The sequence below is a fragment of the Armatimonadota bacterium genome, assembly GCA_022563855.1.
GTDB lineage: Bacteria > Armatimonadota > Fimbriimonadia > Fimbriimonadales > Fimbriimonadaceae > JADFMN01.
On record JADFMN010000006.1, the window covers coordinates 115,343 to 173,013 of the forward strand.

A 57,671-nucleotide genomic window follows, 5' to 3' on the forward strand; every position below is an offset into this window, starting at 1 on the left:
CTCGGCGTTCCACTGCAGCGTCAGCGCCTCGACCGAGGTCAGCTGCCAGGTCAGTGCAAGCGACGACGACAGCACCATGCTCCTTGGTCGAGAAAGCGCCGTCCCGCGACCCTGCGCCGTCCATCCCAGGGAGCCGTGCAGGGTGAGCCTCGTCGATAGCGGTACGGAGCCGTCGAGAAACAGTCCTGCGTCCACGCCGCCGCTGCCGAGCAGCTGCGATGCGTTGCCGGTCGGCAGCTCAACGGCAAATCGGATCAGCGTCCCTCGCCCTGGCGTCCAGCCGACTCCGACTGCGATGTCTCCGATCCCGAACGCTGAGCCGAACGGGCCGTCCGAGCCGAATTGGATGATTGAGCGCCCTCTGGGAGTCCCGTCTCTCAAGGCGTTTCGATCTCCTAAGATCGAGTTGTGCCACCAGTCGATGACGGAATCCAGAAACCCTCCTCCGCGGTCTGGCAGCGGCAGCACGACGAACACCTCGGTTCCGTTCCCAACGCCCCACGTGCCGAGCAGCTCCCACCGGCTCGTCTCGGCATCTTCATCTATTGGGCCCACTCGCCGAAACTCGTTGGCCACCACCAGCGAATAGACCACTGACTGCTCGCCAAGCTTTAATCTGCGCTCGCTCGCCGGTGGCAGGCGGAGGTAGATGAGGCTGGCTGATCGATGGTTGCGTGTGGGGATCGGATCGAACAGTTGAGCGGCCGCTATGGCTGGCCAGAGAAGCAGTAGCGGCAACAGTCGTCGCATCCGATTGAGTCTACCGGTGCGGGTTCTAGGCAGCGGCCGTGCAGAAGTGCGTCGATGGTCTAGAATCATGTGCAATTGATATGTTAAGTGTGAAATATATGATTTCGAGGAGAATGTGAAAGTGAGCCAAGTAAAACCTGACGACTGCTTCTACGGATCGACCACTGTCGGCGAGCGGGGCCAAATAGTGATTCCGGCCGAGGCGCGCGAAGACCTGGGAATCCGACCAGGCGACAAGCTGCTTGTGATGCGCCACCCGGTCTACAAGGGCCTGATGATCGCAAAGATTGACGCCCTGAAGGGGTTTCTGGACGAGTTCTCCAGAGGGCTGGAACTACTCGACTCCGAAGTCGAAACCAGGGAGGAGAGCGGCTAGTGTTCGTCTTGTATGGGATCGCTGTGGCGATGAGCCAAGCTCAGGTGCCGCAGCTATCGCTGGAGCAGGCGCTGGAGATCGCGGCGAGCAACGCGTTTTCCGTTCGTCTCGCGACGGCCGATAGCGATCGAGCGCGCGAGCAAGCGAGCGAAATCGCCGGGCGGCTGAGTCCGTCGCTGAGGTTGACCGGGTCGTATATCAAGATCGGCGGCGCGATCACCGGCACGAACTCTGGAAATGCAGGTGGCGGCCTCCTTCAGGTGCCGGCAGTAGCATCCTCTCCGACGGATTTCAAGCAGTTGGAGTTGACCGTTACGCAAGTGATCGATATCCTCGGCGTGCAACGGAAGGGGCTTGCGGCGGCGCGGATGGCGCACAGAGCAAGCGAACAAATCGTTCAGGTTGAGAGGAACTCACTGAAGGAAACGGTCCGCCAGCAGTTCTTTGGGGTGTTGCAAGCCCAGGCGCTGGTCGCCGTTCAGCGTGACGAGTTGGAGAGCGCAAGGGCAAGGACGGCGAACGCCAAGATCCGATTCGAGTTCGGCGCCGTCAGCAAGTTCGACGTTCTCAGGTTGGAGACGGAGGAGAAGCGGAGCGAACAGGCGCTGTTGGACGCTGAGGCGAACTTTGTAATCGGCAAGCAAAACCTCAACAACGTGATCGGGCGCGCGGTTCAGACTGAGTTTTCGCCGGGAGAGGTCGCTGGCGTGCCGACGGTTCGCGTTTCGCCGGATAGAGCGGTCGAATTGGCGTTCCAACGACGCCCGGTACTGGCCTCTCTGGAGTTTGCCCGAAGTTCGTCGCGGCTGACCCGGCAGATGGAGGAGGGAGCTCTGAAGCCTTCTCTGATGATCAGCGCCCAGTTCCGCAGGATTATCGATCCCTTGCCCGGGCAGCCGGCTAACGGTGCATTTGCGCTCGTGTCGCTGAGCTTTCCGCTTCACGACTCTGGCGCGACCAGATCGCGCGTACGCGCGGCGCAGGATGCCGAGGATCGCATTTCGATTCAGGTTGAGCAGGCGAAGCTTGCGATCTCCCTGGACGTGCGGAGGGCGATAACGCTAATGGAGACTGCCGGCAAGGCGCACGACGTTGCGTTGAGCGGATACGAACTGGCAAGAGAGGCGCTGCGATTGGCGCAACTTCTGTACGACGAAGGCGCAGGAATACTGCTGGATGTGACGACGGCGCAGTCGGAGCAGACGCGGGCACAAGCATCCGTCGTGACGACGCGGTACGAATTCTGGAGGGCGTACGCGGCTATTCAAAAGGCGGTTGGCATTGATGACTTGCGGGAGTTGGCGATGGAGGTGACGAATTGAAACTAGGACGATTCTTTGTAGTGATGCTGGTTGTAGGAACGGCCCTCGCTGGCTGCGTCGATCGCAAGGCACAGGAGCAAGCGCGTGATACCGAAAGCCTGATCAAAGACCCAACGGTGTTGGTCAGCGTTATGACCGTCGCCAGCGCGGCGGTCGAGGATACGCTTGAGGTGACGGGCAGCATCCAGACCTCGGAAGACGTGCAAGTAAGCGCAAGCGTTTCCGGCCTGTTGGCGGCCGTTTACGTCCGCGACGGAGAAAACGTTTCCGCTGGCCAGATCATTGCGCAGCTCGCTGACAACGACTACCGCACGCAGGTAATGCAGGCACGGGCGCAGGTAGCGGTCTCGGAGTCTGCGCTGAGCCAGGCTGAATCTGACGCGGCTATCGGTCCGATGAAGAGCGCGGCGACCGTGGAGGCCAGCGAGTCGAAGCTTGCGCAGGCGCAGGCCAAGCTTGACAAGCTCGTTGCAGGTTCTCGCCCCGAGGAGAAGCGGCAGGCGCAGGCGATGGTCGATAAAGCGAAGTCAGACCTCGACACGGCTCTTTTGGCACGAGACAGGGCACGCAGGCTGAAGGCAGAGGGTGCGATCTCACAGTCCGACTTGGAGCAGGCCGAAAACGCCTATGCCTCTGCGTCGAGCGCGTACGAATCAGTGGAGCAGGGGCTTGAACTCGTGCTGAACTCGTCCAGGCAAGAGGACATCGTCGCTGCGGAGCAAGAGGTGCGCGCCGCGACAAACCAGGTTGCGATCGACGAAGCGACTCAGCAGCTCGACGTTCTCTTCGCGCAGCGGGTGCAGTCGGCGAAGAGCAGTCTTGAGCTAGTGCAGCATACGCAGCGACGAGCGGAGATCGCGCTGGCCAGCACAAAGATCTATGCGCCGTTCGCCGGTCGGATATCCGGGAATCCGCTACAGGCAGGCGCCTACGTCTCACCAGGCGTGACGATCGCGCGGATCATCGGCGTGAGCGGTGCGTACTTCGAGGCAGAGGTGCCCGAGTCGGACATCGCAAAGATCGAGATCGGCTCTGTGGCGCGCGTTGTGATCGGAGCGCTTTCTGAATCGGAGATCAACGGCACGGTTTCGGCGGTCAACCCCGTAGCGACCGAAACGGGGAGGCTGTATCTCGTGCGGGTCGCGCTCGGGCAGCTGCCAGCGCAGATAAAAGCTGGCATGTTCGGCAGGGCGATGGTCGTGATGCAAACGCGAGACGGTGTGCACGTCGTGCCTTCGGACGCGATCATCCGCCGCGGAGACGACGCGTTCGTGTTCCTGATGGACGGCGACTCTGCAGTTCGTGTATCTGTCCAGCTCGGGCCATCCGCTCAAGGCTCAACGGAGGTCCTCGGTCTTTCGGACGGCGACGTGCTCATCGTCAAGGGGCAAGATCAACTCGGTGACGGAACGAAGGTCCGGCTGCAGTCCGCAGCAGATTCTGCGGAGTAGTCGATGGGGATCACGAAGCTCGCGATAGAGAGGCCGGTCTTCATTCTGATGGTGATGGTGCTGATCGTGATGATCGGCATCATGGGCTACCGCAGCATGCGGCTAGAGGAGAACCCGGACGTCTCGTTCGGAATGATCACAGTTTCGACGAGCTATCCGGGCGCTGGCGCCGAAGAGGTCAACAACCTGTTATCGCGAGAGATCGAGGAGTCCATCTCAGGAGTAGCCGATCTAGTCGAGGTCACCAGCACATCGCAGGAAGGCGTGTCAGTCGTCGTACTGCAATTCGAGGTCGGTACTGACATGGATGTTGCTTTGAACGACGTCCGGTCCAAAGTCGATACGATCTTGGGCGAACTGCCGGACGCTGCGCTAAAGCCAGTCATCGAAAAGATTGATACGACCAGCGAACCGATTCTGTACTTCACGATCAAGAGCGACACGCACAACAATCGCGACCTGCGAGATCTAGCCGAGAACGTATTGAAGGACCGGTTTGCGCGAATCCCCGGCATCGCGAGCGTAGGAGTTGACGGCGGAGACGTCCGCGAGATACAAATTCAGATCAAAAAGGACGCGCTGATTCGGTACGGGATCGGCATTCTCGACGTGCAACAAGCCGTCGTTGCCGCATCGCTCAACGTACCCTCGGGTCGGATCACGTCGGGCGCGCAAGAGTTCACCGTCCGGGTAATCGGTGAATTTCAGACTCCGGACGACATCGGAGAGATGTATCTCACAATCTCTGAAAGCGGACCGGACGGCGCCACGCGCAAAATTCAGCTGAAGGACGTCGCCACTGTGGTCGATGCAAACGCAGAGCGTAGAACGTATGCCAGGCTCGACGGCTCGGATTCTGTCACGATCGTCGTCCAGAAAGCTAAGCAGGGCAACGCTGTCGAGATTGCTAACGCAATTCGACGCACTCCCGTCGCCGGTTTCCCGAACATGCTCGCGCAAATGGAGGACGAGCACGACGTTGAGTTCGTAGTCACGCGCGATTTGGGAGTGAATATCAAGGACTCGTTGTTCGACCTGCAGTTCGCGCTGTTCTTCGGAATCGTGCTCGTGACGGGCGTCGTTTACTTGTTCCTCCATAACGTCCGCGGAATGCTGATCGTGGCTATAGCGATCCCGCTTTGCATCTTTGGCACGCTGATCGTGCTGTGGGCGACCGGTTTCACGATCAACAACATGACGATGCTGGCGCTGTCGCTTGCGGTCGGCGTGCTGGTCGATGACGCAATCGTCGTCATTGAGAACATCTACCGGCATCTGGCCATGGGCGAGGAACCGGTCGAAGCTGCGATCAACGGGCGCATGGAAATCGGTCTGGCGGCGATCGCGATCACTCTCGCCGACGTCGTCGTATTCGTCCCGATTGCGTTCATGGGCGGGATCGTCGGACAGTTCTTCAAGCCGCTGGCGATCGCGTTTGCTGTGACGGTGCTGTTCTCACTGTTCGTCTCGTTCACGGTCACGCCGATGCTGGCGTCGCGCTGGTACCGCAAGGACGAGGACTGGGAGCATCCGAAGGGTCCGTTCGCCGAGTGGTTCGAAAGAGGCTTCGGCAATTTCAAAGACGGTTACGGCAGGGCGCTCAAGTGGTCGCTCAATCATCGTTGGTATCTTTTTGGCGGAGGATTTGCGGCGCTCATCTCTGTATTCCTCTTGATTTCGACCTCGGGGATGAAGAGTCCCGGCGACGTGTTCGGGAGCATGTTCCTAATGGTGCTCTTCGCGATCTCGATCGTGCTTGCGATCGCAGTCTTTACCATCACGTTCTTAAGAAACGTCTGGTCGCTCAAGAGACGGCGGACAGTTTTCGTAGGAAGCATGGTCGCGCTTGCACTTGCCTGCGTGGTCATCCTGCCGATGCTGCCTGACGAAGTCAAGAGTAAGATTCCCTTTCATATCGCAGACATGCAGCTGCCAGCGCTTGCGATCATTGGACTGGTTTTGGGCTGGCTCGTCGCGTTAGTCGCTACTTTCCTCTATGCACTCATAGCCAACTTTAGACCGAGACATGCTAGATATACGACTCTAGTCTCAGGCTTGGGGTTTGTTAGCGCTTTCGCGTTGGTAGCTGTTGGCGGCCAACAGTTTGGAGCTTGGAAGGATGAGTCCGTATTCAAGTTTGCGTTCATGCCACCGACTGATGGGGGCCAGGTCGAGATCGGAATAGAACTGCCTCCTGGATCAACGCTCGCCGAGACAGAGGCAGTGGTCGCTTACGTCGAGCAGATAGCCATGCAGCATCCAGAGGCAGAGTACGTTACGTCTGGAGTCGGGCGGCAATCCGGCGGCGGTTTCTCGGTCGGCAGCACCGGTACGAACTACGGGCGTATCAGCGTCAACCTGTACGGCAAGAAGTCGATCATCGATTCGCTGATGTTTTGGAAAGAAAGTGACGAGCGGTTGCGTACAGTCAGCGACACTTCTGTCGGGGGGGAACTGTTGCAGCAAATTGGACGTTATCCGGGTGCCAAGATCACGGTTGCGGCAAGTAGCGGACAGGCGTTCGGTCGGCCTATTCAGATGTCGTTTCGGAGCAACGACGGCGAAGCGCTGATCGGTACCGCGACCGATATTCGAGATCGACTTGCGCGAGGCGAGATCGATGGCGTCGTTTCACCTGACATGTCGTCCAAGCCTGGCAAGCCTGAGTTTCAGGTCTTGCCACGACGTGCGCGCATGGGCGACGCGGACATCACAGTCGCTGAGCTGGGCGCCGCCATGCGCGTGCTCTACGAGGGCGACGATCAGGCCAAGCTCCGCGTGCTGGGCCGCGAGTACGACATCCGCGTGATGTTGGACGTCGAAGACCGGAACGACGTGAACGTGCTCCAGCAAGTTCCCATTCGATTCAGCGACGGTCGCCCAATATATCTGTCGGAAGTTGCGACGATCCGGCGCGCTCAAGGCGTCGACAAGATCGATCGGCGCGACCGAGTTCGGGAGGTTCAGGTAAGCGCAGACCTGCTGCCGGGGTTCGCAGCTGGAACCGTGCAGCGAGACATCGACATTTGGATGGAAGAGCAGGGTCTGATCCGCGACGGCGTCGAGTACAAGCCACTGGGGCAGGCGGACATTCAGGCCCGGGAGATGGGGTATCTGTTCGGCGCGCTCGGGCTGGGAATCGTGCTCGTCTATATGCTGCTGGCGTCGCTCTACGACAACCTCATGTACCCGTTCATCATCCAGCTCGCTCAGCCGCAGGCGCTGGTCGGCGCGATTCTGGCGCTGATCATCACCGGCAAGACGCTGAACATCGTTGGAATGATTGGAATTATCGCACTTGTTGGACTGGTCGGCAAGAACGCGATACTTCTGGTTGATTACACGAACACCCTTCGTGCGCGTGGGCTTGAGCGGTTTGATGCTCTGGTCGAAGCGGGTCGCACGAGGCTTCGACCGATCATGATGACCACGCTCGCGCTGATCTTCGGCATGCTGCCGGTCGCGCTGGCGATCGGACGCGGATCGGAGTTCCGCGAGACGATCGGCATCACGATCATCGGCGGAGTGGCTCTCTCGACGGTCCTCACCCTGCTGATCATCCCTTGCTCGTACTCGATCTTCGACGATTTATCCGAGAAAATCCGTGGAAGGATGCGTCGCGATGAGCCCGGAGGTCCGCCGGATCGTGGAACCCACGCGCCGGATCTGGAATCAGAAGCGCAGGCGGCTTCCGGCGTCGAAGGATAGCGGCGCTTACTCGTCGAACTCTAAAATGAGCTGTGGACGGAGCTTCTCTTCCGCAGATCGCGAAAAGAACTTGTACAGTGCGCCGTCGGCGCCTTCCGGCGCGATCGACGACGTCAGTGCCAGCGCGATGACCTTCGACTTCCCAGAAGCGGCCTTCGCAAGCGCAGCGCCAAAGTCGACTTCGCCTTTAAGCAGGTTGATCTCTATCGCGAACGGCTCGCCGTCGTCTGACGGTCTTGCTGACTGTTGCCCGACGATCGCTTTCTTGCCGGATTCCGGCGTATAGGACGCCGCCGAAGCGAACGACCACCGCTTTTCATCGAAACCTGACTCAGCCATCCGAACCTCTAAGGGGCTGTCTCGCGATTCGCCGCGAGTAAAGCCGGCGTCCGCGTCGTGCATCAGCCGCAGCACGGCGCTCTTCAACTTCTTGCCGTCGATCGATATCTCGCTCAAGTCGAATTGAAGCAGGCTGAAGGAGAACCCGCCCATCTCGATATCGCCGACCGAATCGACGCCGTCGCCCCACGCTCGCAGGTAGAGGTCGTCGGTCTGATCGACGGCGTGCGGATACACCCAAATATCGTCAGTCGGTTCGAGGGTCTGCGGCGCCATCAGGGCCAAAACGAGCAGGCAACTGGTCACGCTGTCCATTGTACGTCGAACCTGGCGACGCTTGCTCTGCCACAATCAGGCTTGATGCACGCGCTGGACACACTCGAGTTCGACGTGATCCTCGAACAGCTGGCGAATCACTGCGATACGCCGGTTGGTCGCGAGCGTGCGGGCGGGTTGCTTCCGTCGTTCGACGATGACGAGGTCTGGCGTCTGATCGGCCTGACGGAAGAGGCGCTGGAGCTGCTTGATGTGCAGCCGATTTCGTTCTCTGGGATCGGCGATGTGGCGCAGGCGGCTCAGCACGCTGCAAAGGGCGGCGGAATCGACGGAGCCTCGCTGTGGCGCATCGGCGAGTCCCTCAAGGTCATGCGCGCGGTCAGAGGCACGCTACATTCGAGGCGCGATGAAGCGGAGAAGTTGTGGGCCATAGGAGAGCATCTCCCCAGCCTTCCGGAGCTGGAGTCCAGGCTACTGACTAGCCTCGACGGGGATGGAAGCGTCAGGGACGAGGCCAGCGCCGAACTCCAGTCAGCGCGAGGGCGGATCGGAAGCCTGCAATCTCGGATCCAAGACGGAATGCAGAAGTTTGTGTCCGGCAAGTTCAGAACTCTGCTCAGCGACCCGCTGTTCACGCAGCGCTCGGGCCGGTACGTGCTGCCGGTGAAAGCAGAGAACAAAGGCAAGATCAAGGGCATCGTGCACGACGTGAGCGCCAGCGGGCAGACCGTGTACGTCGAGCCGGAACAGATCGTCGCGCTCGGCAACGAACTGCGCGAAGCGGAAGCCGCAGAGAGGGCAGAGGTCGCGCGGGTTCTGTCGGAGCTCTCTGAGATGGTAGGCGACTGCGCGGAAGACGTCATCCTCGGCTTGGAACTCTCGGCGGAGCTTGACTTGATCTTCGCCAAGGCGCGCTACGGCGCGGGTTCGGGAGGTGTGATTCCGAAGCGCGAGAAGGGCACGTACCTCCGGCTAGAGCTTGCGCGCCACCCGTTGCTCGACCGGAAGACGGTCGTGCCGCTGACGATAGATTTTGGTCGCGAGCACGACGCGGTGCTGATCACCGGGCCGAACACCGGCGGCAAGACCGTCGCAATCAAGGCCATAGGGCTGAGCGTAGCCATGGCTCAGAGCGGGCTGATGCCGACGGCAGAGGCGGTGCGGCTAGGAACTTTCACACAGATTTGGGCCGACATCGGCGACGAGCAGTCTATGCAGCAGTCGCTGTCGACGTTCAGCGCGCACATCAAGAACATTGCAGCGGCAATAAAGCACTTGGTACCGGGCGCGCTGGTGCTGCTCGACGAACTCGGCGCTGGTACCGATCCCGCAGAAGGAGCTGCTCTGGGCCGCGCGATCCTGCTGAAGCTCCAGCAGGGCGGCGCTTGCGTCATCGCCAGCACGCACTACGGCGAACTAAAGCTATTTGCCGAAAACACGGATCGCTTCATGAATGCGTCCATGGAGTTCGATCAGAAGTCGCTGAGGCCGACCTACAGACTGATGGCAGGAGTGCCCGGATCGAGCCACGCGATGACGATCGCAGAGCGATACGGCGTGCCAAGCGACGTAATCGCGGAGGCGATGTCGGGAGTCAGCGAAGAGGAGCTGGACGTGGCCAAAATGATCGAGAGGCTGGAGGTCGCAGAGAGGCGGGCGCGAGGTGCGCAGAGCGAGTCCGACCGTCTGTCGGCAGAGCTTCGAGAGCTCAAACGCCATGTGGAGGCGCGGGAGAGCAAAGCTCAGCAAGCGATAACCAACGCACGAGCAGAGGCGGCCGAAGAGATGCAAGACGCGCTTGCTGAAATGCGCGAGGAGACGAGCGCCGTGCTCGATACGTTGAAAGCCAGCGGTTCACAGCGCGAGCTCGACGAGGCGAGAGAGAAGTTGAAGCGCATTCAAGCTGAGGGCGCTTCAGCGGTCGAAGAGTTCCAACCCGAGCCTGAGACTCGCGAGCCGCTCGAAGTTTCGCCAGGGATGTCGGTTCGCGCTGTGAATCTGAACCAGACGGGAGTCGTTGTTGGCAAACCTCGGGGCGGCTCGGTGCAAGTCCAGATCGGATCGATGAAGATAACGATTAAGCTGAATGATCTGGAGGAGGTCGTCGAGCGCCCCAAGGCGCGCCGCTCGTCCACCGGGATGCGCGCGGAAAAGAGCTTGTCGGTCAGCAGGGAGATTCATTTGAGGCGAAAACGGGCCGAGGACGCCAGGGAAGATCTGGAGAGGTTCATCGACGACGCCGTACTCGCCGGATTGTCCAGTGTGCGCATCGTACATGGAAAAGGCGGTGGCGCACTGCGTAAACTGACGGATGAGTTGCTGCGCCGCCACTCAGCCATCAAATCGCACAGGCTCGCAGATGTCTCTGATGGAGGCGACGGAGTGACCGTAGCACAGCTGAAGTGAACCTATGAAAGCTCTGATTGCAGCCGCAAGAATAGCGAACCCAAGACTGGCGACGACAATACCCCTCCCCCCTGGGGGAGGGCCAGGGAGGGGGTGCTGATGAGACGAGGAACGCTCCTCGCCAACCCTCCGCCAGGGAGAGGCGACGGAGTGACCGTAGCACAGCTGAAGTGAACCTATGAAAGCATTGATTACAGCCGCACGAAAGGCCCGGGCGAACGCTTACGCCCCGTATAGCGTCTATTCCGTAGGCGCTGCGGTACAGTCCTCCTCTGGGGCGGTGTACGCAGGGTGCAACGTCGAAAACGGCGTATACGGCCTGACGATCTGCGCAGAGCGCAGTGCGCTGTGCCAGATGGTCGCAGCTGGGGAGCAGACGGTGGTCGCGGTCTGTATCGTCACGGAGGACGGCGCGACTCCGTGTGGAGCGTGTCGGCAGTTCATCGCTGAGTTTGCGGATAGGGAGCTTGGGGTCAAGGTAGTTTGTTGCGACGAGAGCGGCAACTTGAAAACGTATACGTTGGCCGAACTGCTTCCAAACGCATTTGAGTTCTCAGGTCCCAGGGACGTCGACGAAAAGTAAAGCGTATGAGAGTACTTAAACCTGGCTTCATTGGCACGATCGTCGCGATCGTGATCACCGTGCTGATATTCGGATGCGGCGGTGGTGGTGAAGGCGCTGGCGGCGGAGGGGGCGGCGGCGGCGGCTGGGGCTATACGCCAGAAGCCGGTCAGTACATTGAGTTCGTTGGTATCAGCCGCTCTGGCAATCTCGATCCGCTAAACCTTCAAGTCGGCGATACGGTGCAGCTCCTGCTGGTGAATTACGATCTGCAGGGAAACCGCACCGTGATGACCGTGAGCGGTTGGTTCATGAATACTGCGAACGGTCCGATCACGCTCAACGCGACCACGGGCGTGTTCACAGTCAATTCCAATCCCAACCGGTTTGTGCAGTTCTCAATCAACGCTTTTGTCAGCGGCCAGTGGATACGGGTCGACCAGGACTCTTTCTATCCGACGGCAACATCGACGGTATCGGGCGTCGTGGATGAAGAGAACATATTCTTTCCAGGTTTTGGCACTGGTGACGGAGTCATTTACGCCCAGATAGAGTTTTATGATTCGATAGGGAATCGGGTAGGAGCCGCCCGCGTATTCGGCAACGGCGCGTTCGTTGCCCAAATACCGACGAGCGTAGTGAAAATGGGCATCAAGGGCTCCACCATCCCGTTGCCGAAGTACTTCCGTTCATTCCGGTATCTCGGGGAACTGTATTCAGCGACCGGCAATAGCTGCTCTGCGCCCGTTGGCCCCATGGGTGCAGGCGCAAACCTGCTGCCTGATCCGGTGCTCGTGATCCAGCAAGCTAGCGGGCCGCCCCCTCCGCCAGGCGGCTGCGGCTAGCCTGAGAACCGTTTATTCTGGCGTTCTGAGCCGTTGCGGTTGTAAAATCAATCCAGCGTGGAACTTCAGGAGGACAAGAGTCCGAATCTGGCCAGCGTCGGCCTGATGAGCGACGACTCTATACAGGAGGTAATTCTCCTTGCCAAGCGCCTTCGCGAGACCGCCGGAGGTGAGCTTGACGATTCCGCAGTTTTGGCTATTGCGGAAGCCACCGGTGCGCCGGCGGACTACGTCCGGCTCGCCATCCACGCGCTGCCGGTCGAGAAGAACATGACGCCTTGGGAGCGCGTTCGCACGTCGTTCCTCGCCTTCAACAACAATGTGCGCCGGTTCATGATGTCTGGAGTACTGGCGTCGCTGTCGGGACTGGCGTCTGGGCTTGGCCGTGCGTTCGACGACGCCTCAAGCCTACTGGGCACGTTGACATTGCTTTTCACCGTAGGCGCAATCTATAACTGCGCGATAGCGAAGGACGCCAAGGCGGGCGCTCTTTCCGGAGCGATCTACGGATCCGTCGCGTTCCTCATGACGACGCTGTTCATCTTCTTGGCTAACCTTGCGCCGGGTGTCGCGGCCACGGGCCCGGAGCCCTTTCTGATTCTCCTTGCTGCCGCCGGTGGCGCCGCAGCCGGTGCCGCAGTTCAAGGCATATATGGGAGTCAGCGGAGGAGACTGGGAATCAAGGATCAGGCTGACCAGAGACAGGAGCTGCTGCAACAACTGCTCGAGCTACAAGACGAGTTGCGTTCGGACGAGAGATTCGTGACGTTCTTGAGCGTCGATATCGTCGGTTCGACCCGGATCAAGGCCGTCTCGGACGAACTTGCCGTTGAATTTACGTTCACGGAGTATCACAAGTTTGTCGAGTCGGTGGTTTGCAACAATAATGGGCGTATCCACTCGACCGCTGGCGATGGGGTCACCGCAGTGTTCGAGTCGCCGACGAACGCGTACAGCGCCGGTCGCCAACTGCTGGCCGGGCTGTTCGAGTTCAACGCATTTCGCAATAGAATCGGTTCGCCGGTCGAATTGCGCGGAGGTCTTCACACGGGCAGCGTCCTGACGCCAGGAGAAGATATCACGAGCGTCAATTTCGCGCACGTGATCGACATTGCTGCTCACATGCAGAAGGTCAGCCCCGTCGGCTGCCTGACGGTCAGCGAGGCCACCGCCACGTACCTACCTGGAGGTCTTGATGCCATCGGCAGCGAGCGCGTCGAGACCATGGACGTGGCAGGCGCCGTCTGGAGGCCCAGGAACACCGTTACCGTCGGAACTCAGGCGACTTCATAGCCCTGGCGCTTCGAGCCTGAGGTCGGGGGAAACGCCTAGCCGATCCGAGTCGCCTCCGTCGTCGAGCCAGTTGCTGCCGACCGAGTACACGAAGGAGTCGGTACCGGCTGCCATGTACCTTAGACGGTCGCCAGTGTAAGGGTCGACCACTTCCGGCCCAACCAGCCCGTCGAGCGCGCCTGGCTCTATGCCCTCGTCGTTCAGGCGGGCTTGCACGTATGCGTTGGCAGCGAGCAACCGCGTTCGAGCAAGGGCGCGGTCGCGCACGGCGATGTAAGGCTCGACAGTCTCGAGGAACTGCCGAGATAACTGTGCCCACGGGCGATCGTCGGACGCCGGGCGGAACGGCTGGCGCTGACTGGCAGCAAGCGTAATCTCTTGCTGGTGATGCTCGATGCGATCCCGGGTCTCGGCCATCATGCCTTCGATGAAGTCCTCCCGCTCCTCTCCACGCAGTCGCTGGAAAGTATTGACCGACCTTGATTGGCTTCCTAGATGATCCCGGATCGCTGAGAAGTCGCCTTGCCGGTGGGCGTCCTGAAGCGCTTGGATTGCGGAGAGCATCGACTCCATTTCATGATCCAGCGAGCTGATCTCAGAAGGTCTTGCTTTGAGCGCGGCGTCAACTCCATCTTGCAATGAGTATAGGTTGTCTGAAGGAATCCTATATAAATCGGAGGCGATTGCGATACGGCCTCGATCCGCGATGCTCCAGCCGAGCGTCGAATCTACGAGGTCTCCGCCAGTCAGCTGCAGGCCAAAATGGACCGTAGCGATCGTCCAGGCCACGGCCTCGTCCCAATCCTCTTCGGCGACTGCCTGCTCGATTTTCCACGTCAGCATGCGCCCCGCAAGACGCCAGCCGCGATGATTGGCTCGCTCCTCGAACGGGGGCTGATGTCGAAACAGGAACTCGCACGGAACCTCGACAGCTTGTAGAAGCAGGTCCAAGCTGGCTGAGTTTTCGGCGAGCAGTTCGCGCCGCTTTGCCCGTGCGAACGATGTGCGAAAGAGGTCGTCTGTGGAGGTCTCCTGGATTTGCTGTGCCGCCGTGGCGTAGTAGTCGAATGCGTTGTCGGAGGGCAGATGGGCTACGTACTCTGCCGCAGGCGGGAGCACGACGGAGTACGGGGCTAGGGCGGGGTCGTCCCTACAGCCCAGGCTCGACGCTGCCACAGCGCCTAGCGCCAACCAACAGTAGATGCGCCGCATATCCAAGGCGATTGTACTGCAGCCCAAGTATTATCCTCGTATCTCGATGAGGAAAGCCGCATGAAAGGCGTTGTTCTCGCCGCTGGCAAAGGCACCCGTCTGTTTCCAGTGACGCGGGCTGTCGCAAAGCCGCTGCTGCCGATCGCGAACCGCATGACGATCCAGTACGCGTTCGATCAGTTTGGCCGGTGCGGCATCAGCGACGTGTGCGTCGTTGTTGGCGAGTCTGAGGAGCAGATGCGCGATGCGCTCGGGGACGGATCGCGTTTCGGCGTCGATCTGACTTACGTCCGGCAGACGACTCCAAAGGGGTTGGCTCACGCCGTCGGCTTCGCACGGGAGTTTGTGGGCGATGACGACTTCATGCTGTACCTCGGTGACGCGGTGTACGGTGAGTCGCTAGCTCCATTTGCAGCTCAGTTCCAAGAGCAGGGGGCGGCGAATCTAAACCTGGTCAAAGCGGTCGATGACCCGAAACGGTTCGGCGTGGCCACGGTCGAGGACGGACGCATCGTGAAGCTGGTCGAAAAGCCCGCAGAGCCGGAGAGCAACCTGGCCATGGCTGGAATGTACATCTTCGGGCCTCAGATATGGCCGTGCATCGATCGACTCGAGCCGAGCGCGCGCGGCGAGTACGAGATCACCGATGCGATCCAACTGCTCGTCGAGAGCGGCGCTCTCGTGATCCCTGGAGTGTACGACGGCGAGTGGTTCGATACCGGAACGCTCGATTCGTTTCTTGAGACAAGCAGGTTCTTGACCGATGGAGGTGTGCTGGTCGGTGACGGGGCGACTGTTTCGGCGCAAATGGCCGCCGGCGTTGTGATCGGAAGCGGCGCCACGGTCGTTGCGAACCGCATCGAGAACTCCGTGATCCTGCCGGATGCCGACGTGCACGTGACAGGCGATATCCGCGGATGTCTGCTAGGCGGCAGGATCAACGCCGATCAATTGGAAAACACGATTCGGTACGGAGAGATGCTCGAATAAAATAAATGGCCTGGGCGGATGCCCAGGCCATTTATTTTAGATTCTTTGCTGCGACTAGTTGTCGTCGCCGCCTTCGTCAGATCCGTTCGTAGTTTCGTCGCTCTCATCTTCGCTATCGCCACATCCGGCAACGAACACGCCGACTACAGCCAAGGCAAGCAGAATCGCAATCAGTTTCTTCATTTATACAAAGACCTCCTCAGATACTTTGCACCCGGTCAAGGGTGATGCTCCGAACGCGACGCCTGACCGATATAGTCAACGCGCTTCGCAGTCCGTTCATTATAGACCGACGTGGCGTCTTTAGCAAGAGTTGCGGGAAAGAGGCCCTGGATTGGTGGAAAACTCCCTAAAATCACGCTCTATTTTTGCTATTCTTGGCCTCAAAGCGGTACCGTCAGCCTCTTTCTCGGGATAGACCAATGGCTGAAACTACGGAGAACTACGACCTTTTGGCGATCGACGACCTCGACAGAGGCGCGGCGGAGCGGATTCTAGAGCTGGCGACCAGGCTCAAGATTCAACGGATTGAGGCGCCCAGCGTCATCGTTCCAGTTGAGGGCCGCACCGTCGCCCTTGTCTTTGAAAAGCCGTCGCTGAGAACTCGCGTCGCCTTCGAGATCGCAGTTCGAGAGCTCGGTGGCGAAGCGGTATTCCTCAGCAAGAGCGAAATCGGAATGGGGTCTCGCGAATCGATCCGCGACGTCGCTTGCAACCTCAGTCGTTGGTGCCGTGCAATAGTCGCTCGTCTTTACTGGCACAAGGATCTTCTTCAGATGGCGGCGGATGCGTCAGTGCCCGTCATCAACGCCCTTACCGAGATGGAGCACCCCTGCCAGGCGTTCGCCGATTTGATGACGGTTCGCGAGGTGTTCGGCGAGGAGCGCGTGAAGATAACTTACGTCGGCGACGGCAACAACGTCGCGCGAAGTCTGGCAAAGCTCGCGGTCATGCTCGACTACCCGTTCACGATCTGTGGTCCCGAGAACTTCCGTCTAGAGGACATGAAAGGAGTTGAGCAGACGACGGACCTCGTCGAGGGCCTCGCCGGGGCGCACGTCGTGTATACGGACGTGTGGATCAGCATGGGTGACGAGCACGAGCAAGAGCACCGGCTCAAGATCTTCGAGCAGTACCAAGTGAATGCAGCAGCGATGGCGATGGCTGACGGCGACGCGATCTTCTTGCACTGCCTGCCAGCGCGCCGCGGGTACGAGGTGACCGACGACGTCATGGACTCGGAGCAGAGCAGGGTGTACGACCAAGCTGAGAATCGGCTCCATGTTCAGAAAGCGATATTGAGCAAGATTCTCGTTTGAACCAACCCCGCAAATTCACCAGTATTCTCAGCAGAAGTCGGGCGTGCTTGAGATCGGGTTCGAACCCCTGGCATACTGAGGCCAGAGTCAGGCTAGCAGAATTGCCTGTCCTGGAGGATTTGAGAATGAAGAAATCACTGTATCTTATCGTGACCATCGGTGTGTTGGTTGCCTCGTCGGTCACCGCCTTTGGGCAGGTGTTCGTATTTGACAATTTCAACTACAACGGCGCGCTGACCGACAACGGCTGGACCGCCCACAGCGGCGCCGGCAACAAAGTAATCATGGCCAACGGCTCCTTTGCCACGCTCGAGCAGAGCGGTGGCTCGGGAGAGGACGTCAATATGTCGTTCGCCCCGCAGGGCGCTACGGCCAGGACCTTCGCCGGATTCGACGTGAACGTCGCGACCGCAGACCTTTCCATCCTCGACGGCAACGGAAACTACTTCGCCCACTTCAAGGACAGCGGGTTTGCCTTCCGAGGCCGCACTGGCGTCGTTCAGCCTCCGGCTGGTCGGGGCTGGGGCCTGGCCATCAACGCAAACAGCAGCGCTCTGGGCTCCGGAGCTACCTGGGTAAGCGATCTGATGTTCGACACGTGGTACCGCGTGGTGATCTCGTGGGATGCCGGTACGGGCGAGGCCGAACTGTGGCTGAATCCAACCGTCGAGTCCGATCCCAGCATCACGCATACTGCCGCCTCTACGGGCGATCTAATCGAGGCGTTCGCGCTGCGGCAGAGCAACGACTACACCGGCTTTCAGGGGATCGACGGCGTTGTTGCCGGCGGATCGTTCCGCGACGTGGTAAATCCAGTTCCTGAGCCGGCGACGCTGCTCGTCCTAGGTGTTGGAGCAGTGCTCGCACTGCGAAAGCGACGAAAGCGGAGTTAGATCGAGGCGTAGCCTGATGACAGCGGCGGGCCCTTCTGGGGCCCGCCGCTGTTCGTTCTTTGCGCGACGAGGATCAATTCTCCCTCGGCGCTCGTTCTAGAACATTAAGGCATCGGCTAGAATGAAAACGAGGGTTGCATGATGAATCGTTGGGCGGGAACACGAATTCTGGCCTCCGTTCTGTTTGTGTGCTTTGCAGTGCCCGTGGCCTCGCAAGGTACGCGCACTTCAGATCGTTCGCCGTTGACGCGCGACGAGATATCGCTCACGTACGAGTTCGTTTGGACCGGTCAGCAGGCGTACGGCTCGTTTGTTCCAGTCCGCTTTGAGATTGCGAATCCGCTGCGCGACGACGAGGGCATGCTGACGGTCACGCTCGGCAGCTATCAGGTCCACTACCCCGTCCAGCTTCCCTCGAACTCGGTGCGGAGCTTCATCGCGTACATACCGGCCGAGGATTATCTCGATCCGGTCGTCGAACTGCGGTGTCGGCAAGAGACAATTAAATTTGACCTCTCGCTCCCGATGTCCGGTTATGAGACAGTGTACGATGTGGCTTTGATCAGTGACAGCCCGTCGCTGCTCACCTTCTTGCGGACGGTCGTAATCGAGGTCGAGGAAACAGACGACTACGTGTCGGAGCCGACGACTTTCCACGACTACGCCGTACTTCCACAGATGGCGCCGGATCGCGCCGTCGGCTACGACGGCATGGACTTGGTGGTTCTCGGCGAGGGATCGGAGAGGATGACCGATGCAGCGGTGGCGGCCGTCCAGCGGTACGTGCTTGCTGGAGGAAGCGTTCTGTTTCTTGGTGGTGCGGTGGCGCCCGTTCTAAGAGACTCAAGATGGGACGCATTCATCCCTGGCGAGAATCCGAGAATCGTCAATTTGTCGGGCAGCTCCGTTGTTTCGGAGGCGACTGGGGTGCCAATGGATCAGACGTTCACTGCGACGCAGCTCGACCCGATACCGGGGACGACCGGCCTGGAGGAGAACGGCGTCCCGATCTTCTGGTACCGCAGGTGCGGGCTCGGCCTCGCGATTTACTGGGCCTTCGACCCGTTCCAGCAGCCGTTCCAATCCTACGCTGGCAAGGCGGGGCTTTTTGAAGCTACCTTTAGTACCCTAGGCGAGGGGGTGTCGGAGTACATCGCAGCGATCGGAGCATCGCTCGATTCAGGCGGGTACGACTCGTACATGTACCCCGGATACCCTGGATACTACGAGCAGACTGACAGCGTGTTCCAGGTAGAGATGCCTGGAACGGGAAAGGTTTTCCTGATCCTTGCCGCCTACTTCGTGTGCGTCGTGCCCCTGAATTTCCTCATCCTGAGGAAGTTGAATCGCGGTGAGTACGCTTGGATTACGTCGCCGATCATCGGGCTTGCCTTCGCCGGCGTCTTTTTCCTGATCGCCAGCGATCTGTACAGCGCTGGACTTGCCCGTTCGACGACCGGTCTGCTGGTCGCGCATCAAGGTTCGAAGGTCGCTTACGGCTTCGGCAATCAGGAGCTGTTCTTCCCATCGGGCGGTCGTTACGATCTAAGCTTCTCGGGGATTGAGGCGATTGCAAACTCTTCCGGTGACATGTGGGACTACATGGGAGAAAGGAGCGATACCGGATTTGGAGGAGACCTGTACGACGTAGGCGAGATCATAGCGACGCGTGCAGCGGTATCCAACCTGGCGTTCCGCGAGATTCACTTCCGGCAAGCGCTCGACTGGCCGTACCGAATTCCGCTGACGATCGAACTAACCTCTGACGGACCGAACGTGAAGGCGGTCGGGTCGATTCTCAACGACACTCCGTACACCATGCTCGACGTCCAGCTGCATTTGGGATTCCGCCAAGTGTATTTAGGAACGATCGAAGCTGGAGACCACAGGTCGATCGATACTCTCGCAATCGGTACCGTGTTTGCGGACCGTGCCCCAAACGCCCCTCCAGTCGGCGACGGGCAGGTTGTTTTATCGGCAAAGATTCTGGATGCAAAACTTGGCGCATTAATTGGCAGGGAGGAGCGGCTGGGTTCCGTGCAGTTCTTCTATACGTTCAGCGGCGTATCCGCCGAGGTGGTCGATCCGGAATGAAGCACTTGTTCGCGGGCAACCCGATGATGGCGGAAGTCCTTCGCGAGAAGAACAAGGCGCTGGCGCCTGAAAGCTGGCGGGGAGGTCAGCTAGCGGCAAGGATTCTGCTTGGAGTCTTCTACCTCCTCGGTCTGGCTCTCGTGCTCAATAACATCCAGTACATCGAACCGGTCATCTTGCTGTACGTGCTGATGGGGGTGCAGACGCTCTTGATCCCCGCGGTGCTGCACGCCACGATAGCGGGCGAGCGCGAGAAGCGGAGCCTGGACATGCTGCTCGTTGCTCCTGTAACCGCGAGCCAGATCGTCATCGGTAAGTTCAGCCGCGCTTTGGTGCCCGTCGTCGCTTTATCGTTGGCCATCGGGTTGCCAACCTTGGCGGTGGAGCTCGCCAGGAGCGCCGATGGAGCGGAGCGTTACGATCTCAATCGTCCTGGCATGCTCGGTTTCATGATCGCGTCCCTGTTCTGTCTGCTTTTCGCCATGGCGATAGGTGGACTGACGATGTGGATTTCGTCCAAGACGCGCACCGCTTCAGCGGCGATGATGTCGACCATCGGAGCGCTGTTTCTTCTGTTAATCGTAGTGCCGGCTATTGCAGCAACTATGAGCTACGGTGCTGGCGACTTCGCTGATTTCGTCATAGAGATGAATCCGTTCATAAGTCTCTATTCGGCGTACATGGGCCCCTCGGAGCAGGGGGCCTTCTCGGTCTCCTCTGGCGAGTACACGCTTCTTGCCATGATCCTGTACGCCGTGTGCACAGTGGTGACGCTATGGCTGGCGACGAACAACGTGCACAAACTCGCGCGCACCGGAGGGTCTCAATGAAATGCTAGAAGTCCAAGGCCTCATGAAGAGGTACGGAAACCTCGTCGCCGTCGGCGGCATCGAGTTCACCTTGCAGCCAGGAGACATCTTAGGCTTCATCGGCTCGAACGGCGCCGGGAAGACGACCACGATCAAGATGCTGGCGACTCTGCTCGAGCCCACGTATGGCACGGCCTCCCTCAACGGCATCGACATCGTCCAGGATCCGATGTCGATCAAGCGCATGATCGGCTACATGCCAGATTTCTTCGGGCTGTACGACGACGTGAAGGTGTGGGAGTACTTGGACTTCTTCGCGTCGATCTACGAGGTACCGGTTCGCGAGCGTCCCGGCGTGATCGACAACGTCTTGGAGCTGACGGACTTGACCGTCAAGAAGGGATCGTTTGTGGCCACTTTGTCGCGCGGTATGCAGCAGCGGCTTTGCCTTGCAAAGTGTTTGGTCCACGATCCGCAGCTGTTGCTTCTTGACGAGCCGGCGAGCGGGCTCGATCCGCGCGCCAGGGCGGAGCTGAAGGAGCTGATCGCGGAGCTGGGCCGCATGGGCAAGATCGTGATCGTGTCGTCTCACATCCTCCCCGAACTCGCGGACTTCTGCAACATGGTCGGCATCATCGAGCGCGGCGACTTGCTGGCTTTTGGTCCAGTCGACGAAGTCGTTCGAACAATTCAGTCGGCGAAGACGATTGAGATTCACGTAATCGAGGGCGCTGCGGATGCGAGCATGTTCCTGCACGGCAAGCCGCACGTCGTGGATACCCACATGATGGGCTCGACGACGCTCAAGATCGAGTTTGAAGGAGACGAGGCGGACCAGGCAGCGCTTCTCAAGTCGTTGATCGACAATGGGTATCAGGTCAGCCAGTTCCGCGAGCATGCGGCGGATCTTGAGGACGTGTTCCTCAAAGTCACGACCGGGGCAGTGAACTGATGGCCGTTGCCGGCTGGATTCGCGAGCAGCGGAGGATCTACTTCGGCAACGCGACCTCGGTCCGCGACTATCGGGCGCAGCTGAGAGGGGTTCGCGCCAGCCTCTTCTGGGCGGCGTACCTGGGGCTGCTCATCCTGTTCGTGACCGTGGCGTACTGGAACATCGTCAGCCAGGGACGGCAGTCGGTCGCCCAAATCCAGAGCGAACTAAAGTCGTTCTACAACCTCATTCTGGTTTTGCTCGAGGTGATGGTCGCGCTGGTCGCCCCCGTGATCGTCGGCATGTCGATCCACGCCGAGCGACGCCGACAGTCGCTCGATCTAATCCTGACAGCGCCGGTGTCGCCAAAGTACTTTCTGATCGGCAAGTTCGTCAGCGGATACCGGTACATTGTGATGCTGCTGTTCCTGTCGCTGCCGATCACGGCGGCTGCGGTCGTGCTGGGCGGCGCGACGTGGAGCGAGGTCTTGATCTCGTACGTGCTGATCGCGACGCACGCTCTTCTGCTGATGGCGATCTCCCTGCCGATCGCGCTGCTGTCGCCGAAGGTCGTTTCGGCGGTGATTTATAGCTATATGGGTTGCTGGGCGGTATTCCTCGTCGGCTCCACGTTCAGCGCAGGAATGATGTTCACAAGCGGCTTCGGTGGCTTGATCGGCAGCCAAGAGGGACCGTTTTGGCCGCTGATGTTTCCCAATTTCTTCGGATTTGGCATCGAGACGCATACGACCATGTTTGGCGCACAGGTGCCGAACTGGATTCTCGCCGTCGCCATGACGCTGTTCATCGTCAAGTTCTTCGTGCTTGCGGGCGGATCCGTGATGACGCGGGCGGGTTCGAAGGAGACGGTGTCCCTCAGGATTCACGGTCTCGTCATCGCCGCGCTGCTTTCGTTCATCCTGACTCGCGACTCGATCGCGAGCGGCGGTTTTTCGTCGGGGCCCGCTGCCGTAGCTTACGAGTTCGCGATCATGGTGTCTGTGCTGACGCTGCCGCTAGTTGTCATCCTGCCTCATATCTCGACGTGGAGCTTTTTCGACGAGCGCAAGACGCGGCCCAACGGAGTTTTCTCTTTGCGCGCTGCGCTGACCAGTGCGCCCGAGGGAGGGCTGCCATACCTGATGATGTTGGTTGCGGCGGTCATCATGGGGCCGTTTGTTTCGACCCTAGTCGGGGGCGATCGACTGACCACCATCGTCTGGCCGTACTTGATTTGGCTAGCCGGAGGTTGGGCGTTTTTCTGGTCGCTCGGCTGGCTGCTTTCGTCGTTCGTCACAACTGGTATCGCCACGGCGAGGAAGTCTCAACTGGCGTTCACGGTCATCATAGCCGTCCTGCCGTGGCCAGTCATCGCGATGCTGTCAGCCGCCATGGGAACGTCGTCGGACGGATGGATCATCTATCCGCTCACGGCGCTGGCGCATGAGCCTGATGAACTGCTAATCGTCATGTTCATGGCGTCGGAATTTTGGCTTCTTGCCGCAGTATTCGGTGTTTGGGGTGAGTGGAGGCGTAAAAACGTCGTATCCTCATATGTAAGGCGCAAGAATGAAGCAGAACCCGCTAGACCTTGGATCGTTCGGTAGACGCGTGAGGCTGGTTCGCGCCTGGCGCGGATTGGCTGTCGGCTTGCTGGTCGGCGGTGCGCTTGGATTCGTCTGGGCGGTGCTCGATCTGACCAGCGTCTGGTTTACCGAGTTGTCGCAGCTCGCGATTCTGTTCGGCGCCTGTGGCGTGGTCGGGGGTCTAGTCGGACTTCTGGTTCCCGTGCGAGCGGACGCCGTCGCGCGGAGCATTGATCGCAGAGCACGGCTCCAAGACCGCCTGGGAACTTCCATCGAGCGGGAAGATCTCAGTGACGACTTCGACGAGGAGCAGCGGCAGGACGCCGCGCAACACCTGAGCGGCGTGCGCGCGCGAGCCGTGTTCCCCGTGCGTTTTGGACGGTGGCAGTACAGCGCGCTTGCAATCGTCGCTCTGGCATCGACCGTGTTTCTGCTCGGCAACAACTGGTATATGCTGGACGAAGACGCGAGGAAGGCGAAGGTAGAGCTTGAGAAGATCGCAGCGCAGATCGAGCGAGTGGCCAAGCCTTTGGCGGAGGACAAGTCCGGTTCGGTCAGCCCCGAAGAGCGCGCGCTGGCCAACGAGATGAGGCAGTTTGCAAGGAAGCTGGAGAAAGGACGGCTGAACAAGGAAGAGGCGATGCAGCGCGGCAACGAACTGCTGAAGCAAGCGCAAAAGCTGACCAGGAATCGGACGGATCAGGCGCAGAGCCAGATGCAGACCGCACGCGAGCAGATGACGAGAATGGAGCTCGAAAGTCGCGGAATTAAGTCGGCGAACCTAGAGCGTCTGAACATGTCGCCGGAACAGCAAAGGCTGCTGCAACAGCTAAAGACGCAGCTCAACATGCAGAACTCTCCCGGCAGCAACAGTTTCGACCAGGGGAAGATGCAGCAGCTTGGGCTGGATGACATCGATCCATCTCTGCTCAACCTCACGGAAGACCAGTCCGACGCTCTGAAACGGTTGATCGACCAGCAGCTGAACGACATCCAGCGACAACTAGGAAATTCCCAGAACCTAACGCCCGAGCAACTGGCGATACTTCTGCAGCAACAGCAGGAGCTACAGGAGATGCAAGAGGCGCTAGAGCTGAGCGATGAGGCGCGGAAGATCCTCGAAGAGTTCATGAACAGCCCTGAGTACAAGGACATCATGAAAGCTGTGCGAGAGATGCGCAACGCTGCGCAGCAGGTCGCCGACGGGGAGCCGCTGACCGAGCAGCAGATTGCCGATCTTGAGCAGATGCTCGATGAATTGGAAGAGCGCCTTGAGGGTTCCGAGTATCAAGAGATGGTCATGGATCAGCTGCGCGCAGCCCTTGAACAGCTCAAGGCCGGCAACGCCTTCTGCAAGGCGTGCAACGGCCTCGGTTCCGGCCTGGGTCTGAGCCTAAACATGAACGTCTTGAGGGGCTTCGGCTCGGGCGGAAGATCCAAGGACAATTTCTACGCGGGGTACGGAGGGATCAACTTGTCCGAGGAGGAACAGAAGGGCGAAGGACAAACGAACGCCCTCGGGGTGCGCGGCCAAAGACGCGCCGAGGGAGAAGAGTATTTCGTCGAGGTAAGAGCGCCGTCGCCGATGGGAGACCGGACCACCGTTCCTTATCAAGAGGTGCTGCCACGGTACAACGAAGCGGCTGAGAAGGCGATCGAGCGCGAGGAAATTCCAAAGGAGCACGAGAAGCGCGTGAAGGAGTATTTCGAGAGCCTCAGCGGGGGTAGGAAGTGAGCGGCGAAGAGTCCGCAACGTTCTTCCGTGATACGATAAGCGCGATTCGAGACGAGGTTTCTAAGGTCATCATCGGCCAGAAAGAGATCATCGAAGGCGTACTGGTCTGTCTCGCCGCAAACGGGCATGTGCTGCTCGAAGGGATGCCTGGTCTCGGCAAGACGCTCTTGGTTCGAACACTTTCGGAGGCGGTCAACCTAGATTTCAGCAGGATTCAGTTCACCCCGGACATGATGCCCGCCGACGTAACGGGAACGAACGTGCTCGCGACCGACGACAGGGGCGGCCGGAGGTTCGAGTTCCGGCGCGGGCCGATCTTTACGAACTTGCTGCTCGCCGACGAGATCAACCGCGCGACTCCAAAGACGCAGTCGGCGCTGTTGGAAGCGATGCAGGAGCTCTCTGTCACGGTCGGTGGAGTGAAGCATGAGGTCGGCAATCCGTTCTTGGTGATGGCCACGCAGAACCCGATCGAGCAGGAGGGCACGTACCCTCTGCCAGAGGCGCAGCTAGACCGCTTCATGTACAAGCTTGTCGTCAGGTATCCGTCTCGCGAAGAGCTGGCAGGCATCGTTCACGCGACCACTGGCACGAAGACGGCGGCCGCCAGCAAAGTGTCGAGCGGCGCGGACATCTTGAAGATCAGGGAGATCGTTCGCGGCGTGCCCGTCTCAGAGAGCGTGCTGCAGTACGGGCTGTCAATCGTCGTCGGCACCCATCCAGAGGGCGAGGGAGCGACTCCCGAGGCGACTAAGTACTGCCGGTTTGGAGCGTCTCCGCGCGCCGCACAGGCGATCGTTACGGCGGGGAAGATCCATGCGCTGCTCGATGGCCGCTACAACGTCAGCAAGGAGGACATGAAGAGGGCCGCAAAGCCAGCTCTCAGGCACAGAATCATTCTCAACTTTGAAGCAGAGGCGGATGGGGTGACCACAGACGCGGTGATCGACGAAGTCCTGGCGCACGTCGAGGCCGAGGACAAGGATCCAATCGGGGTTTAGCCGTGGCGTGTGCGCCGGCAGATCCTCGTTTTCTTCATAGGACCTATACGTCGTATAAGTCCTATAGGTCTTATTGGACTTCGTCGGAGGGCGCATGAGCAGACTCGTCCTTGCCCCGAACGAGTTTCGGATTCTCGAAGGGCTGCGGCTGAGCCCTCGCAAGGCGTTCCAGGGCAGGGTGCGCGGCGAACGGCTGACGAGGAAGAAGGGGATCAGCATCGACTTCGACGACTACCGCGACTACGTGGAAGGGGACGATTTGAGACACCTGGATTGGAACGTCCTCGCCAGGCTTGGGCAGCCGGTGATGAAGACGTACCGCGACGAAGAGGACTTGGCCGTCCACCTTCTGCTCGATTGCAGCGCTTCGATGAGCTTTGGAGAGCCGAGCAAGCTCGAGTACGCCGCAAGGATCGCGTGCGCGCTTGGCTACATAGCGCTGAGCGGAGGAGACGCCGTCTATCCCCGAACGCTCGGCTCGCGCCAACAGCCCCTTCCGGCGCTGCGCGGTCGCGCGTCGTACCCCAAACTCGCGCGATGGGCGTCGGCGGTCGAACCGGTCGGCAATCACGGGCTTGCAGAGGAGCTCAGGCTGTTCGCTGCCAGCGGGGTGCGAGCGGGCATGGCGATGATCGTCACCGACGGCATGGATCCTGACCTGGTGCCGGGAATCAGGATTCTCGGGGGGCGCGGACACGAGGTGAACGTGCTCCAGATACTCAGCGACATCGAACTGCGCCCAGACCTCGAAGGCGACCTGCGGCTGCTGGACATCGAGAGCGCGAGCGCGGTCGAAATCACCGCCAACAGCATCACGATGGCCGCTTACAAGAAGAGTTTGAACGAGCACAACGACGCCGTGGCAGAGGAGTGCAGAAGGCTCGGCGGACGTTACACGCTCCTGACAGTTGGCACGGCGCTGGATCGGTTCGTGCTCGACGTGCTCCGGCGCAATAGGTGGGTGGCAGCGTGAGTTTTCAAAGCCTCGGCGCGCTCGGCTGGCTGTTGCCGCTCGGCGGGGTCATCATCGCGCTGTATCTGCTGCGAATGCGGCGGAAGAACGTGCAAGTCCCGGCCACCTTCCTATGGCCGGAGCGCACGGATGAGGTGCGGGCGAACGCGCTCTTCCAGCGGCTGCGATTCAGTTGGCTGCTACTGCTGCAACTGCTGGCGCTGGCACTGTTCGTTTTCGCGCTGGCCCGGCCACAGACGTTGCAGAAAGGTCTTGCAGGAGAGGTCACGGTCGTTGTTCTGGATGCGAGCGCAAGCATGGGCGCGACCGACATCGAGCCGACGAGGTTCGACGAGGCGGTCAAGATCGTAAGAGGGATGATCAACAGCGCAAACATCGGCGACAGGCTGATGCTGATCGAAGCCGGCGCGATGCCGCGAGTCGTGTTTCCGCTGAGCAACGACCCAGCGGCCCAGCGTCGCGCAATGTCGAGCGTCCGGCGAGCGGACGGCCCGAGCGATATCGGCGAAGCGCTCCGGCTGGCAGCAGCCAGAGTCGGCACCATCGATGGAGCGAAGATCGTGTTGCTCTCCGACGGCGTTTTTGAAGAGGTCAAGAACTTCGGCCCGGGCAAATCTTCGCTGGTGTACCAGAAGATCGGCGAGAGCCGCCGAAACGTCGCGATCGAAGCCCTCGGCAGCAGCGACAGTCCGACCGGGCGGATCGTTTACTGCGGCGTGAAGAACCACGGGTACGACGCGGTCGAGGTCACCGTGACGATCTACGCGGACGGCGAGGTCATCGACTCCGAGATAGCAAAGATCGACGCCGGAAAGACGTGGGGAAAGACGTTTCCTGCACCCCCGGGCGTTCAAGTCGTTGAAGCGAGGCTCAGCGGCGAAGACATCCTGGCCGCCGACGACTACGCGGTGACGGTCGTTGATCCAGGCGCGTCGCTCCGTGTGCTGTTGGTCACCAAGGGAGACATGTTCTTGGAGCGGGCGCTGGTGCTCGACCCGCGCGTGACGCTCGACAAGTCGTCGGAAGTTCCGGTTAACGAACGGGCCGACAGCGCGGGCCCAGGCGTTTACGACATCGTCGTCTTCGACGGCATACAAGAGGTCGCGGTGAAGGCGCGAGGCGTTCTCACGCTCGGTGCGGCTGGGCCGCCCTCGCCAGTGACCGTCTCCGGCACACACGAGCGGTTGAATTTCCTGGATGCACAGGACGTTCCCATGATGCGCGGAGTGAACTTCGCATCGGTGTACATCGAAGATGCGCAAGCTGTCAGCCCAAAGCCACGAGGCCGGGTCATAGCCGAGGCAGTGGAAGGCCCGATCCTGGTCATGGCAGAAGCGGAACAGCGGCAGCTATACCTATCGTTCGAGCCGCTCAGCTCGGACTTTCCTCTGACGGTCGGCTTTCCGATTTTCGTGGCCAACGCGCTGGATTTTCTGGCCGGTGAAGTCGCGAGCGACACGCTGGCGATCTTGGCGGGGCAGCAGTTTCACGTCCCCGCCGATACCGACGACGCAGCGACTTTGATCCGCCCCGACGGAACAAAGGTAGCTGTGCACGCCCTGCAAGGCCGGTACGTCGTTCGAGGCATCGATCAGGTCGGCACCTACACCTTGCAGGCGAACGGCGAGGAACGGACGATCTACGCCTACATGCGCGACGATCTCGAGTCGAGCGTCGATGCGCAGGAGTTCGTCAGTATCAAGGAGAACGAAGTTCAGACCGAGCGCGACCTCCACCGGTACGCCGACTTCTGGAAGCCGCTGGCGCTCCTTGCGCTGTTGGTCCTCAGCGTCGAGTGGTGGATGTACGCGAGGAGGTCTTAGCTTGCGGTTTACCGATCCCGCTTGGGGGCTGCTTTTCATCCCGCTCATCGTTGGCTTGATTCTCAGTTGGCGACACTTCCACGGCATGGCTAGGGTGCGCAAAGGGATTGCGTTCACGATACGCTTCCTGATGGCAGGCGCGGTCGTCATCGCGCTGATGGGGCCGCAGTCGTACCGAGAGAACAAGGGGACGGCGGTCATCTTTGTCATGGATCGATCCGACAGCGTCGCGGAAGCCGACCGCCGCGTGGCGGAAGAGTTCGTCGATCGAGCGATGCGCTCGCTCGGGCCCGACGATGCAGCCGGAGTCGTTACGTTTGGGGCGCAGGCCGTCGTCGAGGCGATACCGGGAGGCAAGCGTCCGCTCGGTCGGCTCATGTCGGTGGTTGATTCGTCCGGCTCGGACCTTGCTGCGGCGATCAGGCTTGCTGCTGCGTCGTTCCCAGACGGCAAGGCGCGCCGCATCGTTGTGCTGACCGACGGAAACGAGACTCGCGGCGACGCGGCTCGGGCCGCAGAGGCAGCCGCCATCGAGGGCGTGGACGTCGACTACGTGGCGCTCGGAACGGTGCAGCGACGAGTCGAGGCGTCGGTGTTGGAACTGCAAGCACCGAGCGAGCGACGGGCGGATCAGCCGTTCGAACTGCGCGCGCTTGTCGAATCGAGCACCGAGCAGCGCGGCGTGCTGATCATCGATCGCAACGGCGTGGTCGTCGCCGAGATTCCAGTGGAGCTGCCGGCTGGCAAGTCTTCGATCGTCATCAGCCAACTGCTCGACGAGCCCGGCTTTTATCGGTACCGCGCTTCCTTGGCCGTCCCCGAAGACACCGACAACAGAAACAACGTCGGAGCGGCGTTCGTCAACGTCCGCGGAAGACCGAAGCTGCTCCTCTTGCAAGGAGACGCGAGCCAGACCGAGCTTGCCGACGCGCTGCGCAAACAGGGGCTGATCGTCGATCTGTACGGGCCGGAGGGAATGCCTGCCCGCGCGGAAGACTTGCAGCCGTACGACGCCGTAATCCTGAACGATCTGAACGCGTACTACGTGGCCGAGTATCAGATGAACATGCTGAGGGCGGCCGTGAACGACACCGGCATCGGTCTTGCGATGATCGGCGGTGAGGACAGCTTTCTTCCTGGCGGCTGGTACGGCACACCGGTCGCCGAGGCTCTCCCCGTCGATCTGGACATCCGTCAGCGCAAGAGCTTTCCGAGTACGACTGTGCTGATCGTAATCGATACGTCGGGCTCGATGGCGATGAAGGAAGACGGGATTGAAAAGTACAAGCTTGCGATCAAGGCGGCGGTGATGACCGCGGAGCTACTGTCTCCGCGCGACCGGATCGGCGTAGCAGGAAGCACCGACGACATCGTTTACGTAGCGCCGATCCAAGATCTGACGAACAAGCAAGCCGTCATCAGCAACATACGAAAGCTGCGACCGGGTGGAGGGGGCGTTTACGCAGAGCCGTCGATGCGGTTTGCCGATCAGGAGCTTAGAAAAGAGGACACCAAGGTGCGGCATCTCATCTTCTTGGCTGACGGCGCCGACACCGATATGTACGGCAACTCGCTGGCGATCGTGTCCCAGATGTACAGGGACAAGATCACGACGACAGTCGTGGCGATCGGCGGCGGCAAGGACGAACGGTTTCTTCAGCAGTTGGCAAAGGCGGGCGGAGGACTGTATTACCTTGCGGACAAAGCGAGCAAGCTGCCGCAGATATTCACGCAGGACGTCGCCGTAATGTCCCGTTCGGCGATCGAAGAAGGCGCGTTTTACCCGGAGGTTGCGTTCGGCGAGGAGATTCTCAGCGGGATCGATCCGGGCTCAATCCCCGCGCTCTACGCGTACTGCCTGACTGATCTGAAACCGCTCGCCCGACTCGGAATGAAATCCCCGAAGGACGATCCGATCCTCGCCACTTGGCAGTACGGGCTCGGCACATCGCTCGCGTTCACGTCGGACGCGAAGTCGCAGTGGGCGTCTCTATGGGTTCCGTGGGATGGGTTCGCTCAGTTCTGGGCACAGGCAGTGCGCGCGATATCCCGCCGCGCGACGAGGAACGACTATCAAGTGCAGGTCTCTCCCGTCGGCGGGCGCGGCGAGATCACGGTGCACGCATATGACCGGCTGGGCAATCCGCTGGTGAGCAACGACACGACCGTTCGCGTGAGCACTCCGTCGGGCGAGACGCGCGACGTCAAGCTAACGCAGGAAGCGCCTGGCGTGTTCACGGGCTGGTTCGACGCCGAGCAGCTTGGCAGCTACATCGTTACGGTCGCCGAGCAGGACGCAGACGGGGAGTCGCGAGTCAGCTCTAGCGGTTTCTCGATTCCGTACCCGCCGGAGTATCAGTACCAGGCTACGAACTTTCCGCTGCTCGAAGGGATCGCGGGCGTGACCGGCGGTGCGGCGATCACCGATCCCCTGGACGCCCTTCGTGCCGTTCCAGATCCGGGCGTGTCGATCGAAGACCTTTGGCTGTACTTCCTTTTGGCAGCCGCGGTGATGTTGCCGGTCGACGTCGGTGTGCGGCGCATCGCGCTGCCTTTGACAGAGATGATCGCGACGGTCGTCGCGTGGATGAAGAGGAAGCCGGCTCAGGAGCCGTCGGAGGCTGATGAGCGGATCGCGCGTCTGCGCAAGGCCAAGCTCGCCGCCACGGATTCAGACCCTGCTGAAGCTAGAGGTAAGACCGTGATTCTGAAGCCGACTGAACGGAAGCCGCGCGAGCAAACTCGAAAACCTGCCGCCACCGGTGCCACTGCCAGCAAGCTGCTCGAAGCCAAGCGCAAGCGCCGTGAGTCCGACGAAGAGTGAGTCGCTCCAGTACAATGCCCTTAGCGGCATGGCCACCACACACCACGATTCGAGCACCGTTCCGAACCTCTGGGATTCTAAACGGGCTGGCGGCATGGACGACGTCGGCCAGCTCGTCTATGCGTCGAACCTGCTCGGCTCCGACCCTCGCGTGACCAACTTCGGCGGCGGGAACACCTCGGTCAAAAGTTCTCAGGCCGACCCGCTGACCGGAGAGGAGGTCGAGGTGATGTGGGTCAAGGGATCCGGCGGCGACCTTGGGACCGCGAAGAGGGACGGATTTGCATCGCTGTATCTCGACCGCGTCCTGGCCCTAGAGTCAAAGTTTCAGGGCGAGCGTTTGCGCGAGGACGAGATCGTTCCGCTGTACAACCACTGCGTTTTCGGTTTGAACCCCCGTGCGTGTTCGATCGACACCCCTCTGCACGCCTATGTGTCGTTCAAGGCCGTCTCGCACATGCACGCCGACGCGGTGATCGCCGTCGCCGCGAGCTCGGCCGCCGAGGCGTTGACTCAGGAAATATGGTCGGGGGAGATGGGTTATCTGCCGTGGAAGCGGCCGGGATTCGAGCTGGGTCTGATGTTGCGCGACTTGCTCAAGTCGAACCCTAGCATCAAGGGCGCGCTCATGGGGTCGCACGGTTTCATCAACTGGGCCGACACGTGGGAGGAGTGCTACGCCGACACGATCCGGATGATCAACCAGGCGCAGGAGTTCATCGACTCCCGCGCTGGCTCGCATCCTTTTGGCGACGAGGTGCGGCCTGTTCGCGCTGACGATCCGCGCAAGATACTGTTGGAGGTGTTGCCGGTGCTGCGCGGCAAGGTTTCCTATGAAGGCAAGCGGCTGATTGCAAACGTCGATCAGAGCGACGAGGTGTTGGAGTATCTGTCACGCGCGAAGATGACTGATCTGGCCGCGCTTGGCACGAGCTGCCCCGACCATTTCTTGCGTACGAAGATCTGCCCGATGGTGTTGGAAATCGAGGGCGACATGGACAATGCGCTCGCTGGCTTTCGCGAGGGATATGCAAAGTATTACGAGCGGTGCAAGCACGACGATTCGCCCGCGATGCGCAACCCGAATCCGAGCGTCGTCCTGATGCCCGGAGTCGGGATGGTGAGCTTCGGGAAGAACCTGGTCGAGGCGCGCGTCACCGGCGAGTTCTACCGCAACGCGATCCGCGTGATGCGTGGCGCAGAGACGATCAGCAGTTACAAGTCGCTGGCAGAACAGGAGGCGTTCAACATCGAGTACTGGCTGCTCGAAGAGGCGAAGCTGAAGCGCCAGCCGCCGGAGAAGGAGCTGTCGCGGCAGGTCGCCCTCGTCACCGGCGCGGCGCAGGGGATCGGCCTCGCGACGGCGAAGAAGCTGGCTTCGCTCGGTGCGTGCGTCGTGTTGCTCGACATCAATGAAGAGAAGCTGGAGCAGGCGCGAGCAGATGTCGCTGCGATCAACAACGACGAGTGCGTCCTGTCCGCCTTATGCGACGTCACCGACGGCGACGCTCTTAGAAATGTCTTTGAAGAGACGATCTTGAAGTTTGGAGGCCTCGATATCGCGGTCGTCAATGCGGGCAACGCGCGGCGCGGATCGGTCGCAGACACCTCTTGTGAGGACTACGAGTTCTTGAGGTCTCTGTTGGTCGATGCTTACTTCGACACGATGGCACACGCGACTCGCGTCATGCGAGATCAGGGCACTGGCGGCTCGATCATCGTGATCGGATCGAAGAACGGCACCGCCGCAGGTTCGAACGCCGCGCTGTACTCCGCCGCGAAGGCGTTCGAGCTGCACCTGATGCGCTGCACCGCGGTCGATATGGCCAAGCACGGCATCCGCGCCAACGCGGTCAACCCCGACGCGGTCGTGATCGGGAGCGGAATCTGGAACGACGCATGGCGCGCTCAAACCGCCCAGTCGCTCGGTATCCAGCCTGACGAGATCGAGGCGCACTACCGCAACCGCACGATGCTGCAGGTCGATGTAACCCCCGACGACATCGCCGAGGCGGTCGCCTGGCTCGCCAGCGAGGCAAGATCGAGCCGGACGACGGGCTGCACGATCACGGTCGATGGTGGAAACCGCGAAGGATTCGTCCGTTAGAACACCCCCGTTGCGGTAGCATCCGATCATCATGACCAAGCGGCCGTTTGGTGCTGTCGCGGTCGATATGGGCGCGTCCTCGGCGCGTTTTGCCGCAGGGTGGATCGAGGGGGGCGCGATCCGCTATGAGGTCGTCGAGCAGATGGTCCACGAGCCCGCACGCGGGCATTGGCAGATAGACTTCCTGATAGGCCTCTGCCGTCGCGCCGTGCGGTGCGCAGAAGAGCGCTTCGAGAAGGCGACGGTCGGAATCGACACCTGGGGCGTCGACCACGGCTTCATCGACGGCGACGGGCATTTGGTCCAGGACCCGGTTGCGTACCGCCACGAGTCGCACGTCAAGAAATTCGACGAAATGGTTCGGCATCGCAAACGGCTGTTCGAGCTTACGGGCATTCATCATCAGCCGTTCAACACGATATATCAACTGGCGGCGCGCCGTGAGGAGCACGCTGACTGGCCCGAGGCGTTCCGGTGGCAGTTGCTGCCGGATCTGTTTGGCTTCCTGCTCACGCGTCGAATGAATTATGAATACACGCAATCCTCAACGACGCAGCTGATGGGCCTGGATGGATTGTGGTGCGCAGAAGCGTTTGAAATTGTTGGTTGGCCAGTGCCGTTGCAACAACCGAGGAAGCCCGGGCGGATCATTGGGCCGGTGAGCTACACGGTCGATCTGGCGAGCGTCGCGAGCCACGATACCGCGTCAGCTGTCTGCGGTCTTGGCGATCTGCAAGACGACGAAGTCTTCCTGAACGTTGGCACGTGGACGATTCTCGGGACGGTTCTCGACGAGCCGTTGCCTTCGCAGGCTGCGGAGGATGCCGGCTGGACGAACGAGCGCACGCACGATGGCCGCGTGCGATTTCTCAAGAACATCCCCGGCTACTACATCATCAACCGACTTCACAGCGAGCTCAAGGTAGAGATGCCAGTTCCGGATTGGCTTGCGACTGCGGACTACTCGTTCGACGGAACGTTCGACTACTTCAACAAGGACTTGTTCAACCCGGAATCGATGACAGCAGCGGTGCTAGAGCTGTCCAGTCGAACGCCGACGAAGAGCGGGCACTGGGCGGCGATGGCGCTCAACAGTCTGATCGCCGCAACGGCGTACCAGCCAGCAGCCCTCGGTGAACTGGTAGGTCGGCAGTTCTCCAGGGTCAGAATCGTCGGCGGAGGTTCGCGGAGCGATAGACTGTGTCAAGGCATCGCTGACGGCACCGGGCTGTCAGTGGTCGCCGGTCCCGCAGAGGCAACGGTGCTTGGCAATTTGGGCATGCAGTTCGTGGCGTCCGGCGAAATCCCTGCGGATGAGTTGTCGTCGGTGATCGATGCGAGCGCTGAAACACGGACGTACGAGCCCGGTGTCCCCGTATGAGGGTCCAGCTCATGCTGACCTGCCTGTGCGATGGCGTAGCAGGCGACGTTGGGATTGCCACGGTTACGGTCTTAGAGCATTTGGGCTGCGAGGTGTCGTTCCCGTCAGAGCAGACTTGCTGTGGGCAGCCGCCGTTCAACGGGGGAGATTGGGTCACCGCCAAGGAGATCGCCGTGAGAAACGTCGAAGTCTTCAGCCTCGCCGACGAATACGATCCGGTGGTCACGCCGTCAACGTCGTGCGCCGCGATGCTGCGGCACGGGTATCCGATGCTGTCGATGCCTGCGGCGTCTCGTGCGTACGAGCTTTGTGAGTTCATCGTAGACGTGCTGGGGCGAGACGAGTGGCAAGGCGAGATTCCCGCTCGCCACATAGGCCTTCACGAAGCCTGTCACGGGCGCGTGCTTGGCACGAACGGGCATCAGCGAAAACTGCTTGAGTCGATCTCCGGCGCGGAGCTGATCCCCTTTGGCTCGGACGAACAGTGTTGCGGCTTTGGCGGTTCGTTCTGCACTACCCACGGCAAGGTGAGCGAGAGCATCGGCCTAGAAAAACTGCAACAACTGCGGGATGCAGGAGTCGAGCAAGTCGTCAGCGGCGATATGGGGTGCTTGCTGCACTTGCAGGGGCTGATCGACCGCAACGGTATCGAACTGTCAACGCTTCACATCGCGCAGGTGCTGGCGGAGGCGATCTCCGCGTGAGAGTCGCCTTCGATCGTTTCGTAAGGGGTGTGAAGGTTGAGACCGTAGCCAGCGTCAGGTCGTCGGCGGCGCGCGTTTCTGCAGCGAGGTCCGTTACGTTGGCCGCAGTCTTCGACGACGTTGATGCAGCACGAACCGCGGCTGCGGCAGCCAAGAAGCACGTGCTCGCGAACCTGAAGCCGCTGCTTCTCGAGTTCGAAGAGAACTTGATCAAAAACGGAGTCAAAGTCCACTGGGCCCTCGACGCAGGCTCGGCTTGCAAGCAGATATCGGCGATCTGCAGCAGCGCTGCGCCGAACGGCGCTCTCATCGTCAAGGCGAAGTCGATGGCGACTGAAGAGATTCATCTGAACAAGAGCCTGATCGAGGATGGGCACACGCCGATCGAGACAGATCTCGGCGAGTTCATCATTCAGCTGGATCAAGACACTCCCAGTCACGTGGTCCAGCCGATCATCCACAAGAATCGAAGGAACATCGCTGAGTCGTTCCGCGAACATGGACTTGGTCCGTACACCGAGGACCCGGAGGAGCTGACGATGCAAGCGCGCGCGCATCTGCGCGAGAAGTTCCGCAAGGCCGACGTCGGGATCAGCGGCGTGAACTTTGGGATCGCAGAAACGGGTCGGATCGTTCTCGTTGAGAACGAAGGGAACAACCGGCTTTCCACGACGGCTCCAAAGGTGCACATCGCTGTAATGGGAATCGAGAAGCTGTTGGCCTTCGAATCAGACCTTCCGCTGTTTCTGAGACTGCTGGCGGGCTCTGCAACAGGTCAGCGCCTCACCGTGTACACGCACTTCATCACTGGCCCGCGGCGAGAAGCGCTCGACGGGCCGCAAGAGGTGCATGTCGTCCTGCTCGATAACGGCCGGTCCGGCATTTTAGAGGGTCGGTACCGCGACATCCTCGGCTGCATCCGTTGTGGCGCGTGTCTGAACGTCTGCCCCGTGTACCGTGCAGCGACCGGACACGCGTATCGGCACGTCTACCCCGGCCCAGTCGGTGCGGTTCTTGCGCCGGCGCTCGAAGGGGTCGACTCGATGGGCGATCTCGCATTTGCGTCCACACTTTGCGGCGCGTGCAAGTCGGTCTGCCCGGTCGACATCGACATACCTTCGATGTTGCTGCACCTTCGAGCAGAGCAGCGGGCGAACAAATGGCGGTTGTACGCAAAGAGCGTGACGAGCGCCAAGGCGTGGAGGCGAACCTTGCGCATGCTGCCGCTTGCCACGAAACTGCCGAACCCTTGGAAGGAGTTCCGCGACACTCCTGCACGGGGGAAGAGCTTCAGGAGGTGGTGGAATGAACGATCGTGACGTCGTGCTTGCAAGCCTCCCAGAACCCACCGGAGAGGCGAGAGCCCAGGCACAGAAGACGAACGTGAAGTCGGTTCCGGCCGACGACCTCTGGACGCGCTTCGTCGAGAGGCTGGCCGAACTTGGCGGAGAGGTCAAGAGGCTCGAAGACCTGGCGGAGTTTAGAGGCCGAGCCGTGTGCGACTATGACGTGCCTGAGAACGTCCGGCGCGATTTGGGCACTCCGCAGGACGACCCCTGGTTGGCCGAGGTCGGAGTGACCCTGGCGGATATGGCTGTCGCGGAGACTGGGAGCGTTCTGATATCGGCTGGCAACGGTCGACGGCGCCTAGCTAGCCTCGCCCCGCCGATTCACGCCGTCCTGATCAAGTCGGGCTCCATCGTTGCCTCTCTCGACGAGTGCATTTTGAACCTGCCGGAACCTAATTCGGTACTCATCACCGGGCCTAGCAAGACTGCCGATATCGAGGGCGTGATGGTCATGGGCGCCCATGGACCGAAGCGACTCTGGATCATCCGGCTGCCTGACCCTGAATTCTAGCCTAAATCCAACCGAAACTTAATATCAGGCATGAGGTCTACTCGTCGTGCCTCGCGGTGACTATGGCGAAAGGCTTTCTGCGCTCACAATCTGACGGTCCACGCGAAACCGCGGTACCGAAGTTAGAGAGCCAGCATCCAGAAGTGAGCGATCAGCTATTGGAGCAGATAGCCTCGCAGATGGCTGACTTAGTGCGGGAGGTGACCGAACTGCGGGCGGAAGTCTCGGATTTGCGCGCGGCGAAACCAGTTGAAGGCGCTGACCCGGAACGGCAAGAAGGTAGCGCATCGGAATCGGAGAGCGGAACCTGGGAAAGAGGTTTCAACGGTGCTAGCCTGGCGCGAGATATCGATGTTGCGATGTCTCAGCTCGACGAGACGAGTGGGGAAGATAACCTGATCGACGAGGAGGAGCCAGAGGACGATCCGATCGATGAAGAAGAGCGCAAGAGACTGGAATTGGAGGTTCTTGAGAGCCATCCGGATTTGACGGATACGGTTGCGCAGTTCAATGCGCCGCTCGGACACTCGCCGTCAGTGGATAGCGAGCCGATGCCAGAGAGTGGCGACAAGAAAAACGAGGAGACAGAAATGGATGACCAAGTTCAGAGCGATTCGGCTGCAATGAGCGAAGATGAGATTCAGGCTCTGCTTGCCGAGGCGTCGGCAGGTGAAAGCAAGCCGACCGATCCGCCCGCCGAAGGCGCGGGCGAAACGGCGGCGCAGGGCGGCAGCGAGACCGAGCCTTTGCCGGCACAGGCCGACGCGAGCGAAAGTGAGCCCGTGGAGCCACCCCAGGCAGAAGTTAAGGCCTCCGCTGACTCCGGCGACATGACCGACGACGAAATCCAGGCCCTGCTGGCAGGAGCCTCTGCGGAGTCGCCCGACAAAGATCAGCCTGCTGCTACAGAAGCAACATCCGATGAAGCGCCGGACACTGCCGACCCCGCTGACTGCGTGTCCGCAGATGCCGGAGCCGAATCAGCCCCGCAGGTTGCGGGGGCCGACGAGGACGCAGGCGTGGGCGAGGGTTCCGTCGAACTGGGCTTCACGGCGTTCCAGGCAGGCAAGGATATCGAAGAGAGCCAGCCGGTGGAAAAAGAGGAGCCGGTCGCTGAGCCGCCGAAGGTGCCGAAATTTCCCGAGCGCCAGAGTCCAAGCATGGAGCTCGACCCCGCTGTGATCGCGCGCGTTCCAGCACACCTGGCAGTCGGTGCGCTCGCTGTCCCCATTCGCATTGAAAATGATGAACTCGTGTGCCGTGTCGTAGAACCGTTCGATCAAGAAGCACTGGACCTCATCGCGAACGCCCTGGCCATGCGCGTCGTTCCAGAGCCCGCACCGATCGACGAGGTCGTCAAGAACTTGCGGCTCGCCTACTCGGCGGAGGCGGCCAAAGGCGCCCGCACTGCTGTGCTCGATGCCGCGCCAGGCCAGTTGCAGAAGAAGCGATCAAACAAGAAACGACGAAAGCTGAGCAAATCGAAGCGGAGGGCCGCGTAGCAAAATGAAAACGATTGCGATAGCAAGCGGAAAGGGTGGAGTTGGCAAGACGGTGATCGCCGCAAACCTTGCGGCGGCGCTGGTCGATTGGGGTCACTCGGTGCTGCTGTTCGACGCGGACTTCGGCCTCGCGAACGTCGACATACTTTTCGGAGTTGAGTGCGATAAGTCGCTGAAAGACGTGGTGGTGGACGGCGTTGAGCTCCGCAAAATAATTTGCACCGGTCCAGGCGAAGTAGACCTGATATCTGGCGGGTCAGGGGTCGACGAGCTGCTCGATCTCAGCGATTCCCAGCTTGAAGACGTGCTGCAGCAATTGGCGAAGGTCGCCCGCGAATATGACTACGTTATTGTCGACACGGCCGCTGGCCTGCATCCGCACGTCCTCGCGTTCACCAATTCGGCGGATCTTGCGCTGTTCGTGTGCACTCCTGATCCCACGAGTTTGATGGACTGCTTTGTTGCGCTCAAGATGCTGTATCGCGTCAAGCCTGATGCGAAAACAGCGCTCTTGGTGAATCAGGCTGACACAGCAAGCCAAGCCGAGATAGTCTTCAACAAGCTCAAGACGATCGTCGGTCAGTTCTTGAGCAAGAGCGTCCTCTATGCGGGTGCAGTTGAATGGGACGAGACGGTCGCGGCGTGCTCACGAACGTGCGCCAGCCTGGTGCTGACAAAGCCGAAATCCAAACCTGCCAAGCAGATCGACGAGCTGGCCGAGTGGATTATCGACGGTGCGGGGGAGATCGAAGAAGAGGACGACGACCAGTTCTCGCTCATGCAGAGGCTGCGGTCTGCGTTTAGCTTCTTGAAGCGCGACGACGGCACTGATGACACTGACGATGAGGAAGAATCAGAAGAGTCGGACGAGCAAGAGGAAGACGAGCGGAGAACGGCCGCCTAGTCGGTGGCATCTCCTGGCGCAAGATACAGCAGCTTTTGCCCGCGTTTGAGCGCTGGCCGGTCCGCAGCCGTGAACAGGTCCGGTTTGCCCTCTTCTGAAATCGTCGCGAGCAGGACGCGGTCTTCGCTGCCGGCTTTCAGATCGTCTTCGTTCTCTTCGGAAATCGTCATCGAGCGCGGTATCCAACCGCGCTCGTAGTAATCCTGCAGGCCGTCGAATCCGGTATCGAGGGAGAACAGAACTCGCCCACCGTGGTCCTTAGGAGATGGTTTCTCCTGTTCTTCATCGCCAGTTCTCGGAGCCATTCGATACACCCGGGCACGGCCGAACTCTTCAGCGCCGCGGTTGACCAAGAACATGTTGGCATTGTCGTTCGGCGTCAGGGCCAGCAGGCTCCCTATACCGTTGAGGTCCATCTCCTCGCGTTCGTCCTCGTGCAGAAAGTTGACAAGCTCCGCGTCTATGCCGCGCGATCGGGCGAGTTCGACTTTCTCTTCGTTCGTGTCGATCAGCTTGACTTGCACATCGCAGTTCATCAACTCCTTCGCGAACTCTCGCGAGAAGGCGCTGGAGCCGACTAGCAGCAGGCCGTTCGGCTCTGGTTGCGCTAGTCCGAGTCGCCGCGCGATCGGCAATGCCGCGAACCCATAGATAACGACTGTGCTGACGACGACGAGGAAGGTGTTGGTCATGATCGTGTCACCGTCGCCTCCGGTCAGTTTCAGCGCGAAGATCGAAGCGACCGCCGCCGCGACGATCCCGCGCGGCGCCATGATCGACAGAAACACCTTCTCCTCCCGGCTAAGCCCCGATCGCAGCGTCGAAATGAAGACTGCGACAGGCCTCACGATTAAGATCAGCGCAGCTATGAACAACGCGTGATGCCACTTGATATCGCCAAGGATGCTGGGCTGTAGGCGAGCGGCTAGAATCACGAACAGAGAGCTGATGAGAAGCACCCGCAAGTTCTCCTTGAACTCTAGGATGTGCCCGACCTTGACCCACTTCTGATTTGCGAGCGCGATTCCCATGACCGTGACCGCGACCAAGCCAGCTTCCGGCCTGAAGTGATTCGCCCCGACGTATGCCAGCACGACGAACGCGACGCTCGACGGACTGATAAGGAAGTCCGGTATCCAGAACTTCTTGAGCAGAATCACCGTGACCGCAGCGCCAGCCAGCCCTGCAACAGTGCCTACGCCGAAGGTCGAGACGAGGGCGATGATCGCTTCTTGGGGCGTATCGGCGCTGCCCTCCGCGAACAGGAACTCGTATGTGAGAACGGCGGCGATAGCGCCGATCGGGTCGATCGTCAGCCCCTCCCACTTCAGTATCGTGCCGGACTTGCCGATCGGTCTCACGTGGCGGAGCAGCGGGCCGATCACAGTCGGGCCGGTGACGATCATGATCGCGCCAAATAGGATTGCCAGTTGGCGGTCCATTCCAAGAATCGCAATTGCAAAGACGGCTGACAAGCTCCACGTCACGATCGATCCGACAACGACGAGCATCGACAGCGTCCTGCCCGTGCCGCGCAGCTCCCGAATCCGCAGACTCATACCCCCCTCGAAAAGGATGATCGCGACGGAGAGCGAGACGATCGCGATCAGCGAATCGCCAAGAACCTCGTCCGGCTTGAGGAAGCCGGTGACCGGCCCCATGATGATCCCGCCGAGCAGTAGGAGCACGATCGCCGGCAGGCGCACGCGCCAGGCGAACCACTGGCAGGCGATGCCGACGATGATGACGAGCGCGAGCGGCAACAGCGAGCTTTCGTCCATCAAGACCTCCTAATATAGGGGTGAATCGTCGTTCTTAACTTTGAACTCACGCATTTCTGCTCTAGCCGCCAACAGCCGTTACTCCTTGGCCGCGGCGTCGATCGCGTTCAGAATACGGGTCGCCAGGCCATCAGGAAGATTCGTTGCCTGAACTTTTTCCCGCACGCACTTCAGCATTTTTTCTTCGAAGCTGTAGGCGCCCGCGCACCCTTCGCACGTCGCGAGGTGCGCCTCTAGCGACACAATGTCCTCTGGCGAGAGCTCTCGGTCCAAGTAATTTTGAAGACGTTCAAACGCTTCGTCGCACGAGCATGGAATCGGATCAGACATGACTTTCCTCCTGTTGGGCTTTCTTTACGATTCCCCTGGACTCAGCTAAGGTCCACAGCTTTTTCTGCAGCACCTTGCGGCCGCGGTGCAAGCGAGACCTGACGGTGCCGACTGGTATTTCTGCGACGTTCGCGATCTCTTCGTAACTAAAGTCATTCATGAAATATAGCAGGCAAACAACTCTGAACTCTTGCGGTAGTTCGTCGATGGCGATCTGCACTTCTTCTTGGTCGAGAGCGTCGATTACCTGACTGGCGCTGTCGCGCACGCCGGCCTTTTCAGACTCAGTGTAAAGGAACAGGTCCTCTGCATCATCGAGAGAGACCGTTTGGCCGCGCCTTGCCTCCTTCTCCTTCGCCTTGTAGAACTTGTTCGTGAGGATCCTCATGAACCACGCCTTGAAGTTCGTGCCCTCCGTGAAGGTGTGGATGCTCTTGAAGGCCTGGATGGACGCGTCCTGAACGAGGTCCATAGCGTCGTCCTGGTTGTGCGTCAGCTTGACCGCATAACCGTATCCGACCTGCAGCACAGGTTGGAGCAATCGCTCGAAAGCGTCTCGTTCCATGTTATGGCGATAGTTTAGCATTTGGGGGGAGGTTCGGGAGTTCGGGTTGGTTCGGGTTGGTTCGTGTGACTCGGGACTCGGGACTTGGGACTCGGGACTTCTGAAGCGCCGATGGAGGGTCGTCCTCCTGGGCGACCTTAGCTTTCGCGCGCTGCGAACTTCGGACTAAGAGTCCGAAGGCCGGGATGCGGACTAAGAGTCCGCGCTCCAACGGGACACGGACAAACCCTTCGGGCCTGACCGTGGCACACGGCTCGTGCACCTCGCACCTCGCACCTCGCACCTCGTACCTCGTACCCTCCCTCATCCCTTCAGCCCAGTCGCAGCGATGCCCTGGATGAACAGCCTCTGTGTGAAGAAGAACAGGATGATGACCGGTGCAAGGACGACTGTCGACGCCGCCATGAGCAGGTGCCACTGCGCGCCCTGCTGGCTCCGATAGAAGTTCAGGCCGAGCGAGAGGGTGAAGTGCTCCTGGCTATGGAGGTAAATGAGCGGGCCGAGGAAGTCGTTCCACGACGACATGAACGCGAAGAGCGCAACGACCGCCAGCGCGGGCTTGGTGAGCGGCAGGATGACCTTGTAGTAGATGCCCCACTCGCTGCAGCCGTCGATCTTCGCGGCCTCGCTCAGCTCGTTCGGGATCGACTTGTAGAACTGCCTCAGAAGGAAGATGCTGAAAGCGCTGCCGAACCACGCCGGCACCCAGAGCGGACGAAACGTACCGGCCCAGTCGAGCTTCACGAACAGGGTGAACAGCGGCACCATGATGACGGGGAAGGGGATCATCATGGTCGCGAGGGTGAGAGCGAAGACAAGGTCGCGCCCCGGCCAGCGGAGCCGCGCGAACGAATAGGCGACGATCGAATTGGAGATCACCACGCCGCCCACGAAAAGGATGCAGAACAGAATCGTGTTGCGCGCGTAAACCAGGAACGGTTTGTAACCGAGCGTCTGTTCGCCGTATGAAATCGCGTCGGCGAAGTTGTGGAACTGGAACGAGACCTCTTTGACCGGTCGTAAGTCGTCTTTCGGAACTTCGAGCACCGTCCCGGCCTCGGAGGACGAGCCGATGATCTCGAACTGTGCGATACCGTCCTCTTCCGACCTGATGAAGCCGGGAAAGACGAGGCCGTCGCGGTCGAATTCATAGACGCCAGTGGTCTTCGGCACCTCTTTCAGGGCCGACCGGTCCATCGGGATCTTCTTGTAGAGCTGTCCCGGCGGGTCTGTGATGAGGAACTCGACTTGGCCGTTCTCGATCTCCCCGCTGATCTTGCCGCGCACGGTCTGGCCGAGGTGCTCGGTCTCGTAGATCGGATCGTCCGCATCGAAGTACTCGTGCTTGACCTGCTCCATCGGGATGAAGTTGATCTCGCTGGTCGCGGTCTCTTCAATGACCTTGAGCGAGGTCGAAAGCATCCAGACGAGCGGGATGATGAATACGCAGCCCAGGGCGATCAGCACTGCGTGGATGACCGCGTGCTGGGCTAGGCTGCTCCTGCTCTTCCTCCTCTTCGCCATCTGATTACCCGCCCTCGTAGTGAACGAACTTATCGCTCTTTTTGAGCGCGAAGACAGTCAGGAAGAAGATGATGATGAACATGATCCACGCCATCGCGCTCGCGTACCCCATCTTGTTGTAGTTGAACGCGTTGTCGTAGATGTACATCGAGTAGAAGTAGATCGACCGGGCGGGTGCCCCGGTCGAGGACATGACGAACGGCTGTGTGAAGATCTGCAGCGAGCCGATGATGCTCATGATCACGTTGAACAGGATCACGGGCGAGATCAGCGGGATCGTGACGTGCAACGTCTTCTTCCACGCGGTCGCGCCGTCGATGTCGGCAGCTTCGTAGAGCGACAGCGGAACCTCCTGCAGGCCGGCAAGGTAGATGATCATCGCGTTGCCGACTCCCCAGAGTGACATGAACACGATCGCGGGCTTCGACCAGCGAACGTCGCCGAGCCAGTTCGGCCCGTCGATGCCGACCCAGCCGAGCATGGTGTTGATCAGCCCGTACTCGCCATTGAACAGCCACAGCCACAGGATGACCAACGACACGACCGGCACGAGCGAGGGGACGAAGAAAACCGTGCGGTAGATCGACATGAACCGCACCTTGGTGTTCAAGAGCAGCGCAAGCCCCAGCGCGACGACCGTGGCAAGCGGAATGAACAGTGCGGCGAAGAAGAGCGTGTTGAAAAGCGACTTCCAGAACACCTCGTCGGCGATCAGCGTCGAGTAGTTCTCGAGCCCGACCCAGATCGGCGGGTTGAGGACGGAGTAGGAGGTGAAGCTGAAGTAGATCGACGCGAAGATCGGATAGGCGAGGAACATGCCGAAGCCGATGAACCAGGGGATCGCGAAGACGTAGCCCGCCCTCGCCTCTTTGGTCCGGATGCTCACCGTTGCGCCTCCTGCCTGATCTTGCTCTCGCGCAGGTACTTGTCGAGCATGGGCTGGACGCGCCTTTTGACCATGTCCATCGCCTCTTGTGGGTCCATGCCGTTGATGTAGACCTCGTCGAAGGCGTTTTGCAGTTCTGCCTGATACTCGGGCCAGATCGCGATCTTGGGCACGGAGACCGCGTTCGGGCCTTTCGCAAGCTCCGTGAAGAGCCGGATGCGCGGGTTGGGGTGCTGCTCGTAGAACTCGTCGCTGGCTTCGGCGAGCGGCGAGTGCTTGCGCTGGCCGAGGCAGAGCAGCTCCATGGCGTGCTGCGACTGCACGAACTTGATGAACTCGAACGCTTCCTTCGGGTGCTTTGCTCCGCGCGGGATGACGAGGATGTCGGCCTCTGCGATCGTCATATTTGCAAGGTCTGGGCGGCTCGCGGGGTGGGGGAACGGCACCGCGTCCCACTCCAGGTCGGGGTTGTACGTGTTGATGAAGTTCGACATCCAAACGCCCTGCAGGACCATGGCGACCTTCTCGTCCATGAAGGCGTTCTGTGGAGAGGCGAACTTGCCGAACCCGCTCTTGAAGTTCTGCAGGTTGCCAGTCCCGAACTGTTGCGCGTGCTTCTGCACCCAACGCATCGCTTCGACGATCTCGGGCTCGTTGCAGGTGATCTGCGACTCGCCGTCCCAGAGCCGACCGCCGAAGAAGTAGCCCCACGCCCAGTTCCACCAGCCCGGTTCGGCGTGCATGAACCCGCTCTGAACGATCGAGCCGTTCTTGCCGATCTTAGTCAGTGCCTTGGAGTACTCGTCCAGCTCTTCGATCGTCTTCGGCGGCGAGTCGGCGTCGAGCCCAGCGTTGCGGAACATCGCCTTGTTGTAGTGCAGCGCGTTCGTCGCAGGCGTGGTCGGAAGAGCGTAGATCTTGCCCTGGAAGACGCCGAGGTCCCAGTAGACGGCGATGTAGTCGTCGCGGGTGATGCCGGCATCTTTGCAGAACTCGTCGAGCGGAATGATCGCGTTGTCGTGGACGTACTGCGCGACGTTGAAGCTGTAGAGCCCCGCGACGTCGGGCGGGACCCCCGCCGAGGTCGCCAGCATGGTCTTCTGGTGGATGCTCGAGACAGGGAGCAGATCGACGTAGATATCGTCCTGCGAGTCGTTGAACTCGTCTACGACCCGCTTGATCGCCTCGAACTCGATGTCGGACCACTTCTCCCAATAGCTGATCCGGACCCTGTCTTTGATCTCCTTCGGCCTGACGATTACTTCGCTTGCCCAGAAAGCGCCGATCACGAGAACGACGGCCAACAGAGGAACGAGCTTGCCAAGGGTTTTCATGCCGGTCGTTAGCTCAAGTCCATGATACCGGCTTGTTTCGGCGCCTTCGTTCGCGCGGGCCAATCTATTCGGGAACAAATCTGCGGAAATCGGAATTGTGAGATTGGGCGCTCCAGGAGTCCACCGATGAGACCATTTACTCTATCAATTTTGGTTGTCCTCGCGTTCGTTATGGGATGCGATGAAGAAGCTTCGTTAGCTAAGGCACAAGACGCAAGCTCAGGATTCAACAAGGCGAACATTCCGTCAGACCTAGCGATCTTGCTGCCGCGCGATGGGATCATGGCGATCTGGGATCCGGTGTTCGTCTCGGCCGCCGAAGCGAATATGCCGGACGATGCCGAGGTGATCGGCTTCGTGCACAACGGCGAGGCGCACGCTTACTCGATCAATCTGCTGGACGGGCACGAGATCGTGAACGACGTCGTCGGCGGCGAACGGATCGCTGCAACGTGGTGACCCCTGTGCTCCTCGGCTATCGTGTATAGCCGCATGCTGGACGGAAAGGAATTGACGATCGGTGTCAGCGGGATGCTGTGGAAGAACTCGCTCGTCATGTACGATCGCGAGACGGAGACGCTTTGGTCGCACTTCACCGGCGAAGGGTTGGCCGGTCCGAACAAGGGCAAGACGCTCAAGATGCTACGATCGACGCCCCGCGTGAAGTGGCCGGATTGGGTAGCAGCGTATCCGGACACTAAGGTGCTGAAAGTCGACGGCATGACGCACAAGGTTGTCAGTCGATATGCCGGGTACTTCCGCGATCCCTCGAAATTTGGAATGAGGCCTGTAGAGAACAGTGATAAGCGGCTACGGGGCAAAGCTTTGGTGCTGGGGGTTCTCGTCGGCGACACCAGAACCGCCATCTCGTTCGACTTGCTAGCTGAAGAAGTCATCGTCGAGGCGAATGTCGGCGGCCAGAGAATTGCGGTTTACATGGACTCCGAGACCAGGCTGTTCGGTGCGGTCGAACTGCCGGACGGCGTCGAAGTCACAGACGTCAGCGAAAGGAGAATCACGACGTCCGACGGCAAGTCGTACTCTGCCGCAGACGGCCAGGGCGACGGCGACAGTCTGACGATGCTGCCCGCTATCCGCACGTTCTGGTTTGCGTGGTCGGACCACCACCCGGAAACGGAACTGATCACCGGCCGTTGACGACGCAGCGAAAGCCGGTGTGACTGTGGCTGTCAGTCGGCGGAGTCTTCATGCGCGTCGACGGGAGAAATCCGCTGCAGTACGTCTCATGGCACAGGAACGAACCGCCACGGATCGTTTTCTTCGGGCTGTTCGGTTCGTCGGGGTCTAGGCTGCTGTTCGGGCCTGTTGGGTTGTCCTTTGGACTGTTCGAGTAGTAGTCGTAGCGGTACCAGTCGGTGCACCACTCCCAGACGTTGCCAGCCATGTCGTAAAGCCCGAGTGAGTTGGGTGGAAACGATCCGACCGGCGCGGTCGCTTCGTAGCCGTCTTTGACGGTGTTGTTGTAAGGGAACTCGCCGTGAAAGATGTTCGCCTGCGGGAGTTTCGGGTCGCCGGTCAGTCCCTTCTTCGCGGCGTACTCCCACTGCGCCTCGGTCGGCAGCGATTTTCCCGCCCATTCCGCGTACGCCATCGCGTCCTCCCAGCTGACGTGCACGACAGGGTGGTCCATGCGGCCCTCGATGTCGCTGCCTGGGCCTTCAGGGTGTCGCCAGTTCGTGCCGTCTCTGATCTCCCACCAGGCTGAGACGTTGCGCAGATCGACTGGCCCTTCGCTCCCAGTGAACACGATCGAGTTCTTGAAGTCGTCCGCGCTGGTCTTGTAATCTGTTTCCTCGACGAACTTTGCGAACTGCTCGTTTGTGACTTCGTGCGTCTCCATCCAGAACCCGTTGACGGTGACTTCATGCACCGGTCGTTCGTCTGGCTTGTTGTCGTTCGATCCCATTTGGAATGCGCCGCCTTCGACGTAGACCATGTTGGAGAGGTCTGGGTCGATCGGATTTGTTCGGATTTGTTCGGTTTTGTTCGGACTTGTGTCTTCGGGTTTGCCGGCAGTGTCAGTTCCTTCTCCACAGCTTGAAACTAAGATGAGCCCCAAAAGCAAAACCGGACTAACCCGGACCACCCCGGACAAAACCGAACGTGGCATCAATGCTTAAACTCCTCTGCCCTCATCTCGTGCTTCTTAATCTCCGGCCCGGTCATCTCTAGCTTCAGGCCTAGCGCGCCGGTGGCATTGAAGTATTCGACCCGGATCATATGGAAGCCTTTCGCGAGCGGCGCCATGCCTTGCTTCGTGACCAGTCCGTGCAGGCCGTCGTTGTCTACGATCAGTTTGTCGTCGATGTAGAGTCGGCTGCCGTCGTCGCTGGTGAGGCTGAAGGTGTAGATGCCGTCCTTCGGCGCGGTGATGACGCCTTGGAACTTGAAGCCGAAGTGCTCGTCTCTCTTCCTTAGGCGGAGGTCGAGGCCCATCATGCTAACGCCGGTCTCGGTCTCTTTCGCATCCTTCAACTGGTCGAGCGTCTGCCAGCCCTGTTCGATGTAGAAGTAGCGCAGACCTGGGTCGGGCGCTCTTATGAACACGATCGCTGGCATCAATTCCTGTTTGTCGTATCGCGTGAACTTCTGCTCGATCGGTTTGAACGAGCGCCGACCTTCATAGAACGCTGCGGCTTTGAGCGTCACAGTCTTGTCGATCTTGATCGGGCCTTCGTAGAGCGGTGAGTACTCCTGCGGACTCGCACCATCGAGTGTGTAACGAATTTCGGCGAAAGGATTGTCGGACTTCAGTTCGATCGTTTGCTCACCCATGAACGACGGCGCGCCGCTTGCTATCTCGACCGAGGGCACGCCGAGATACGCTTCGATACTCGCTACCCTTATTGGAACGCCGCCAGGGCCGAATACTTCGACCATGAGAGACTCGCCATCTTTGACTTCAAGCGGAGGAAATTGGACAATGCGTCGATAGCCGACAGTAGTTCCTCTCGCTAAGGTCAGGTAGGGCGAATCTTGATTTCTGCTGAACAGCCACACGCTGAAATGCGTGATTCGTTGACTGTTGATAAGGTTTTCTTGAATTACGACGTGATCGACAAGCGTTGGCTTTGTCCAGCTCAAGGCGTAGACCAAGCCGATTTTGGGACGGGGAACCTCATAGTACGTGGTCGGATCGTGATCGCTTAAGACTTGAACCATGCGCTCACTTCCGGCAGGGCGGTTTTCGAAATCTAATTGCATTTTCTGAGACAGATCTTCTTCGAATGTCTCCTCCCGCCAGCGCCTGAACTCCATCAGCGCATGGACGTCGTTCTTGTGGATCAACCCGCGTGAGTCTGGCGGGACGTTGAGCAACAGGTTCCCTCCGTGGCCGATTGAGCGGTAGTAAATCTCGCTGAGTTGCTCAATCGACTTGACGCGGTCGTTCTCTGACTCGCGCCAGAACCAGCCGGGGCGGATCGAGACGTCGCACTCGCCGGGGGAGTACTTGTCGCCGTTCGGGTCGCCTTCGAAAAGGAAACTGTAGATCGACTGGTCGCCCGGATAGTGACCAGAGGGCAGGAAGTTCCAATTGGTTTCGCCGACGAAACCGCTCTCGTTTCCGACCCACCGCACGTCACCGCCGTCGCCGAAGATCACGGCGTTCGGCGCAAACTCGCGCACGGTCGCTTCGAAGCGCGGCCAGTCGTAGATCTGTCGCTTGCCGTTCGGGCCTTCGCCGTTCGCGCCGTCGAACCACACTTCTTTCATGTCGCCGTAGTTGGTCAGCACCTCTTCGAGCATGTTGACGAAAACGTCGTTATACTCAGCCGTTCCGTAAGTCGGGTGGTTGCGGTCCCACGGCGAGAGGTACACGCCCATCCACAGCCCGTACTCCTTGCACGCCTCGCTCAAGTCTTTGAGCACGTCGCCCTTGCCGTCGCGCCACTTGCTCGCCTTCACGCTATGGTCTGTGTACTTGCTTGGCCAGAGCGCGAAGCCGTCGTGGTGTTTGGCGGTGATGATCACGCCGGTCATGCCCGCTTCTTTGAAAACCCGGCACCACTGCCGCGCGTCGAACTCGGTCGGGTTGAAGATGTTTGGGTCTTCGGTGCCCTGCCCCCATTCGACCCCGGTGAAGGTGTTGGGGCCGAAGTGCACGAACGCGTAGTACTGCCGCTCGTGCCAGGCCATCTGGTTCGCGCTCGGCAGCGGCCCGACCGGCGCCGGCGGGTCTTGGGTGATGGACATGGCTATCAGCAGGCTGAGCATGGCTCTCTAGAGAGTTTATCAGGTTCGGGCGCTCGGAGGTTCGGGAGTTGGAGCGCGGGGGTTTGCCCCGCACCGCGGAGCGTTCGGATTGGTTCGGGTTACCATCCCTCCACACTCGCAGTGTGGAGGGTTCTATCTTCAAGGTCGCGCAGACAAGCTGTGGCTAGGCCAGACGAGTCGTCCCAAGCTTCGTTGAGGCTCACCTTCGCACTGCTCCAAGGATAGTCAACTAGGTTTGTACAAAGCTCTGCCCTGATCGGGTTTTCGTGGACGTAGGCGATTTTCTGGTCGAGCATTTTTTCTCTATCAATCGTGATTCCACGAAAAGAGCGCATCCAAATTCTGCGGTCGTTAAGCTTGGCCTGCGCACTCAATTCGCCCTTCTCTTCTGCAGTAAGAAGCGGCGTAATTATCTTTGCCGAGTTCGTCTTGATCCGCTGCACGAGCCAAGAGACTGTGCGGCCGTCTGGGGCTTGGACGACGAGGTGCGCGTGATGCTTCATGACGACGTAGGCATATAGCCGAGCCGAGTAGTGAATGCAATCTGAGAGGATCGACTTTACGACGACCGTCCTTAGCTCTGGCCTTGCGAACAGGTGGGCGAAGTCCAGGCAGGTTGTCGTGACGAACATGAGTTGTCCATCTGACTGGTCGTTCCGCCAGTGCTTGTATCCGCTCCTTGCCATCGCTCTTATTGTAGCCCGGAATGAACCCTCCACACTTCGAGTGTGGAGGGATGATGGCTGCGAGTGTGGAGGAACGAAGTCGTCGTCGCGAACATGGGCTATTCGTTCGCCTGATAGTTGCGCCAGTGCTTGTATCGGATCCTTGCCACTGTGTGATTGTAGCCCGGAATGAACCCTCCACACTTCGAGTGTGGAGGGATGATGACTGCGAGTGAGGAGCGATGGAGAAGGCGAGAATCGCGCGACATCCGACGCAGCTAGCGGATGACCGGCGTGTGCTCGACGTTGCCAATGTTCGTGTTCTGCCCGCTGGTGACGACTACGTCTTCTACCGTCGCAACGAAGATGATCAGGCCGCCTGGTGTGTGCAAAATGAAGTCGAGCTCGTACACGCCTTCCTTCAGCGCCCAGACCTTGAACGAGCCGTCCGGCATGCTCATGGATGTGTTGACCTCGGTGCCGATGTCATAACTTGGGCCGGCCGTGTAAGTCGCAGTGATGTGGACGCCGAACAGCGGGCGACCGTTGTGCACTGCGAAACCGGAGATCGATCCTGCCAGTTCCTTCAGCAAGACCGGAATGACAGGCTTGAGCTTGTACTGTCCGTTGCCGGTTCGCGTCAGCGATTTCTGCACATTGAAGTCGAGGAGGATCTCAACCGTGCCTTCTCCGACGGTGGCGTCGACGTTGAGCTTGAGGCCGGTCTGTGCCCCGCTCGGAATCTGCACGTCGTGAGTGCCCGTGTCGTCTGTGACGGTCGCTTCGCTGAGGAACAGCCTGATCTGGGTGTAAGTCCCGCTCGGCACTCCGGCCGAGCCGATCATCGTTTCGTTCTGCGTCAGCGTGAGAAGGTCGATCGTCTGCGGATCCGTCTCGATCTCGACCCATTGCCCGTCGAGGTGCGCCTCGATGCGGTCGATGGTGATGTTGAGCGCCGTTATATTTTGCAGCGGAGCGTCGGCCATGAAGATGTTGAGCCAACCTCCTCCGCCGGAAGTCTCACCCCCGCAGCCGACAAGTGCGACACTCGCCGCACCAAGAGCCGCCAGAATGAACCCTCGTCCCATACCTCGTTTTTCCGCAGATCGGCAGCAGGTGGGGCAGAAACTGGTGTTGCTCCCGGCTGTGAAAATTGCTGGATTTGCCCGCGTGGCTGGGCTGACGTGCGGTGCCATCAGCTCCCAGACAGTTTCTCGACTCAGTGGCAGCGCTGCCTGGCCCGTCTACAGTAGGTCGTCGAGTCCCCTGTCGCGCGGCAGCGAGGCTAGTTACGTGCCGCTATATGTAAAGTAATAGAGCAACCACGCCCGGGCTGACCAGTACACGGGCACGGAGAGAACAATGTCAAGCGAAATCCAGGAGAAAGTAATCTGCAACGGAGTCGACGTGACCGCGCTAGGCGAGGTCATCGGCGCGATCGAACAGGACAAGACCATCGCTGAGTTCACCTTCCGCGCCGACAATAAGTGGATCGACGGCGCGCTCAACCGCACCACGATCAAGGACTTCAAAGGCGGCGGCGGAGAACAGGTCCGCGACAAGGAGTTCGTGATCGACAACGACGAGCCGCCAGTGTTGCTCGGAAAAGACACTGCGGTCAACCCGGTCGAGTGGCTGTTGCACGCGATCGCGGGTTGCATCACGACGACCACGATCTACCACGGTGCCGCGCGCGGGATCAAGATCAGCGAGATGTCGATCAAGCTCTCAGCTGACCTCGATCTGCGAGGGCTCTTGGACATTCCCGGCTCTGACAGACCTGGTTACACGAGCATCAACATGGACGTGACGATCAAGGGCGACGCCTCTGCGGAAGACCTGAGGGAGCTCGTCGAGTTCGCGAAGAACCACTCGCCGTCGGTCGACGTCATCAACAACGGCACGCCTGTAAACGCGACCGTCAACGCTAACTGACGGCCTTTGCCGGACGGACGCCAGAACCCTGCAGACTCGAAGTCTGGGGGGTTCTTCTTTCGGAGTGCGGCCGTCTACACCTGCGGCAGACCGCGAGGTCGCCGCAGGCAGTCTGATCTAGGCAAAATTGCTAGGTTTCCGACTATAGCAATGCGATCTTGAACCAATGTTGGTAAAGTAGAGCATCTGAAATTGCTCTGTAAAGAGTATTGGAGAGGAATCAGGACATGAGAAGCATTTTTGTTGTATCTATTTTAGTTCTATCGTCGGCAGCCTTCGCCCAGCCCGCCTTCTGGTCCGGTGACACAACCGGCCAGGCGACTTGGGATCGGCCGCTTAGCTTTACAGGCATATCGAGTCTCGGACCTGTACACTTTGAAATTCAACCGTTCTGGGTGACCGTCGGGAGCGAGTACGTTTTCGAGGTAAACGGCACCGGCCATCCCGACACGTATATCCACGTGTATGAGGGCACCTTTAATCCGCTCGACCAGCTCGTCAATCTGATTGCGGGCGACGACGACTTCAGCGACACGTTTACTGTGCTGAGCGGTACAGGCCAGGGCTTTGCTTCTTCACGAATTGCTCTGGGCGAAGGCTCAAATTACGGAGGCGCGGGGACGGGCCTCAACTTGACGGCCGGCTCGCAGTACTTTGCGATCGTTTCTGGGTTCGGCGCAGGGGATTTCGGTCCGTACGACGCCGGCATCGGCGGCGGACAAGGCCAGGTAAACCTTGGGATAGTTCCTGAGCCCGCTACTCTCACAGTCCTCGGACTCGGCGCGCTGGCGCTCCTGCGACGCCGCCGACGCAAGACCTCCGCTTAGAATAGAATAGTCTGCATCTAATAGAGCCGGTCGCCCGATGGGTGACCGGCTTTTTTTTGTTTTCATCCCTTCACACTGCGAGTGTAGAAGGATGGCCATCTGATCGTGAACCAGGTGTAGGAGTTCGGTGCGACCGATGCGCGGACGGTCATCTTGTAGCCGCGCGAGAGCGGCACGGAATTGCCCGGGCCGTTAGGCACGAAGACGGTCGCACTGCCGCTAAGCTGCGGCAAACTGGCAGAGGGGGAGAACCGTGCGGTGTTCGCCGCAGCTACGACAGGTAAATCTCCGTGTGCTCGACGTCGCCGACATCCGTGTTCTGCCCGGCGATTACGACTACGCCCTCCGACGCGGCAACATGTGTGAGCAGTCCTTCTGGAGAGTACAATTCAAAATCGAGGTCGTACACGCCCTCCTTTAACGCCCAAACTTTGAACGATCCGTCCATAATGCTCGAGGACGTATTGACAACGGTGCCCGGGTTGTAGCTTGGGCCATCCACGTAGGTCGCGTCGACGTGGACGCCGTACAGCGCGCCACCGTCGTTCACTGCGAAGCCGGAGATTGATCCGGCCAAATCCCGTAATATCACGTTAATTACGGGCTTGAGCTTGTACTTTCCGTTGCCGGTTCGGATTAGCGACTTCTCCAAGTTGAAGTCGAGAAGAACCTCAACCGTGCCTTCTTCAACCTTGCCATCGATGTTGAGCTTCAACCCTCTCCTTCCTGCGCCCACAATCTGCACGTCGTGTGTGCCTGTGTCGTCGGTAACGGTCACCTTGCTCAGGTACAGCTTGATCTGGTTGAAATTCCCGCTCGGCACCATGGCGGAGCCGATCATCGTTTCGTTCTGTGTCAGCGTGAGCAGGTCGATGGTCTGCTGCTCAGTCTCGATATCGGCCCATATGCCGCTGACGTGCGCCTCGATGCGGTCGATCGTGATATTCACCGCTGTCACATTTAGTGGCGGGGCGTCGGACATGAAGAGGTTCAACCCTCCGCCCCCGAGTACGTCGGCACCAAATGCACCCCCACAGCCAACTGCTGCGACACCGGTAATCCCAAGCATCGCCAGGAATAGGAACGACCGACTCATATCTTGTTTTGCCGCACATTCCCTATTGTAGGCCCAAGAACTGGTATTGCTCTCAGCTGTGCAGATTGCTGGTTTTGCCTGCACTACGTAGACGGCGGCGCTGCTGCGACACTGCGTTGCGCTAGCGGATCGTGAACCAGGTGTAGGAGTTCGGCGCAACCATCGCGGCGACCGTGATCCTGTAGTCGCGGGAGAGCGGCATGGGTTGGCCGACTTCTTTTATCCAGATGCTTCCACCGGAGAGTGGGGCGCTCGCGACGCTGCGCTTAGGCGCTGCCGACATATCCCTAAGCAGATGGGACTGTTACTGTCGAACCCCTCACCCATCCACGTCGAACTCTCCACCGGAGACTTCTTTGGCGGACCCTCCTCTCCCTCAAGGGGAGAGGGGACAGCTCGCGAGCCGGACTTGCTGAGTCGTTCTGCGCTCAACGCGATCCAATGGTAGAATCGACTTGCCCACAGTGAGGTTTGTATGCTCGTCGCTCTCGCGCTTTCGCTGTCCTTCTCCAACATCAGCCATGAACCACCGACCGCAGCAGCCCAGGTCAACAAGGTGCTTGTCATCGGGCTCGATGGGTGTCGGCCTGACGCGCTCGAAGTAGCCGAGACGCCGTACATCGACGGCCTCATCGAAAACGGTGCATACGCCGTCGGGCTCGGCAATCCGAGATCGTCCAGCGGGCCGTGCTGGTCGAGCATTCTCTGTGGAGTTTGGTCGGACAAGCACGGCGTCATCGACAACAGCTTTACAGGTAGCAACTACGCGGAGTACCCGGACTTCTTGACGCTCGTCGAGAGGCTGAAGCCGTCGCTCCGCACAGTCGGAATCACGGCGTGGACGCCGATCGCGGATAAGATTATCCAGGTCGCGGACTACGAAGGGCCGCAGACCGGCGACGGTGACGACGTCACCGCCCGAGAGGTCGCCGCCGAGCTGCGAACGAACGATCCAGATGTGATCTTCGTGCATTTTGACGATCCGGACATCGCAGGCCACACATACGGCTACGGCCCGGATATTCCCAAGTACGTGGAGGTGATCGAGGAGGCTGACGCAAAGGTCGGCGTAATACTCAATGCGTTGCGCGGTCGGTCTTCGTATGCGGAGGAGAACTGGCTGATCATCCTGACTTCCGATCACGGCGGAACGGGGTACGGCCACGGCCTGGACATTCCAGAGCACGTCAACATCCCGTTCATCGTCAGCGGCTCGGATGCGGCGTCCGAGTTCTCTGTCGTGCCGAAGCAAGTCGACGTCGCCCCGACTGTGATGGCGCACCTCGGGATCGAGTTGGACAATCTCGTTGATTTCGATGGCATTCCGGTGGGTCTGGCTGCTTTCGATAGCGAAAAACTTGCCATATCGCGCGGTCTATTCCGCGTCGGATTCTATCCCGACGACACGTTTCACGTTGGAACTGTCGACGTGTATCTAGCCCATTCCTTTCCTGACCTTGACGTTCGGTTCACGACGGATGGATCGTTGCCAACGGTAGATTCGCCACTGTCAAACGGTGCGATCAAGTTGGAAGAATCCACGACGATCCGTGCGGCAGCGTTTAGTGACGAACGGCGCATCGGGCCGACGAGCAGCAAGGCGTATTTCGTGCAGAAGGAAATTGCAAAGTCCGTGCCGTTGCCGGACAACTTGAAAGTCGGAATCCTGTACGCCGTGTTCGAAGGGGAGTTTTCAAAATGGCCGGAAGAGCAGTTGCTGAAGGCGACAAAGTCCGGAATCAGCGACCGCATTACGCACGAGGTCGCCGGGCTGGAGGAGAACTACGCGATCCTCTTTGAGGGGTACTACAACGCCCCGGCTGAAGGAGTGTACGAGTTTGCTCTATCGTCCGACGACGGCTCCAAGCTATGGATCGACGACGTGCTCGTCGTCGACCACGACGGCCTGCACGGCACATCGTCCAAGTCCGGCTTCTACGCGCTGGAGGCCGGGCACCACCACATCCGCGTTGGGTTTTTCCAGGCTGGCGGCGCTCACAGTTTGAAGCTGGGCATCAAACTGCCGGATGGCACGGCGATCGAGCCAGGTGCGGCAGAGCTGGCTTACGTAGTGCGGGATGTCGGCGGAACAGGGCCGTGAAGCAAGCGGACGACGGTAAGATCGACGATTCGTTTTGGAGTCCGCGGCTTCGCACGAACCACGAGACCACGATCTGGGCGGGTTTCAACCGGTGCGAAGAGACAGGCCGCATCGACAACTTTGCCATCGCGGGAGGATTGAAAGAAGGCGAGTTCAAGGGAATTTGCTACGACGATTCCGACGTGTACAAGATGATCGAGGGCGCGTCGTACGTGTTGGCTGCGAGCCAGGACAAGACGCTGGACAAGTATCTGGACGAGCTGATCGCGAAGATCGCCAGCGCGCAGGAGGAAGACGGCTACCTGTACACGATCCGCACGATCCAGGGGGAGGATGTGCGCGGCGCTGCTGGCCGGAAGCGGTGGTCGAATCTGGCGCACAGCCACGAGCTCTACAACGTCGGGCATCTTTACGA

The 57,671-nt window shown here is 59.9% G+C and carries 48 protein-coding genes (2 of these 48 running past the window's edge); 33 read left to right on the forward strand and 15 right to left on the reverse strand.

The features are described 5' to 3' along the window. On the reverse strand, positions 1–750 hold the 5' portion of the coding sequence (locus IH944_09115) for a DUF3187 family protein (GenBank protein MCH7904708.1). 204 nt of this gene lie to the left of the window's left edge; only the first 750 of its 954 coding nucleotides appear in the window; its start codon is at positions 748–750; its stop codon lies beyond the left edge, outside the window. Positions 751–871: 121 nt separating this feature from the next. On the opposite strand from IH944_09115, the gene IH944_09120 reads away from it, so the two are divergent. Genes IH944_09120 through IH944_09135 form a run of 4 tightly spaced genes read left to right on the forward strand, consistent with a single transcriptional unit; the run spans position 872 to position 7,607 of the window. Further along, the gene (locus IH944_09120) at positions 872–1,126 is read left to right on the forward strand and encodes an AbrB/MazE/SpoVT family DNA-binding domain-containing protein (protein ID MCH7904709.1); all 255 of its coding nucleotides are present in this window, start codon (positions 872–874) and stop codon (positions 1,124–1,126) included. Further along, a complete protein-coding gene (locus IH944_09125) occupies positions 1,126–2,448 on the forward strand; it encodes a TolC family protein (GenBank protein MCH7904710.1) in 1,323 nt (440 codons plus the stop codon). The genes IH944_09120 and IH944_09125 overlap by 1 nt, the downstream gene beginning before the upstream one ends. Continuing rightward, on the forward strand, positions 2,445–3,899 hold the full coding sequence (locus IH944_09130) for an efflux RND transporter periplasmic adaptor subunit (GenBank protein ID MCH7904711.1): 1,455 nt from the start codon (positions 2,445–2,447) through the stop codon (positions 3,897–3,899). Before IH944_09125 ends, IH944_09130 begins: the two co-directional genes overlap by 4 nt. A gap of 3 nt (positions 3,900–3,902) precedes the next feature. Then, positions 3,903–7,607 (forward strand): efflux RND transporter permease subunit, encoded by a 3,705-nt coding sequence (locus IH944_09135; protein ID MCH7904712.1) that lies wholly within the window; start codon positions 3,903–3,905, stop codon positions 7,605–7,607. A 6-nt stretch (positions 7,608–7,613) separates the two neighbouring features. Here IH944_09135 and IH944_09140 read toward each other — a convergent pair whose 3' ends face one another. Continuing rightward, complete coding sequence (locus IH944_09140; protein ID MCH7904713.1) at positions 7,614–8,252, reverse strand: hypothetical protein; 639 nt, start codon at positions 8,250–8,252, stop codon at positions 7,614–7,616. 54 nt (positions 8,253–8,306) lie between these two features. On the opposite strand from IH944_09140, the gene IH944_09145 reads away from it, so the two are divergent. The 4 genes from IH944_09145 (at position 8,307) to IH944_09160 (ending at position 13,328) form a co-directional block, all read left to right on the forward strand. Further along, a complete protein-coding gene (locus tag IH944_09145; protein MCH7904714.1) occupies positions 8,307–10,628 on the forward strand; it encodes an endonuclease MutS2 in 2,322 nt (773 codons plus the stop codon). Between the two features lie 178 nt (positions 10,629–10,806). Next, positions 10,807–11,211 (forward strand): cytidine deaminase, encoded by a 405-nt coding sequence (cdd, locus tag IH944_09150; GenBank protein MCH7904715.1) that lies wholly within the window; start codon positions 10,807–10,809, stop codon positions 11,209–11,211. A 5-nt stretch (positions 11,212–11,216) separates the two neighbouring features. Next, complete coding sequence (locus tag IH944_09155) at positions 11,217–12,035, forward strand: hypothetical protein (protein MCH7904716.1); 819 nt, start codon at positions 11,217–11,219, stop codon at positions 12,033–12,035. 57 nt (positions 12,036–12,092) lie between these two features. Continuing rightward, positions 12,093–13,328 (forward strand): adenylate/guanylate cyclase domain-containing protein, encoded by a 1,236-nt coding sequence (locus IH944_09160; protein ID MCH7904717.1) that lies wholly within the window; start codon positions 12,093–12,095, stop codon positions 13,326–13,328. Here the strand turns inward: IH944_09160 and IH944_09165 are convergent. Beyond that, positions 13,323–14,540 (reverse strand): hypothetical protein, encoded by a 1,218-nt coding sequence (locus IH944_09165; protein MCH7904718.1) that lies wholly within the window; start codon positions 14,538–14,540, stop codon positions 13,323–13,325. The genes IH944_09160 and IH944_09165 overlap by 6 nt on opposite strands. 60 nt (positions 14,541–14,600) lie before the next feature. On the opposite strand from IH944_09165, the gene IH944_09170 reads away from it, so the two are divergent. The 19 genes from IH944_09170 to IH944_09260 all read left to right on the forward strand — a co-directional run bounded on the left by IH944_09170 (position 14,601) and on the right by IH944_09260 (position 39,976). After that, the gene (locus tag IH944_09170; GenBank protein ID MCH7904719.1) at positions 14,601–15,530 is read left to right on the forward strand and encodes an NTP transferase domain-containing protein; all 930 of its coding nucleotides are present in this window, start codon (positions 14,601–14,603) and stop codon (positions 15,528–15,530) included. A 422-nt stretch (positions 15,531–15,952) separates the two neighbouring features. Continuing rightward, positions 15,953–16,849: an ornithine carbamoyltransferase gene (argF, locus tag IH944_09175; protein MCH7904720.1), complete on the forward strand. Its 897-nt coding sequence runs from the start codon at positions 15,953–15,955 to the stop codon at positions 16,847–16,849. Between the two features lie 125 nt (positions 16,850–16,974). Beyond that, positions 16,975–17,742, forward strand: coding sequence for a PEP-CTERM sorting domain-containing protein (locus tag IH944_09180; protein MCH7904721.1), 768 nt, complete (start codon positions 16,975–16,977; stop codon positions 17,740–17,742). A gap of 138 nt (positions 17,743–17,880) precedes the next feature. Continuing rightward, complete coding sequence (locus IH944_09185) at positions 17,881–19,836, forward strand: hypothetical protein (protein MCH7904722.1); 1,956 nt, start codon at positions 17,881–17,883, stop codon at positions 19,834–19,836. Then, entirely contained in the window at positions 19,833–20,666 is an 834-nt protein-coding gene (locus IH944_09190) for an ABC transporter permease subunit (protein MCH7904723.1), read from the forward strand. Before IH944_09185 ends, IH944_09190 begins: the two co-directional genes overlap by 4 nt. 1 nt (position 20,667) lies before the next feature. Next, the gene (locus IH944_09195; protein MCH7904724.1) at positions 20,668–21,597 is read left to right on the forward strand and encodes an ABC transporter ATP-binding protein; all 930 of its coding nucleotides are present in this window, start codon (positions 20,668–20,670) and stop codon (positions 21,595–21,597) included. Beyond that, entirely contained in the window at positions 21,597–23,183 is a 1,587-nt protein-coding gene (locus IH944_09200) for an ABC transporter permease (GenBank protein MCH7904725.1), read from the forward strand. Before IH944_09195 ends, IH944_09200 begins: the two co-directional genes overlap by 1 nt. Further along, a complete protein-coding gene (locus tag IH944_09205) occupies positions 23,146–24,897 on the forward strand; it encodes a hypothetical protein (GenBank protein ID MCH7904726.1) in 1,752 nt (583 codons plus the stop codon). The genes IH944_09200 and IH944_09205 overlap by 38 nt, the downstream gene beginning before the upstream one ends. Beyond that, the gene (locus IH944_09210) at positions 24,894–25,898 is read left to right on the forward strand and encodes a MoxR family ATPase (GenBank protein MCH7904727.1); all 1,005 of its coding nucleotides are present in this window, start codon (positions 24,894–24,896) and stop codon (positions 25,896–25,898) included. Before IH944_09205 ends, IH944_09210 begins: the two co-directional genes overlap by 4 nt. Before the next feature lie 94 nt (positions 25,899–25,992). Beyond that, positions 25,993–26,871, forward strand: a complete 879-nt coding sequence (locus tag IH944_09215; GenBank protein MCH7904728.1) for a DUF58 domain-containing protein — start codon at positions 25,993–25,995, stop codon at positions 26,869–26,871. Then, on the forward strand, positions 26,868–28,694 hold the full coding sequence (locus tag IH944_09220) for a BatA and WFA domain-containing protein (protein MCH7904729.1): 1,827 nt from the start codon (positions 26,868–26,870) through the stop codon (positions 28,692–28,694). Before IH944_09215 ends, IH944_09220 begins: the two co-directional genes overlap by 4 nt. Position 28,695: 1 nt before the next feature. After that, positions 28,696–31,518, forward strand: a complete 2,823-nt coding sequence (locus IH944_09225; GenBank protein MCH7904730.1) for a VWA domain-containing protein — start codon at positions 28,696–28,698, stop codon at positions 31,516–31,518. Positions 31,519–31,546: 28 nt separating this feature from the next. Further along, a complete protein-coding gene (locus tag IH944_09230) occupies positions 31,547–33,625 on the forward strand; it encodes a bifunctional rhamnulose-1-phosphate aldolase/short-chain dehydrogenase (GenBank protein MCH7904731.1) in 2,079 nt (692 codons plus the stop codon). A 31-nt stretch (positions 33,626–33,656) separates the two neighbouring features. Further along, positions 33,657–35,006 carry a hypothetical protein gene (locus IH944_09235; protein ID MCH7904732.1) on the forward strand — a complete coding sequence of 450 codons (1,350 nt, stop codon included), beginning with the start codon at positions 33,657–33,659 and terminating at the stop codon, positions 35,004–35,006. Further along, entirely contained in the window at positions 35,003–35,710 is a 708-nt protein-coding gene (locus tag IH944_09240) for a (Fe-S)-binding protein (GenBank protein MCH7904733.1), read from the forward strand. Before IH944_09235 ends, IH944_09240 begins: the two co-directional genes overlap by 4 nt. 29 nt (positions 35,711–35,739) lie before the next feature. Continuing rightward, positions 35,740–37,029 carry a lactate utilization protein gene (locus IH944_09245; GenBank protein ID MCH7904734.1) on the forward strand — a complete coding sequence of 430 codons (1,290 nt, stop codon included), beginning with the start codon at positions 35,740–35,742 and terminating at the stop codon, positions 37,027–37,029. Next, positions 37,016–37,570 (forward strand): LUD domain-containing protein, encoded by a 555-nt coding sequence (locus IH944_09250; GenBank protein ID MCH7904735.1) that lies wholly within the window; start codon positions 37,016–37,018, stop codon positions 37,568–37,570. Before IH944_09245 ends, IH944_09250 begins: the two co-directional genes overlap by 14 nt. Before the next feature lie 143 nt (positions 37,571–37,713). Then, positions 37,714–39,072, forward strand: coding sequence for a hypothetical protein (locus tag IH944_09255; protein MCH7904736.1), 1,359 nt, complete (start codon positions 37,714–37,716; stop codon positions 39,070–39,072). 4 nt (positions 39,073–39,076) lie between these two features. Beyond that, positions 39,077–39,976, forward strand: a complete 900-nt coding sequence (locus IH944_09260) for an AAA family ATPase (GenBank protein ID MCH7904737.1) — start codon at positions 39,077–39,079, stop codon at positions 39,974–39,976. Here IH944_09260 and IH944_09265 read toward each other — a convergent pair. From IH944_09265 to IH944_09290, 6 genes are all read right to left on the reverse strand, one after another. Further along, positions 39,973–41,757: a sodium:proton antiporter gene (locus IH944_09265; protein ID MCH7904738.1), complete on the reverse strand. Its 1,785-nt coding sequence runs from the start codon at positions 41,755–41,757 to the stop codon at positions 39,973–39,975. The two genes, IH944_09260 and IH944_09265, sit on opposite strands and share 4 nt — an antisense overlap. A 78-nt stretch (positions 41,758–41,835) precedes the next feature. Beyond that, positions 41,836–42,087, reverse strand: a complete 252-nt coding sequence (locus IH944_09270) for a mycothiol system anti-sigma-R factor (GenBank protein MCH7904739.1) — start codon at positions 42,085–42,087, stop codon at positions 41,836–41,838. Continuing rightward, positions 42,080–42,652: a sigma-70 family RNA polymerase sigma factor gene (locus IH944_09275; protein ID MCH7904740.1), complete on the reverse strand. Its 573-nt coding sequence runs from the start codon at positions 42,650–42,652 to the stop codon at positions 42,080–42,082. Before IH944_09275 ends, IH944_09270 begins: the two co-directional genes overlap by 8 nt. 303 nt (positions 42,653–42,955) lie before the next feature. Beyond that, entirely contained in the window at positions 42,956–43,849 is an 894-nt protein-coding gene (locus tag IH944_09280) for a carbohydrate ABC transporter permease (protein ID MCH7904741.1), read from the reverse strand. Between the two features lie 331 nt (positions 43,850–44,180). Beyond that, the gene (locus tag IH944_09285; GenBank protein MCH7904742.1) at positions 44,181–44,993 is read right to left on the reverse strand and encodes a sugar ABC transporter permease; all 813 of its coding nucleotides are present in this window, start codon (positions 44,991–44,993) and stop codon (positions 44,181–44,183) included. 65 nt (positions 44,994–45,058) lie between these two features. Beyond that, complete coding sequence (locus IH944_09290) at positions 45,059–46,396, reverse strand: ABC transporter substrate-binding protein (GenBank protein MCH7904743.1); 1,338 nt, start codon at positions 46,394–46,396, stop codon at positions 45,059–45,061. Between the two features lie 126 nt (positions 46,397–46,522). Here IH944_09290 and IH944_09295 point away from each other — a divergent pair, with 126 nt between their 5' ends. Both IH944_09295 and IH944_09300 read left to right on the forward strand, forming a co-directional pair. Continuing rightward, on the forward strand, positions 46,523–46,855 hold the full coding sequence (locus IH944_09295) for a DUF3179 domain-containing protein (GenBank protein ID MCH7904744.1): 333 nt from the start codon (positions 46,523–46,525) through the stop codon (positions 46,853–46,855). 33 nt (positions 46,856–46,888) lie between these two features. Next, positions 46,889–47,554 (forward strand): DUF3179 domain-containing protein, encoded by a 666-nt coding sequence (locus tag IH944_09300; GenBank protein MCH7904745.1) that lies wholly within the window; start codon positions 46,889–46,891, stop codon positions 47,552–47,554. Here IH944_09300 and IH944_09305 read toward each other — a convergent pair. From IH944_09305 to IH944_09320, 4 genes are all read right to left on the reverse strand, one after another. Beyond that, positions 47,541–48,527, reverse strand: coding sequence for a formylglycine-generating enzyme family protein (locus IH944_09305; GenBank protein ID MCH7904746.1), 987 nt, complete (start codon positions 48,525–48,527; stop codon positions 47,541–47,543). The genes IH944_09300 and IH944_09305 overlap by 14 nt on opposite strands. Beyond that, the gene (locus IH944_09310; GenBank protein ID MCH7904747.1) at positions 48,527–50,632 is read right to left on the reverse strand and encodes an alpha-L-fucosidase; all 2,106 of its coding nucleotides are present in this window, start codon (positions 50,630–50,632) and stop codon (positions 48,527–48,529) included. Before IH944_09310 ends, IH944_09305 begins: the two co-directional genes overlap by 1 nt. Before the next feature lie 98 nt (positions 50,633–50,730). Continuing rightward, entirely contained in the window at positions 50,731–51,318 is a 588-nt protein-coding gene (locus IH944_09315) for a transposase (protein MCH7904748.1), read from the reverse strand. Between the two features lie 257 nt (positions 51,319–51,575). Further along, entirely contained in the window at positions 51,576–52,385 is an 810-nt protein-coding gene (locus IH944_09320) for a DUF4382 domain-containing protein (protein ID MCH7904749.1), read from the reverse strand. Between the two features lie 274 nt (positions 52,386–52,659). On the opposite strand from IH944_09320, the gene IH944_09325 reads away from it, so the two are divergent. Together IH944_09325 and IH944_09330 are read left to right on the forward strand one after the other, a co-directional pair. Beyond that, positions 52,660–53,232 (forward strand): OsmC family protein, encoded by a 573-nt coding sequence (locus IH944_09325; protein MCH7904750.1) that lies wholly within the window; start codon positions 52,660–52,662, stop codon positions 53,230–53,232. A gap of 227 nt (positions 53,233–53,459) precedes the next feature. Continuing rightward, the gene (locus tag IH944_09330) at positions 53,460–54,059 is read left to right on the forward strand and encodes a PEP-CTERM sorting domain-containing protein (protein ID MCH7904751.1); all 600 of its coding nucleotides are present in this window, start codon (positions 53,460–53,462) and stop codon (positions 54,057–54,059) included. A gap of 271 nt (positions 54,060–54,330) precedes the next feature. Here IH944_09330 and IH944_09335 read toward each other — a convergent pair whose 3' ends face one another. Beyond that, on the reverse strand, positions 54,331–55,155 hold the full coding sequence (locus IH944_09335) for a DUF4382 domain-containing protein (protein ID MCH7904752.1): 825 nt from the start codon (positions 55,153–55,155) through the stop codon (positions 54,331–54,333). Positions 55,156–55,276: 121 nt separating this feature from the next. After that, positions 55,277–55,438 carry a hypothetical protein gene (locus IH944_09340; protein ID MCH7904753.1) on the reverse strand — a complete coding sequence of 54 codons (162 nt, stop codon included), beginning with the start codon at positions 55,436–55,438 and terminating at the stop codon, positions 55,277–55,279. A 192-nt stretch (positions 55,439–55,630) separates the two neighbouring features. Here IH944_09340 and IH944_09345 point away from each other — a divergent pair, with 192 nt between their 5' ends. Together IH944_09345 and IH944_09350 are read left to right on the forward strand one after the other, a co-directional pair. Continuing rightward, positions 55,631–57,256, forward strand: coding sequence for an alkaline phosphatase family protein (locus tag IH944_09345; protein ID MCH7904754.1), 1,626 nt, complete (start codon positions 55,631–55,633; stop codon positions 57,254–57,256). Beyond that, positions 57,253–57,671: the 5' portion of a glycoside hydrolase family 127 protein gene (locus IH944_09350; GenBank protein ID MCH7904755.1), read on the forward strand. The gene runs 1,429 nt beyond the window's last position; only the first 419 of its 1,848 coding nucleotides appear in the window; the start codon lies at positions 57,253–57,255; its stop codon lies off the right edge, out of view. The genes IH944_09345 and IH944_09350 overlap by 4 nt, the downstream gene beginning before the upstream one ends.

Excerpts from the sequence above, each read along its gene's own strand:
- IH944_09135 (MCH7904712.1), top strand. The coding sequence starts at position 3,903 with ATGGGGATCACGAAGCTCGCGATAGAGAGGCCGGTCTTCATTCTGATG.
- IH944_09145 (MCH7904714.1), top strand. The coding sequence starts at position 8,307 with ATGCACGCGCTGGACACACTCGAGTTCGACGTGATCCTCGAACAGCTG.
- cdd (MCH7904715.1), top strand. The coding sequence starts at position 10,807 with ATGAAAGCATTGATTACAGCCGCACGAAAGGCCCGGGCGAACGCTTAC.
- IH944_09155 (MCH7904716.1), top strand. The coding sequence starts at position 11,217 with ATGAGAGTACTTAAACCTGGCTTCATTGGCACGATCGTCGCGATCGTG.
- IH944_09165 (MCH7904718.1), bottom strand. The coding sequence starts at position 14,540 with ATGCGGCGCATCTACTGTTGGTTGGCGCTAGGCGCTGTGGCAGCGTCG.
- IH944_09170 (MCH7904719.1), top strand. The coding sequence starts at position 14,601 with ATGAAAGGCGTTGTTCTCGCCGCTGGCAAAGGCACCCGTCTGTTTCCA.
- argF (MCH7904720.1), top strand. The coding sequence starts at position 15,953 with ATGGCTGAAACTACGGAGAACTACGACCTTTTGGCGATCGACGACCTC.
- IH944_09180 (MCH7904721.1), top strand. The coding sequence starts at position 16,975 with ATGAAGAAATCACTGTATCTTATCGTGACCATCGGTGTGTTGGTTGCC.
- IH944_09185 (MCH7904722.1), top strand. The coding sequence starts at position 17,881 with ATGATGAATCGTTGGGCGGGAACACGAATTCTGGCCTCCGTTCTGTTT.
- IH944_09190 (MCH7904723.1), top strand. The coding sequence starts at position 19,833 with ATGAAGCACTTGTTCGCGGGCAACCCGATGATGGCGGAAGTCCTTCGC.
- IH944_09195 (MCH7904724.1), top strand. The coding sequence starts at position 20,668 with ATGCTAGAAGTCCAAGGCCTCATGAAGAGGTACGGAAACCTCGTCGCC.
- IH944_09200 (MCH7904725.1), top strand. The coding sequence starts at position 21,597 with ATGGCCGTTGCCGGCTGGATTCGCGAGCAGCGGAGGATCTACTTCGGC.
- IH944_09205 (MCH7904726.1), top strand. The coding sequence starts at position 23,146 with ATGAAGCAGAACCCGCTAGACCTTGGATCGTTCGGTAGACGCGTGAGG.
- IH944_09215 (MCH7904728.1), top strand. The coding sequence starts at position 25,993 with ATGAGCAGACTCGTCCTTGCCCCGAACGAGTTTCGGATTCTCGAAGGG.
- IH944_09230 (MCH7904731.1), top strand. The coding sequence starts at position 31,547 with ATGGCCACCACACACCACGATTCGAGCACCGTTCCGAACCTCTGGGAT.
- IH944_09235 (MCH7904732.1), top strand. The coding sequence starts at position 33,657 with ATGACCAAGCGGCCGTTTGGTGCTGTCGCGGTCGATATGGGCGCGTCC.
- IH944_09240 (MCH7904733.1), top strand. The coding sequence starts at position 35,003 with ATGAGGGTCCAGCTCATGCTGACCTGCCTGTGCGATGGCGTAGCAGGC.
- IH944_09250 (MCH7904735.1), top strand. The coding sequence starts at position 37,016 with ATGAACGATCGTGACGTCGTGCTTGCAAGCCTCCCAGAACCCACCGGA.
- IH944_09260 (MCH7904737.1), top strand. The coding sequence starts at position 39,077 with ATGAAAACGATTGCGATAGCAAGCGGAAAGGGTGGAGTTGGCAAGACG.
- IH944_09265 (MCH7904738.1), bottom strand. The coding sequence starts at position 41,757 with ATGGACGAAAGCTCGCTGTTGCCGCTCGCGCTCGTCATCATCGTCGGC.
- IH944_09270 (MCH7904739.1), bottom strand. The coding sequence starts at position 42,087 with ATGTCTGATCCGATTCCATGCTCGTGCGACGAAGCGTTTGAACGTCTT.
- IH944_09275 (MCH7904740.1), bottom strand. The coding sequence starts at position 42,652 with ATGGAACGAGACGCTTTCGAGCGATTGCTCCAACCTGTGCTGCAGGTC.
- IH944_09280 (MCH7904741.1), bottom strand. The coding sequence starts at position 43,849 with ATGGACCGGTCGGCCCTGAAAGAGGTGCCGAAGACCACTGGCGTCTAT.
- IH944_09285 (MCH7904742.1), bottom strand. The coding sequence starts at position 44,993 with ATGTTCCTCGCCTATCCGATCTTCGCGTCGATCTACTTCAGCTTCACC.
- IH944_09290 (MCH7904743.1), bottom strand. The coding sequence starts at position 46,396 with ATGAAAACCCTTGGCAAGCTCGTTCCTCTGTTGGCCGTCGTTCTCGTG.
- IH944_09295 (MCH7904744.1), top strand. The coding sequence starts at position 46,523 with ATGAGACCATTTACTCTATCAATTTTGGTTGTCCTCGCGTTCGTTATG.
- IH944_09300 (MCH7904745.1), top strand. The coding sequence starts at position 46,889 with ATGCTGGACGGAAAGGAATTGACGATCGGTGTCAGCGGGATGCTGTGG.
- IH944_09305 (MCH7904746.1), bottom strand. The coding sequence starts at position 48,527 with ATGCCACGTTCGGTTTTGTCCGGGGTGGTCCGGGTTAGTCCGGTTTTG.
- IH944_09310 (MCH7904747.1), bottom strand. The coding sequence starts at position 50,632 with ATGCTCAGCCTGCTGATAGCCATGTCCATCACCCAAGACCCGCCGGCG.
- IH944_09315 (MCH7904748.1), bottom strand. The coding sequence starts at position 51,318 with ATGGCAAGGAGCGGATACAAGCACTGGCGGAACGACCAGTCAGATGGA.
- IH944_09320 (MCH7904749.1), bottom strand. The coding sequence starts at position 52,385 with ATGGGACGAGGGTTCATTCTGGCGGCTCTTGGTGCGGCGAGTGTCGCA.
- IH944_09325 (MCH7904750.1), top strand. The coding sequence starts at position 52,660 with ATGTCAAGCGAAATCCAGGAGAAAGTAATCTGCAACGGAGTCGACGTG.
- IH944_09330 (MCH7904751.1), top strand. The coding sequence starts at position 53,460 with ATGAGAAGCATTTTTGTTGTATCTATTTTAGTTCTATCGTCGGCAGCC.
- IH944_09335 (MCH7904752.1), bottom strand. The coding sequence starts at position 55,155 with ATGAGTCGGTCGTTCCTATTCCTGGCGATGCTTGGGATTACCGGTGTC.
- IH944_09340 (MCH7904753.1), bottom strand. The coding sequence starts at position 55,438 with ATGTCGGCAGCGCCTAAGCGCAGCGTCGCGAGCGCCCCACTCTCCGGT.
- IH944_09345 (MCH7904754.1), top strand. The coding sequence starts at position 55,631 with ATGCTCGTCGCTCTCGCGCTTTCGCTGTCCTTCTCCAACATCAGCCAT.